Source organism: Thermohalobaculum xanthum (genome assembly GCF_016623495.1).
GTDB classification, from domain to species: domain Bacteria; phylum Pseudomonadota; class Alphaproteobacteria; order Rhodobacterales; family Rhodobacteraceae; genus Thermohalobaculum; species Thermohalobaculum xanthum.
The window spans coordinates 224,463-278,824 of the sequence record NZ_JAEHHL010000008.1; the positions used below are offsets into that span (position 1 = coordinate 224,463).

Genomic DNA, 54,362 nt, shown 5'->3' on the forward strand with positions numbered 1-54,362 from the left:
GCCCGTGCGCGGCTGCTCGGCCTCGGTGCCGATCAGGCCATAGCGCTCGCCTCCGCGCGAAAGCAGCACGGCCACCGACAGCGCCAGCAACGCCGCGCGTTCGGCCTTGGTGCGGGCGCTCGCGTCCGAGCGGAACTGCATCGAGCGCGCCCGGTCGACCCACAGCAGCACGGTCTCGGCTGCCTCCCACTCCATCTCGCGAATATAGAGCCGGTCCGAACGCGCCGATCGTCGCCAGTCGATCTGGCTAAGCGCGTCCCCCGGCTGCGCCGCACGGTATTGCCAGAAGGTCTCGCCCGGCCCGGCCTGCCGCCGCCCGTGAACGCCGGTGGCCACCGAGGCCACCAGCCGCTCGGCCTCGACCAGCAGCGCCGGAAGGGATCCTGAAACCCGCTCGGCATCACGGCGAAGCCAGCCCGCCCGGTCACGGCTTGCGCGGGAGGCGGGCTCCGCCATCAGGCGGCCTCCTCGAGCCTCAGCCCGGCCATGATCTCGGCGATCACGCCGCGGATCGTCGCGCCTTCGGCGCGCGCGGCAAAGGTCAGCGCCATGCGGTGCGTGAGCGCCGGCACGGCAAGCGCCTCGACATCCGCGAGCGACGGCGCAAGCCGCCCCTGAATCAGCGCGCGCGCCCTGACGGCCAGCATCAGCGCCTGCGCGGCCCGAGGACCGGGGCCCCAGGCCAGGCGGCCGCGCGCGGCCTCGGAGGCCTCGGCGGCCTCGGGGCGGGCGGCGCGCACCAGCGTCAGGATCGCCTCGACGACCTGCTCGCCCACCGGCATCGCCCGCACCAGCCGTTGCAGCGCGATCAGGCCAGCGGCATCGAGCACCTGCTCGGCCTCGGCATCGGCGATGCCCGTGGTCGCCAGCAGGATGTCGCGCTCCTCGTCGCGGCTGGGATAGTCGACGTCGATCTGCAGCAGGAAGCGGTCGAGCTGCGCCTCGGGCAGCGGATAGGTTCCTTCCTGCTCGATCGGGTTCTGGGTGGCCAGTACATGGAAAGGCCGCGCCAGCGCGCGGTGCTGGCCCGCCACCGTCACCTCGCCCTCCTGCATCGCCTGCAGCAGCGCCGATTGCGTCCGGGGGCTTGCGCGGTTGATCTCGTCGGCCAGCAACAGCTGGGTGAAGATCGGCCCCTCGATGAACTTGAAGAGACGCGAGCCGTCCTTGCCCTCCTCGAGGACCTCCGAGCCGAGGATATCCGCCGGCATCAGGTCGGGCGTGAACTGGATGCGATTCGCGTCGAGCCCCAGAACCGTCCCGAAAGTCGAGACGAGCCGGGTCTTGGCGAGGCCGGGAACGCCCACCAGAAGCGCGTGACCGCCGGAAAGAATCGCCGTGAGCGCAAGCTCGACAACGTCCGATTGGCCGATGATGCGCTTGGCAATCTCGGCCCTCGCCCGCGCCAGCGTCTGTCCGGCTTCCTCGATTTCCTGCACGGGGTCGGTCATGTTCGCGGCCTCCCGGGGGTTTGGCTTCTGGTTCACTATCCCTACCATAAGGTATGCGGCATCAGTGAAAGGCAACAGGGGGTTCACGCGATGGTTTCCGACACCAAGACCGATCCGGGCGCCGCCGACGCGCTCGCCAAGGCTGTCGGCGCCGCGACCAGGGGCAAGAAGGGCCCTCCGCCCGTGCACCTGTGGAACCCGCCCTATTGCGGCGATCTCGACATCCGCATCGCCCGCAACGGCCAGTGGTGGTATCTCGGCACGCCGATCGGGCGGATCGAGCTGGTGGAGCTCTTCGCCTCGGTCCTCAAGCTCGAGGACGGCAAGCACTATCTCGTCACACCAGTCGAGAAGATCGGCATCACCGTGGACGACGCGCCATTCGTGGCCGTCGATTTCCGCGTCGAGAACCACGGCCCCGGACAGGTGCTGGTGTTCGAGACGAACGTGGGCGACGAGACCGCCGCCGGCCCCGAGAACCCGATCCGCGTCGCCCGCGACCCGCAGACGGGCGAGCCCTCGCCCTATGTCCATGTGCGCCGCGGGCTCGAGGCGCTGATCGACCGCAAGAGCTTCTACCGCCTCGTCGAGATCGGCGAGCACGAGGAAATCGAGGGCACGCGCTGGTTCGGCCTGCGCTCGGGCGGGCAGTTCTTCCCCATCATTCCCTCGGTCGAGATGGAGGTGGAGGCCTGAGCGGCGCCGGCGCCCACTGCCCCGCGGGGCGGCGCGACAGGGCTTGATCGGGCGCGAGGCTTTGCGCATCTATCTGCCATGCCAATCGCGCTCGCGGATATCACAGCTGCCCTTGCCCTGCCGCCGCTGGGCAACCGCTCGGATTTCGACCTGAACCCCGAGGTGCGCGCGGCCCTCGCTCCGGGACTCAAGCAGCGCCCTGCGGCCATCCTCTGCCCGTTGATCGAACGCCCGGCCGGCCTTCACGTGGTGCTGACGCGCCGGGCCACCCATCTCAAGCATCATGCCGGGCAGATCAGCTTTCCGGGCGGCAAGGTGGACCAGAAGGACCCATCGCCCCTGGCCACCGCGCTGCGCGAGGCCGAGGAAGAGATCGGCATGCTGCCCGACCAGATCGACGTGCTGGGCACGCTTGACCCCTACCTGACCTCGACGGGCTTTCGGGTCACCCCGTTCGTGGGCCTCGTCGCGCCCGCATGGCGCGCGCTGCCCGACCCGAACGAGGTGGAGGAAGTCTTCGAGGCACCCCTCGACTTCCTCATGGACCCGACCAACCGCCTGCGCCATCACCGGGAATGGCAGGGGTCGCGGCGCTATTTCTACGCGATGCCCTGGGGCGACTACTACATCTGGGGCGCCACCGCGGGCATGCTCAAGGGCCTGGCCGACCGGCTCGCCGTGCTCGCCGAGCAGGGTGCGGCATGATCGTCGACCTCGCAGGCAGCATCGATCCCGACTGGCGCACGGACCGGTTCGTCAGCGGCAAATGGCTCGACGATCCCGAGCTCGCCGCCGTGCTTTCCGCCCTTCGCGGCGAAGCGTTCTTCGTCGGCGGCTGCGTGCGCAACGCGCTGCTGGGCGAGCAGCCGGGCGATATCGACCTCGCCACGCCGCTCACCCCCGACGAGGTCAGCGCCCGCCTGGCCGAGGCCGGGCTCAGCGCCGTCCCGACCGGGCTCGAGCACGGCACCATCACCGCCGTTTCCGGCCACAGGGGGTTCGAGATCACCACCTTCCGCGCCGATGTCGAGACCCATGGCCGCCATGCCACGGTCGCCTTCTCGACCGACATGAGCACGGATGCCGAGCGGCGCGACCTGACCATCAACGCGCTCTATGCCGATGGCGCGGGACGGGTCATCGACCCGCTCGGCGGGCTTGCGGACCTAGACGCGCGCCGCATCCGGTTCATCGGCGACCCGCATGACCGGATCCGCGAGGATTACCTGCGCATCCTGCGCTTCTTCCGGTTCACCGCATGGTATGGCGGCGACGGCATCGAGCCCGATGGGCTGGCCGCCTGCGCCGAACTGGCCGAGGGCATCGGCCGCCTCGCGCGCGAGCGCATCGGCGCCGAGCTGCGCAAGCTGCTCGCCGCCCGCGATCCCGCCCCCGCCATGGCGGCGATGCAGGCGGCGGGCGTCCTCTGGCGCTGCCTCGCGGGTGCCGACACCGCGCTGCTCGCGCCCCTCGTCCATGCCGAGGCCGAGGCCAGGCACGAGCCCGACTGGCTCGTGCGCCTTGCGGCGCTAGGAGCAACCGGCGAGGCCGAGGCGCTTCGCCTGTCGAACGCGGACGCCACGACGCTCGAGGCCATCCGCAGCGCCATGCAGGATACCGGCCCCATCGCCGCGACGGCATTCCGCCGTGGCGCCCGCGTGGCCTGGGCACGGCTCCTGCTCGCGGCCGCGGCCGGCGCGCCGCCGCGCAGCTGGCACGACGCCGCGCAGGCGATCGACCAGGCGGCGGCCTCGCCCTTGCCGATCCGCGCACGCGACCTGATCGCCGCCGGGATGGAGCCCGGTCCCGGCATTGGCCGCGCCCTCGCGCATGCCGAGGCCGCATGGGTCGACAGCGGGTTTTCGCTGGACAAGGCCGCGCTGCTGACGCAGGCTCTCCACATAGGTCAACATAGCTGACTATAAGTCGGACGATTCCATGGGCTGGGAGACGATCATCGCGCTTGCGGGCTTTGCCCTGGCGTCCACATGGACGCCGGGTCCGAACAACATGATGCTCGCCTCATCGGGCGCGACCTTCGGCTTCCGACGCACGCTGCCCCACGCCCTTGGCGTGGCGCTGGGCTTTCCGGTCATGCTGTTTCTGATCGCATTGGGCCTGGGCGAGGCGTTCAAGCGCGCGCCCGCCTTCGGCGCGGCCCTGGGCTGGGTCGGCTGCGGCGTGATGCTGTGGCTGGCCTGGCGTATCGCGACCGCCAGGGCCGCCGGCTCAAGGCGCCGCCCGCGCCCCCTCAGCTTCGCCGAGGCCTCGGCCTTCCAGTGGATCAACCCCAAGGCCTGGGTCATGAGTATCGGCGTCTCGGCCAGCTTCGCGACGGGCGCGCGCCCGGTGCTCGAGGCCGCGGTCGCGGCCGGCATCTTCGTGCTCTCCGGGTTGTCCTCTGCCCCAGGCTGGGCCGCGTTCGGCGCAGGGCTGGGGCGCCTGCTCGGTGACGGATGGCGCCTGCGCGCCTTCAATATCGCCATGGCAGCCCTGCTCGCCGCCTCGGCGCTGTGGCTCGTGCTCGACGCCTGACCGCCGGTCAGCCCGCGGCGTCGCCTGCCACGGGCGAAGCTCCACGCACCGCGATGCGGCGGGCATGCCCACCCCACCACGGATCGGCCGCGAGGTGACGCCGCAAGGGCGTGTCGGTCTCCCGCGGCGCGTTCTCGATGTACCGCACCGCCTCGTCGAGGCTCTCGCCCGCAAGTCCCCGGAGATATGCAACCGCGCGCGGGATCGAGAACGGCTCGCCAAGATGCTCGTCGAAATTCGACGGCAGGTCGGTCCAGACCGCGCCCTTCCTGCCGGTCTCGCGGCACCACGCGGCCACGGCATCGACCACCTGCGACGTTGCACCTGCGGCCGTACCGGTCACCAGGCAGACCCGGCCGACATGGTCCTCGGTGGCGCGCTCACGGCGGGCGAGGTCGGTGACGACATGCTCGATCCGGTCACGGCGCGAGGCGACCGCGTGGGTCGCGCAGCCGACGCCGTGTCGCGCATCGAGGCAGACGACGAGGCCCATCTTCCGCTTGGGGCTCACGCGCGTGAACTCCATCGGCAGACGCGGCCCCGCGCGCATCAGCCACGGGCCCTCGACATGCGGCGCCAGATTCTCGAGGTCCCAGATCAGCGACCCCCAGCCCAGGACAACGTACTGCGACACGGCTCCATCCAATCGCGGGGGCGGGCGACACGGTCTTGCAAAGGCTGCACCGCCCAGACATCTTGTCGCCACAGAGTAACGCCATTCTCGCGTCCCGAGCGTGGTCCTGCAACACCGGTCACCCGATGTCCGATATCGAAACCGAAGCCGTCCTCGAGGCGAACGAGGCATTTTACCGATCGATGCGCGCCAGCGATCTCGGCGCCATGAACGCACTGTGGTCGCGCACGCGACGGGTCAGCTGCACCCATCCCCAGGGCCCGAGCCTGTTCGGGCGCGAGGCCGTCATGGAAAGCTGGCGCGTGATCTTCGCGCGCGCCGAGGGCGTCCCCATCCACGCGACCGGCGCCCACGCCGTTCTGACCGGCAAGACCGCGATGATCCTGTGCCGCGAGGAGGTGGGCCCGACCCACCTCATCGCCACCAACATCTTCGTCCGCGAGGGCGATTCCTGGCGCATGGTCAACCACCAGTCGGCACCAGTCCCCGGCGGCACGGCGTAAGGGGCGGGGTGCCGTCATGATGACGGCGCGACCCGATCAAGCTCCTGCCGGATCTGACGCGCTCGGATGTCCTCGACCATCGCGCGGTTCGCGGCGATTAGATCGGCGAGCACGCCGCCCATCATCAGCACGAACGCCATTGCCATGAGCGAACCGGACAGGACCAGTGACTGCACGTGCCCGCCGCCGTCTCCCGAGGCGTAGAACCACAGGAAACGCCCGATTCCGACGATCGCTGGCAGCGCGAACACCACAGCGAGCGCCGAGAAAAACCGTAGCGGCTCGTAGAGCACGAAGATCCGTATAATGGTCAAGGCCGAGCGAAGTACGTAGCCCGCCATGCTGCCGATCAGTCGAGATTCGCGCGTCTGCGGATTGACCCCCACCGGCACCGAGGCGATCGGGATGCGCTTTCGCCCCGCCTGGATGATCGTCTCGAGCGTGTATGTGTAGGTGTTGAGCACGTAGAGCCGGATCGCCGCGTCCCGGTGATAGGCTCGAAAGCCGCTGGGCGCGTCTGCGACATCGGCTCCGCTGGCTTTGCGCACCACCCAGCTGCCCACCCGTTGCAACAACTTCTTGAGCGGAGAGAAGCTGTTGATCTCGGTGATCGGACGCGCCCCCACGACAATCTGCGCCTCTCCCGCCAGGATCGGCGCGACCAGCCGCGAGATGTCCGCGCCACGATACTGGTTATCGGCATCAGTGTTGACGACCACGTCGGCACCGCGGCGCAACGACTCGTCAACCCCGGCCATGAAGGCTCGCGCGAGGCCCATGTTGGTTCCAAGCGAGATGACGTGGTCGACGCCCAACTCGCGCGCCACCCGCACGGTCGCATCGGTTGAGCCGTCATCAATCACCAGGACTTCAACCGCATCGAAGCCCGGCACCGTGCTCGGCAGGTCGGCTATCGTCTGCGGCAGCGTCGCTTCCTCGTTAAGGCATGGGATCTGTATGATCAGCTTCATTGTCCTGCCCGCCCCCCTCGCGGCCAATCTGTCCCACGGGATGGCGCACGGCTCAAGCTTGTTGTGTCGGGGGCTGGCTGGGCATGCAGTGATCGCCTAGCATTGCCCCCATCCAGCCGCGGACGTGCGTGCCGCAAACAGCCCAAGACAAGGTGCAGAAACCGTGCGCGTGCTGATCGACATCCTGCACCCGGCCCACGTCCACTTCTTTCGCGAGTTCCACGGCGAGATGGCGGCCCGCGGGCACGAGTTGCGTGTACTCTCACGTCACAAGGACGTGGCCACAGAGCTCCTGGACGCCTACGGGATCCAGCACGAAGTAATCTCGTCGCAACGTCCCGGCCGCTGGCGGCTGGCGGCCGAGTTGGCGCAGCGCGTCCGATCAACCAGCCAAGAGATCCGCGCCTTCCGCCCGGATGTCATTGTCGGTCTGATGGGGCCGTCAATCGCGCTCGCGGGGTTCGTCCACAGGACGCGTACGCTGGTGTTCTACGATAACGAGACCACCGACCGGCTCAATCGTGCCGTTGCACGCCTCGCCGATGCCTGGATTTCGCCCCGGGGATTCGAGCACGACTATGGCTCTCGCCACCTGCGCTACGACGGCTATCACGAACTTGCCTACCTGCACCCCGCGCGCTTCACGCCGGATGCAAGCCGCCTGCGCACTCACGGCATCGATCCGACACAGCCCTATTCCCTCATGCGATTCGTCGCCTGGGAGTCGATCCATGATGTGGGCGAGATCGGCTTCGGAGCGGCGGGCAAGCGACGCGCGATCGAGCTTCTCTCCAGACTTGGCCGGGTCTACATCTCGTCTGAGCGCCCTCTGCCGCCCGAGTTTGAACACTACCGCCTTCCTCTCCCGGTCGAGGACGTCCACCACGCACTCGCCTTCGCCACGGTGGTGGTGGGGGAAAGCTCGACCATGGCCTCGGAGGCGGCCTGCCTCGGGACCCATGCGGTGTTCGTCTCCCGCTCGGGGCGCGGGGTCAACACCGAACAGGAGCGCCGCTACGGGCTCGTCCGCACCTTCCATGGGGGGCGTGAGGCCGAGGCTCTGACCTGGATCGAGCACCTCGCCAGCCGCGACCCTCACACCATCCAGCACGAAGCCCGTGAGCGACGCGAGGCAATGCTGGCCGACGTGATCGACGTGACCGGGTTCCTCGTGGACTATGTTGAGACGGGTAGCACGAAGCTTGCGCATGCCCGCGATTTGAAACCACCGAAGTGAACCCGACCTGGGCGAGGCTTGCGCCCTGCCTGAGCCTCCTATAGCGCCATTATCCGGCGTAGCGACGCCACCGACCCCGCCTGCGAATAATGCTCGAGAGCGCGAACCCGCCCGGCACGTCCCATTGCTTGCGCTCTCTCAGGCTGTTCGAGCATCGCTGCTAGCGCCATTGCCATCGCCCCGACGTCTCGCTCCTCAACTAAAATGCCGGTTTCTCCATCCAGCACCGCCTCCGCAATTCCACTGTGGCGCGTTGCCACTACGGGCAGTGAAGATGCCATCGCTTCCAGCACCGAGACCGGCAGCCCCTCCACATCGCCAAACATGGAAGTCACTGAGTGCTGCGCAAAGACACTGGCCTCGCGCATGAGGCTTGCTACGAACTCATGGCTCTGGCGACCATGCAGACGAACCCGCTCGCCAAGGTCATATTTGGCGATCACGCTGCGGCATCGTTGCGCGAGTGGACCGGCTCCAATCACGTCCAGCCGGGCATGAGGAAAGCGGCCGGCGACCCTGCCAAATGCCTCGATCGTAAGATGCGGCGCCTTCTTGGCCACAAGCCTTCCGACAGCGACCACACGTCCGGGAATCGGCCGGCTGGGGGTAAAGCGGTCGGCGTCGATCCCGCACGGCACGACGTTCACCTTCGCTTCGGGGCAGCCGAGCCCGATCAGGATTTCCGCGATGAACTCGGACGGAGCGAATACCCCGGCCGCATCGTCGAACAGTCGCCTGTAACGCCGCTTCCATAATGGAAGCCGCGGCACGACAGACGCGTCGAAACCGTGAAAATGGACGAACAGAGGGACGTCCGCAGCTCGCGCAGATGCGGACAGCAGGGCACCATTCATCCCGTATTCCGCCATCAGCGCGGTCGCGCCGTGAGCGCGCAGGAAAGCGACGGCGCGAGTTCTGTCGGCCGTCGGAAGCTCGGGGGCGAGGTATCGCCGCCAGTCCCGCCGAACTTTCACGAGTCTTCCCACAGGAGAGTCGTCATGTCCTCCGAGGTCGAGCCCCGAAAGCACCGGATACTCGAACAAACCCACGTCCGGCGCGAACTGCGACAACAGGATCGTCTGCCCAGGAGCGATCATGCGGGCGTGATCGCGGATGAACGTCTCGGAGGGCTTGTTGAAGGACGTGGCGGCGAGCGCGAGCACTGCCTGGTTCATTTCTTCCGCCCGGCAAGGCGCCAGTTATAGCGCCACGTTCGGATCGGCCATAAGAGCGCAATTAACGAATTCTCGGCGACAACCGTTATCCAATTTCTCTTTATCTTATCACAATTAAATAAGCCATCACACTTCTGAAAGATCGCGTGTACATACTGATTACGCCGCCAAACGTCCACATACCTAAACTCCTTTAATTTCCATCCGGCCGCCCAAGCTTCAGAAAGCAACTGGTTAGATTCAATTATTTCGTCAATTATTTGAAGTTCTTCTGGGTCGTTGCTTATTATGTATGATTGATATTCCGGGCTTGGATATGTCAGCAACAAATATCCATCGTCCTTCGTTATGTTAAACAAGCTTACCAGCACCTGCGCCCTATTACTTTCTGGGATATGCTCAATCACATCAATAAGTGTAATCAAATTGTAACCAGACGGGTTTTCATTGGCAAGTATCTGACATCCGTTTGAAACATCTACGTGCAAGAAACGCACATTTTCGTTTCTTACAGTGCGCTTTGCATATTCGATATTCGCCAATGAGGCATCAACACCGATAACCGTTACGCCTTTGCGCGAGCTTGCCATCGCCTCGGACACGATACCAATGCCACAACCAAAGTCCGCGACTACATCGCCGTTGGCCACGAGAGATTTGGCGCGCCGCTTCGCCAAGTCCAAGCGGAGGTTTCCAAGAATTCGATATCGCGACATTCGTGTCGCTAAAAATTTGTCATAGTACTCTGCAACCTCGTGCATGCTCTCGTGGTTCCCGATGTCCCTAATCCGACTGGTACTTCCTACACGCCACCGGTGTTAGCGGCTAAGGAATTAGCCCCGTGCGGGCGACGAGGCTCATAGTTAGCAAGATTGAGCAGGATTCAATGGCCCGTCAATGAGAAGTGGCCGGACGCTTAAGCCGGGCTATCATTGCATAATCCTTTGCGTAATGCCTACGGATTAGGCGGCGCGCCTCATCCGAAACTTCGGTGAGATACGGCACGGAAGCATTATAGGGCTGAACGAAGGGCTCTGCGGCTTCTTCCCCAACGATCCCACACATGGATTGGTAGAGCCGGCTGAGTGGGATAGCGTGAGTGTAGCGGATCGGCATCAAGTGATCGCACTGTGGCCAACAGTGCGGATCCGCGTCGCGGCAGGCGAACCGGACGAAGTCCTCAAACGTTGCTGGCTCGGCCCCCATTACCCGCCTGTAACTCGCAAGAATACCGTCCGCGTGGTCGCGCTGGATTATCTTGTTCCGAAAGAGGCTCAAGAGCCTTTCCTCCGGATCACGCCAAACGAAGATCGTCGCGTCATACCGACGCCAAGGTCTGTAGGGATGAGCGCGGGCAATCGTACGGACGTTCGTCGCATAATCGAATCCCAGCGCGCGCTTAAAAGAAGAACATCCATTCTTCCGAATGTAAGCATAGGCAATTCGCGAACCGCCTAACTCGAAAGCAAGATGAAGTCGACCAAGTGTAAATTTGAATCTGTTATCATACGTCACCATATCGCTTCCCGTCGTCGTCATGGTCAAAGCCGCCACCCATTCTTGCCGTTCCGCGACAGGACGGCGTAGGGTACTCCCGTGCAGACGGCTAAAAACGCCATCGCCGTTACCCGCGAAGCCGACGCCGCCAAGAAACCAGCAGCCGGATCGATTCCCGCAATCGGCGCCAGAATGGCGACCACCGCTTCTCGGACGCCAATCCCCGCGGGAACCGCGCCCGACAGGAAACCGGCAACAACCAGGATGGCCGTCTGGCGGTAGTCGACGTCGACCCCCACGGCGCCAAGTGCGATCATCAGGCTTAGCGCATCGACGGCCACCAGCCCCAACCGGAATAGCGTCACCGCCCCTACCATCCGCCATGGCAACTGCGCGCGATGCGCCAGTGCGGCACTGGTGCCAAGAAGCGCCACGCCGAGCGCACCGAAGCCGGCCGCCAACGCGGGTGGCGCCTGTACGGCCAGCCAGGACGCCGAGTAGCAAAACCCCACGCCACCGAAGATCAGCGTGAACAGCACGATCAGCCCGCCGCCGCGTCGGAACGTGACGCCATGCGTCTTCAGCACCCCCATACGCACCGCCATGCTGCCCGGGATCGGCAGCATGTTCGCCGCCCGCGAATAAACGCTGATCATCAGCGCGGGCCAAAAGCCGACTCGGGCGCCGCACATCCGCGCCATCACCTGGAAGTCCAGCGCATTGATCGCGAGCCCCATTGGCAACGTGAGCAGCACGAGCCCCAGGAGCGGCATGAGACGCGCTTGCTCGAGAATATCGGGGCTGGACCTCAGCGACAGCACCAGTCCGCCCACGAAGATTGCTAGGGCTACCGCCAGAGCGATCCGGTTCAGCCGAGCGCGGCGCGCGGACAGCCAGGCGAGAGCCCGGTCGGTGCTCCCGGACCAAGACGACATGTCAACCGCTCCCATCGGCGGCGCTCCGGTCGGATTTCCTCAGGCAGAACGAGAAGTGACCGTTCGGAGAGAGCGCGAGGTAAGCCATCGCCCAGTTTCTCTCGACGCAGAAGTCGCAAACTGCTGGAATCACGCCATACGGCAGCGCCTTGTATGGGTTTCCATTGCAGAAATCGTGACCCGCGATCAAACCATTTGATTTGACGATTCTCTCAGCGATTGAAAGTTCTTTTCTCGTTGTAAAGAAATCATGGTTTGTATCAATATAAACCCAATCAAGTGAACCATTGGGTATTTTTTGCATCGCATCAAGCGACATGCCACGCTCTATTACAATCGTACCGGCTTCAATTTCCCGCGAAAATCGCACTTTTACATGATCCAAGGCGGCACGATAACGCGCCGTCGCCCAAGCATCCACCAAGTACAATCGCTTGGGTTGATTGATGCTCAGTATAGCTTCCGAGAAGCTGCCATCTGCAACTCCAATCTCGGCGGCAATTCCGCCTCTTGGCAATAGCTCAAGCAATTGCTCACGACCGCTTAGAACCCTGCAGTCGGCAAGCAGAAAATCCGGAACCGTTGGCGCATCCGGCATCCTCGGGTACTTTCGTTCAACACGTAGACCCAGAGAGCCAATCAACATGTTCACCAACTGGTGAGCGTAGTAGAGGATTGTCATTGCGCCTGCCTCAAGCCGCCATAAGTCTCGATCTAGGCATCAGAACCCCGTAAACAGCGGCCGGTCGGGAGGCGGCTCGCTGGGGCGGTCGAGACTGTCGCCCCACCGCAGGATCACATTGCCGCCCTCGTTCACAGCACCGATTTGGTGACGGCCCTGCGCAAGCGTCACCGTCTCGCCCGGCGCTCGGCGTTCGCCGTTCACCGTCACGTCCATTTCGCTCTCGATCGTGTAGGTTCCTGCGATCAGGATCTTGAAGGTCTGCACGCCGCCCCGCGGCACAGTCAGCCGCTTTCCGGCGACATAGAGCGGCCCCCAGTGCCGCACAAAATTATTGCGCAGCACCGCGACGTCCTCGGCAAAGAGGCCGAAATGCGCGGGGCCGTACTCGTCCGGGCCAAGATCGTCCAACTCGAGCATCCGCCGGTTGGCGACCAGGAAAACCGGCTGGTCGCGCTCCAGCACCTCGCGGAAAATCGGCGTACCAAGGCGATAATAATTGGTCATGCCCCAGACACTCATGAAGAGGCCCGTTTTTGGATACGCCGCCACCATCGACGCTCGGTCGATGTAAGGCACCGGCTCGGGAAATATGCTGTGCACCGCCTCGAGAAACTCCCGCTGGGCGGACATGTCCTTCGCCTGCGCGCGGACAAAGTTTGCGGTCATCGATACCGCCAGCGCCAGACCCGCGAAGACAGTCACCAAAGGCCTGACACGCTCGGGCACGACCAGCATGGCCGCTCCACACAGCAGAGCCGCCGGCGCCAGCATGAATGGGTAATAGTAGGGAAAACTATTAGTATAAACGAGCAGCGTTCCCAGCATCATCCCACAAGCCATCAACATCGCCCAGCGCTCCCGCTCCGGACCGCGGGACCGGGCAAGGCCCACCAGGCAGGTGAACATCCCGGCTGCGGTCAGCGCCCAGAAGGCCGGGTTCTGTTGTAACGCAAGCCTGAAGAACGCGATCGCGTTGAAGAAGTCGCGCTCGACCAGGGTCTTCGTCGCCGCTCCCTCGACACGGGCCACCGCAGAGGCCGACTCGGTCAGTGCGAGCCGGTGGAGAAGGTAGAACGTCATGAAGGATAGCGCCGCCGTCGCCCCGGTCATCGCGCCACACAGCAGTCGCCTGCGATGGTCGCCGTTCCGCCACAGCGTGATCAGCAGGACAAGAGCGATGGTCGGGACGTAGAGGACCGATTTGATCGTCACCATGCCCGACAATCCGATGAGCGTGCCGGCGGCAATCGCAGCGCGCAGCCTCTTGGGCCAATAGACAATCAGCCACAGCGCCGCCATCAGCATCAAGGTCGCCAACGGGTCGGTTCGGAAGCTGTTGCCATGAAAAAGAGTGAACGAGAAAGCCAGATAGCCCAGCGTCGACAGAAGCGCGGCCTCCATCGGCAGCAGTCGTCGGGCGATCAGGAACAGGAAAAGCGCCGTCCCGAGGCTGAGCGCGAAGACCGCCAGGCGCGCGGCGACGACCTGATCCACTTCGGTCCCATCGACCAGCGTAACCCAGCCGAATGCATGGACATAGATCGACTGAAGCGGCGCGCTCAGGTCGCCCCCAGCATGGAGGTATACCTTCGCGAGGTGAAGGAACTCATCCCAGTTCACCTCGTAGATTGTCGCGAGCTGAAATCGGAAAACGAGCGCCGCCACAATCAGCAGAACGATGATCAGCGACGCAGATGAAAGCCCGCCGAACCTCGTACCTCCGAATTCGAGCAGGCGTGTCAGGCGATGATCATCGCTGCTGAGCTTCGCCGGCTCGGCACTCATACAGATTCCCCTCGCCCGGACCGGCCGCGGGCAGCGCGACCGTCACTGCGAGGCATCCTCGCAACTGGAGGTCAACGGCGCAATGCCCCCGACGCCTCAAAGCACCGCGACGCTGTCCGCGGGCGCCTCGTCGCGCTCGTTCAGCCCGTAGTCACGGATCACGCCGGCCACGCGCAGGCGGTAACCCGCGAAGATGCCCGCGCGTCCCGCCGCCTGGCTGCAGCGGTGATCGGCCTGGTTGCGCCAGCGCGTCACCGCCTCCTCGTCGCGCCAGAAGCTGAGCGACACCAGCTTGCCCGGCTGGGTGATGCTCTCGAAGCGCTCGACGGAGATGAAGCCGTCGATCTGCTCGAGATGCGGACGCAGCCGCGCGGCGTGCTCGAGATAGGCCTCCATCGCCCCCGCTGCGGGCTCGACCTCGAAAATCACGGCGATCATGGCGTCCCTCCCTCGGTGTTCGGATTGCTGCGACATTCCTAGCAGCCGCGCGCCGCGTCGTGGAAGGCCCCGGGCGATCACGTCGGCGTATGCCAGCCGCGACCTCGACACGTCGCGCGCCGGCGGGCGCCCTTCCCGCGCTTCGGCGATTGTCGCGCCATGACGACCGAGATTCTCAATCCGCCCCCGGCATCCCCGCGCGGGCTGGGCGACGAGGGCCGGGGCCTCCTCCTCGTCGGGCTGGCCGCGGTGGTGTGGAGCTTTGGCGGCGCCATCGCCCGCAGCATCGGCGTGGCCGACGACTGGACGGTGGTGTTCTGGCGCGCCCTGTGGGCGGGAGCGTTCCTGCTTGGGTTCATGCTCTGGCGCGACGGCCCGCGCGGGACGCTGCGCCTGGTCGCGGGCATCAGGCTGCCCGGGCTGGGTGTGGCGCTGTGCTTCACCACCGCCTCGACCGCGTTCATCCTGGCGCTCGCGCACACGACGGTGGCCAACATCCTGCTGATGCAGGCGGGCGTGCCCCTGATCGCGGCACTGATCGGCTGGATCCTGTTTCGCGAGCGGGTGGCGGGGCCCACCTGGATCGCGATCGCGGCGGTGATCGCGGGTGTCGGCATCATGGTCTCGGACACGCTGGGCGGACAGGTCTCGCCCATGGGCGACGGGCTCGCGCTCCTGATCTCGGTCGCGCTCGCCTCGGCGACGGTGATCACCCGCCGGCACGCGCATATCCGCATGGTGCCGGCAGTCTTCCTCGGCACGCTGATCTCGGCGGCGGTCGCGGGGTCGCTGGCGGGCGGCTTCGCCGTCGGGGCGCGCGACATGGGCCTGCTGGCGGCCTTTGGCGCGCTCAACCTGGGGCTGGGGCTCGCGCTTTTCGTCACGGGCGCGCGACTTGCGCCGGCGGCGCTGACGGCGCTCGTCGGCACGCTCGAGCCGGTGCTCGGCCCCTTCTGGGTCTGGCTCGTGCATGCCGAGCTGCCCTCGGCCCGCACGGTCGCGGGCGGCTCGGTCATCCTCGCCGCGCTGCTTGCACACATGGCCTGGCAGGCGATGCGGCGGCGCTGAGGCGCGTCAATCCCCGAGCGGATCGAAGGACACGCCGCCGAAGGTCTGCTCGACCGGCTGCAACTCGATGGCACTCACATTGACATGGGCGGGTGCCGAGGCGGCGAAGAGGATCGCCGCTGCCACGTCCTCGGGGGCAAGCTCGCGGATGCGGGTCGTCTTGAGGCGCGCGCGCGTGGCGGGATCCCGAGGGATCGCGGCGTCGTAGAACTCGGTCGCGACGCGGCCCGGCTGGATTTCGGTCACCCGGATGCCGGTTCCCCGCAGTTCGAGTCGCAGGTTGCGCGACAGCTGCCGCACCGCCCCCTTCGAGGCGCCGTAGATCGCCGACTGGTTCGGGTAGAGCCCGGCGACCGAGCCCAGGTTGACCACATGCCCCCTGCCCCGCGCCCGCATGCCCGGCAGGAACACGCGCAGCACCTGCAGCAGCGCCGCGACATTCACGCCGATGGTGCGCGCGATGTCATCCTCGGTCGCGCCGTCGAGCCCGGCGATCCCCGCGCCCAGCCCCGCATTGTTCACCAGCAGGTCGGGCGCGACCTCGCCCGCCAGCCGCTCGAGCGCGCCGGTGTCGGTCACGTCCAGCGCATGTGCGACCGCCCCGGTCTCGGCAGAAAGCGCACGCAGCCGGTCCGCCCGGCGCGCGACCGCATGCACATGCCACCCCGCCTCCGCCAGCGCCCGCACCGTCGCCGCCCCGATCCCAGAGGAAGCACCGGTGACCAGCGCCACCCGTCCCGCCGTCTCGCTCATGTCGCTCTTCCCTCTCTGCCGCGGCGTCGACCCTAGCCTCGGCGCGTCGCCGCGCCAACCGCGGCTCGACCGCATGAAACGGGTGTCCCCGGTCTCGCCCGGTTCCTACCGTCGACGCGACAACGGATCGAAGGAGACGCAACCATGAGACTTGACGGCAAGACCCTGATCGTCACCGGCGCGAGCAGCGGGATCGGCGCGGCCGCCGCCCGGCTGTTCGCGGACGAGGGCGCGCGGCTGGTGCTGGGCGCGCGTCGCGAGAACCTGCTCGACGCAGCCGCCGCGCAGATCACCGCGGCGGGAGGCCAGGCCCGCTGGCTCGCGGGCGACGTCGGCGACGAAGATTATGCGCGCGGCCTCGTCCGGCTGGCCGAGGACGCCTTCGGCGGGCTCGACGGCGCGTTCAACAATGCCGGGATGGTCGGCGATCTCCTCCCCGCGCCCGATCTTGACAGCGCAACCTGGCAGGAGGTGCTCCGCACCAACCTGACCGGCGCCTTCCTTGCCGCCAAGCACCAGATCCCGGCGCTGCGGCGGCGCGGGGGCGGCGCCATCCTGTTCACTTCGTCCTTCGTCGGAACGACGCGCGCCGGGTTGCCCGGCATGGCGGCCTATGCCAGTTCCAAGGCCGGGCTGAGGGGCCTTGTCCAATCTCTCGCTGCCGAGCATGGCCACGAGGGGATCCGGATCAACGCGCTCCTGCCCGGCGGCACGCTGACCGCGATGGCCGGCGACGACCCGGCCGGGCATGACGCGATCGCGGCGCTCCACCCGCTCGGGCGCATGGCCCAGCCGGAGGAAATCGCGCGTGCGGCGCTCTTCCTCCTCTCCGATGACGCCTCGTTCGTCAGCGGCAGCGCCATGCTCGCCGACGGCGCGCTGTCGGCGCGGCTCTGAGATACGGCCTCAGGGCCACTTCGCCACTGGCGGCAGGCTCATCAGCACGGCCTCCGGGTTGTGCCCGGTCTGGAGGCCGAACTGCGTGCCGCGATCGTAGACCAGGTTGAACTCGGCATAGCGCCCCCGCTTGACCAGCTGCCATTCGCGGTCGGCCTCGGTCCAGGGCTCGTGCAGGTGCCTCTCGGTCAGTGGCACGAAGGCCTCGAGAAAGGCGCGGCCCACGTCCTGCGTGAAGGCGAAATCCGCCTCCCAGTCGCCCGTACACAGGTCGTCGTAGAAGATCCCGCCCACGCCGCGCGGCTCGTTCCAGTGGCGGATCATGAAGTAGTCGTCGGCCCAGGCCTTGAAGCGCGGGAAATACCCGGGGTCGTGGCGGTCGCAGGCGGCCTTGAGCACACCGTGGAAGAAGGCCGTGTCCTCCTCGACCTCGACCATCGGGTTGAGGTCCGACCCGCCCCCGAACCACCAGCTTTGCGGGGTCCAGAACATGCGGGTGTTCATGTGCACCGCCGGCGTCTTGGGCGAGCGCATATGCGCCACCAGGCTGATGCCCGAGGCCCAGAACCGCGGGTCCTCGGCCAGGCCGGGGATCGACTTGCGCGCGGTCAGCGAGCGCTGCGCCTGCTCGCCCAGGCGGCCGTGGACGGTCGAGACATTGACGCCCACCTTCTCGAACACCCGCCCGCGCATCACGCTCATCACGCCGCCGCCGCCATCGCCGCCATCGGGCGCGGCGCGCCGGGTTTCCTTGCGTTCGAAGCGGCCGGGCTCCATATCGGCATGAGGCCCTTGGGCGAGTTGGTCCTCCAGACGCTCGAAGGCCGCGCAGATATTGTCGCGCAACTCGGTAAACCACGCGCTCGCTCGCTTTTTGCGGTCGTCGAAATCGTCACTCATTCTTCTCGCCTCCGCGTGTCCGGCCAGTGTTAGGCTCCGCCGCGCATCCCGGGCAAGGCCGAAACGGAAAAGATCCAATGCTGTCGAGACTGATGGACAAGGCCGAGCGGCTGATCGACCCCTATCAGCCCTATGACGAAACGGCGGAGTTCCCCAACCGTCTGCTGCCCTTCGTCTTCCGGATGCTGCGCCCGGCGCGCGGCGTGCTGGCGGTCTCGATGACGCTTGGCCTGATCTTCGCGCTGATCGAGGCGGCGCTCGCGCGGTTTGCCGGGCAGCTGGTCGACATCCTGACCAATGCCGACCCGGCGACGCTGTGGCAGGAGCACGGGAGCACTTTCCTGCTGATGGGCGCGGTCGTGCTGCTGATCCGGCCCGCCGTCCTGATCATCGAAACCATCGTCTCGGGCCAGGGCTACTACGCGCCGATGGGGGCGCTGGTGCGCTGGCGGACGCATCGCAAGATGCTGCGCCAGTCGCTCGGCTTCTTCTCGGACGACTTCGCCGGGCGGATCGCCAACAAGCAGGTCCAGCTGGCGCCGGCGCTCAACGACTCGGTCTACCAGGTCACGTCCGAGCTCTGGTACGCGCTGATCTTCTTGGCGGGCACCACCCTGATCTTCATCGAGACCGACGCGCGCCTGCTGATCCCCCTCGGGATCTGGTTCGCGAGCTTCCTCGCGGCCGCATGCCACTTCATCCCGCGCATCACGCGGCAGGGCAAGCGCGTGGCCGAGGCGCGATCGCGGCTCACGGGGCGCATCGTCGACAGCTATGCCAACATCCAGACGGTCAAGCTCTTCGCCCATGCCGAGCGCGAGGAGGAATACGCCCGCGAGGCGCTCGAGGACTTCCGCTGGACCTTCGCCGGGCAGACGCGGCTCTACACCCGGCTGCAGGTGGCGATGAGCCTGCTCTCGACGCTGCTGATCGGCGGGGTGATCGGCACGGCGGTATACCTGTGGCAGGGCAACGCGGTCTCGGTCGGGCTGATCGCCACGGCCGCGGCGCTGGTGCTCCGGCTCAACGGCATGGTCGACTGGATCATGGGCATGCTGACCATGCTGTTCCAGAACATCGGCACGGTCTACGAGGGGATGGAGACGGTGAGCCAGCCGCTGCGCCTGCGCGACCGGGCCGAGGCCAGGCCGCTGCGCCTGACCCAAGGCGAGGTGCGCTTCGAGGGCGTCGCCCACCACTACGGCCGGCATGGCGGCGGGATCGAGGGCATCGACCTGACCATCCGCGGCGGCGAGCGGGTCGGCCTCGTCGGCCCCTCGGGCGCGGGGAAGTCGACGCTGGTCAACCTGGTCCTGCGCTTCTTCGACCCCGACGAGGGCCGGGTGCTGATCGACGGGCAGGATCTGCGCGACGTGACGCAGGATTCCGTCCGCGCGCAGATCGCCATGGTGACGCAGGACACTTCGCTGCTGCATCGCTCGATTCGCGACAACATCCGCTACGGCCGCCCCGACGCGACGGACGACGAGATCATGGCCGCCGTCGCGCGGGTCCATGCCGACAGCTTCATCCCCGATCTGACCGACCAGCAGGGGCGCCGCGGCCTCGACGCCTTCGTGGGCGAGCGCGGCGTCAAGCTGTCGGGCGGCCAGCGCCAGCGCATCGCCTTCGCCCGCGCGGTCCTGAAGGACGCGCCGATCCTGATCCTCGACGAGGCGACCTCGGCCCTCGATTCCGAAATCGAGGCCGCGATCCAGGACGAGATCGGCGACCTGATGGAGGGCAAGACCGTCATCGCCATCGCCCACCGGCTCTCGACCATCCAGCGCATGGACCGCATCGTGGTGCTCGACCGCGGCCGCGTGGCCGAGGATGGCAGCCATGACGAGCTGCTGGCGGCGAACGGCCTCTACGCCCGCCTCTGGGCTCACCAGTCGGGCGGCTTCATCGACGCGAGCAGCGAATCGGCGGCGGCGGAATGAAGTTCTTCGAGCGGCTCATCGACCCCTTTGCGCGCGCCGACGGCCCGCCGCCGCGGCAGGCGGGCCCCTTCGTGCGCTGGATGCTCAAGGGCACGGGCGGGCCGCTCGGCTGGTTCACGCTGGTCGCCGTGCTCCTGGGCGCGGCCGAGGCGGTGGCGGCGCTGCTGGTCGGCTGGCTGGTCGATCGCGCGGCGCTCGGCACGGCCGCGGACTTCTTCGACGACTACTGGCTCGAGACGGCACTGATCCTGCTCTTCTTCCTCGGCGTGCGGCCCGTGCTGATGAGCCTCTCGAGCGGCTTCGTCAGCCGCGCGCTCGGGCCGGGGCTGTTCCTGCTCGGCACGCAGCGGCTGCATCACCACACGCTCGGCCAGTCGATGGAGTTCTTCAACGACGACTTCGCCGGACGCATCGTGCAGAAGGAGGTGCAGACCGGCCTCGCCCTCTCGGACGCCATGACCGAGAGCATCAACGCAGTGACCTACGGCATCGCCGCGGTGATCGGCTCGGCGCTGGTGCTGATCGGCACGGACTGGCGGCTGTTCGTGCCGCTCGCGGTCTGGGGCGTGTTCTATGCCTGGCTGATCCGGCGATACCTGCCGCGGATCCGCCGCCTCTCGCGCGCCAAGGCGGAGACGCGGGCGGGCATCACCGGCCAGCTGGTCGACAGCGTCTCGCACATGCAGACCGTCAAGCTCTTCGCCCATGCCGAGCGCGAGGCGGCGGCGGCCGAGGCCGCGATGACCCGCCACTGGCAGACCGCGCTGGGCTTCGGGCGCGTCGTCTGGCAGTTCCGCACGCTGCTCGCCATCCTTTCGGGCGTGCTGCCGGCCGCAATGATCGGCATGGCGGTCTGGCTCTGGAGCACGGGCGCGGCGGGACCGGGCGCGATCGCGCTGGCCGGGCTCATCTCGACCCGCCTCAGCCAGATGAGCGGCTGGATCTCGTTCACCGCGATGAGCATCTTCGCCAATGCGGGCGTGGTCGAGGACGGCATGCGCACGCTCGCGCCGCCCCATGCCATCACCGACCGCGACGATGCGGCGGAGCCGGAGACGCTGGCGGGCGAGATCGCCTTCGACGGCGTGAGCTTCGGCTATGGCCGGCCCGAAGGCGGCGGCGTCAGCGGGCTCGATATCCACGTCCGGCCGGGCGAGAAGGTCGCGCTCGTCGGCCCGTCGGGCGCGGGGAAGTCGACGACCATCGCGCTCCTGCTGCGGCTCTACGACGTCGAGGCGGGCCGCATCGCCATCGATGGCATCGACATCCGCGACATCACCCAGAACGGGCTGCGCCGTCACATCGCCACCGTCACGCAGGAGGCGGCGATCTTCAACCGCTCGGCGCTCGACAACATCCTCTACGGCCGGCCCGACGCGGGGCACGAGGCCGCCATCGAGGCAGCCCGGCGCGTGCGCGCGCACGACTTCATCCTCGACCTCGAGGATGGCAAGGGACGGCGCGGCTACCAGGCCCATCTCGGCGAGGACGGCGTCAAGCTCTCGGGCGGACAGCGCCAGCGCATCGCCCTCGCCCGCGCGGTGCTCAAGGACGCGCCCATCCTCGTCTTCGACGAGGCGACCTCGGCCCTCGATTCGGAAGTCGAGGCCGAGATCCAGGCCGCGCTCGAGGTCGTGATGGAGGGCAAGACCGTCATCGCCATCGCCCACCGGCTCTCGACCATCCAGCGGATGGACCGAATCATCGTGCTCGACGGCGGCCGGGTGGTCGAAAGCGGCAGCCACCCCGAACTGCTGGCCGAGGGTGGGCTCTATGCGCGGCTCTGGGCGCGGCAGTCGGGCGGCTTCATCGACGCCTATCCGGGCTCCGAAGCGGCCGAGTAGGCCGCGCCCGGGCGGGCGGCACCCAGGCCGCCCAGCTGGCGCAGCGCCTCGGCCGCCGCGATCGCCGCTGCCATGCCGACGTTGAGCGAACGTGCCGCCGGCCGCATCGGAATCACCAGCCGCGCGTCGGCGGCAGCGTGGATATGCGTGGGTAGCCCTGCGCTCTCGCGTCCCATCACCAGGCAATCGCCTGGACGGAACGCAAAGGCGCCCAGCGGCACCGCGCCCTGCGTCGTCAGCGCGACCAGTCGGCCCGGGGGCCGGGCAGCCAGGAAGGCCGCCCAGGAATCATGGCGCGTCAGTTCTACGAGGTCGGCATAATCCATCGCCTGGCGTCGCCAGGCCCGCGGGCTGAACGGAAAGCCGCAGGGCTCGACCACGTCCACGGGCACGCCGAGGCAGGCGCCAAGCCTCAGGATCGCACCGACATTGGGGGCAATGTCGGGTTCCACCAGCACGATCCGGGGCGGCCGCGGTGGTTCAGGGGGATCATTTGGCAAATTTTGCTCCACAAACGGCCTGCTGCGGCATTCTGCATCGCGATCTTCGCTGGACCGGCCCTCGCAGTCTGGCTAGTTAGAGGCCCATCCTAGCGGGCGCATGCGCGACGCGCATCCGCGCGTGCCCTGCCGACGAGACCAGCCCCGCACGTCGCGGGGCGCGCATGCACCGAAGAAGGAGAGGCAGACGTGTCTCACGCAGAACATCACGAGGAAGGCACCCGGCGCGATTTCCTGTACGTCGCGACCGCCGCGACCGGCGCCGTCGTCGCCGGCGCCGCGGTCTGGCCGCTGATCGATCAGATGAACCCCTCCGCGGACGTGCTCGCGCTCGCCTCGATCGATGTCGATGTCTCGGGGATCGAGGAAGGCACCCAGCTGACCGTGAAATGGCGCGGCAAGCCGGTCTTCATCCGTCACCGGACGGCCGAAGAGATCGAGGAAGCCCGCGGGGTCGCGCTCAGCGAGCTCAAGGACCAGAGCGCCGAGAACGCGAACCGGCCCGGCGCTGACGCCGCGGACGAGAACCGCGCGCTCGACGACGAGGGCAAGTATCTGGTGATGATGGGCGTCTGCACGCATCTCGGCTGCGTCCCGCTTGGTGACGGTGCCGGCGATTTCGGCGGCTGGTTCTGCCCCTGCCACGGCTCGCACTACGACACCTCGGGTCGCATCCGCCGGGGCCCGGCGCCCGAGAACCTGCATATCCCGCAGGCCGCCTTCATCGACGACACGACCATCAAGCTGGGCTGAGGAGGCCACGATGGGACATATTCCTCAGGAGCACTACGAGCCGAAGACCGGCATCGAGAAATGGCTCCACACCCGCCTGCCCGCGGTGGCGTTGGCGATCGATTTCATGAACTTCCCGACGCCCAAGAACCTCAACTGGATGTGGATCTGGGGCGTCGTGCTGACGGTCTGCCTCGTCGTGCAGATTGTCACCGGCATCGTGCTGGCCATGCACTACACGCCGCATGTCGACCTGGCCTTCGCCTCGGTCGAGCACATCATGCGTGACGTGAACGCCGGCTGGCTCCTGCGCTACGTGCACGCGAACGGCGCGTCGATGTTCTTCATCGCCGTCTACGCCCACATCTTCCGCGGCCTCTACTACGGCTCCTACAAGGCGCCGCGCGAGATCACCTGGATCATCGGCATCCTGATCTACCTGGCCATGATGGCGACGGCCTTCATGGGCTACGTGCTGCCCTGGGGCCAGATGTCGTTCTGGGGCGCCACGGTGATCACCAACCTGTTCTCGGCCCTGCCGCTGGTCGGCCAGCCGATCGTGGAGTGGCTTTGGGGCGGCTTCGCCGTCGACAACCCGACGCTGAACCGCTTCTTCTCGCTGCACTACCTGCTGCCCTTCGTGATCGTCGGGCTCGTGGCAGTGCACATCTGGGCCTTCCACACGACCGGCAACAACAACCCGACCGGGGTCGAGGTCCGGCGCAAGGACCTCGCGACCGCCAAGAAGGACACGGTTCCGTTCCACCCCTACTACACGATCAAGGACATGTACGCGCTGGTCGTGTTCCTGATCCTGTTCGCGGTGTTCGTGTTCTTCATGCCGAACTACCTCGGCCACCCGGACAACTACATCGAGGCCGACCCGCTGGTGACGCCCGCGCATATCGTGCCGGAATGGTACTTCCTGCCGTTCTACGCGATCCTTCGCGCCATCACCTTCGACATCCTGTTCATCGACTCGAAGCTGGGCGGCGTGATCGCGATGTTCGGCTCGATCGTGGTCATGGCGCTGGCGCCCTGGCTCGACACCAGCCGGGTGCGCTCGGGCCGCTATCGTCCGCAGTTCAAGTGGTACTTCTGGCTGCTCGTCGCCGACTTCTTCATCCTGATGTGGTGCGGCGGCCAGCCCCCCGAGGGCCTCGTGCCGACGATCTCGCTGATCGGGACGATCTACTGGTTCGCCTACTTCCTCGTGATCCTGCCGCTGCTGGGGATCATCGAGAAGCCGCAGGCCGAGCCGGCCACGATCGAGGAAGCCTTCGAGGCCGAACACCCGCCGGCGGACAAGACCGCCGCGACCCCGGCCGAGTGAGCGACAGGCGAGGAGAATACGAGAATGCTTAAGTCACGCATCATCCCCGCCATGCTCGCGGCCAGCCTCGCCCTTCCGGGCGCGGCGCTCGCGGCCGGCGGCGAGACCCATATCGAGAACGTCGCCTTCTCGTTCGAGGGCCCGTTCGGAACCTACGACCAACACCAGCTGCAGCGCGGCTTCCAGGTGTTCAACGAGGTCTGCGCCGCGTGCCACGGCCTGAAGTACGTGGCGTTCCGCGACCTGACCTCGGCGACCGGCCCCGCCTTCCCCGAGGAGCAGGCGAAGGCGTTTGCCGCGAACTACGAGGTGTTCGACCCCGAGCTTGACGACACGCGCCCTGCGCGGCTGTCGGACAAGTTCCCGCCGAACACCGCCGCCGGCGCGCCCGACCTCAGCCTGATGGCCAAGGCGCGCGCGGGCTTCCACGGCCCCTTCGGCCTCGGCCTCAACCAGCTGTTCAACGGCACCGGCGGGCCCGAGTACATCTACTCGCTGCTCACCGGCTATACTGGCGAAGAGGTCGAGCAGGCGGGCACGGTTCTGTACGAGAACACCGCCTTCCCCGGCGGGCTGATCTCGATGGTCCCGCCGCTGTCGGAGGGTCTCATCGAGTACGAGGCCCACTCGATGGGCGAGGGTGACGGCCATGGCGGCGGCGGCCACTACAGCTCGCCTGAGGCCACGGTCGAGCAGATGTCCAAGGACGTCTCGGCCTTCCTGATGTGGGCGGCCGAGCCGAAGATGGTCGAGCGCAAGGAAGCCGGCCTGCGCAACGTCCTGATGCTGATCGTGCTGGCGGTCCTGCTCTACTACACCAACCGGAAGCTCTGGGCGCCGGTGAAGGGCAAGGACCACTGACCCCAACCAGCGGGTCGCGAGGATCAGGCCCCGCCCGGCACCGGGCGGGGTTTTTCTTTTGCCCGCGATCGGCTATCGCCTGCGCATGGAGGCAACCCCCGCGCGCGGACGGGCGCGACGCGGTGCGGCGGCGCAGCGAGGGCAGGACATGTCGTTCAACACCTACGGCCACATCTTCCGCGTGACCACCTGGGGCGAGAGCCACGGGCCCGCGCTCGGCGCCACGGTCGACGGCTGTCCCCCCGGCATCCCGGTTTCGGCCGGCGACATCCAGCACTGGCTCGACCGGCGCAAGCCGGGAACCAGCCGCTACACGACGCAGCGGCGCGAGCCGGACGAGGTCGAGATCCTGTCCGGCGTCTTCGAGGGGGCCAGCACCGGCCACCCCATCCAGCTGATGATCCGCAACACCGACCAGCGCTCGAAGGACTATTCCGAGATCGCGGCCAAGTTCCGCCCCGGCCACGCCGACCTGACCTACTGGCTGAAATACGGCATCCGCGACTATCGCGGCGGGGGCCGCTCCTCGGCGCGCGAAACGGCGGCGCGGGTCGCCGCCGGCGGCATCGCGCGCGCCGCCCTCGCCCAGCTCGTGCCGGGCCTGACGATCACCGGCTGCATGGTCCAGATGGGCCCCCACCCGGTCAACCGCGCGAACTGGGACTGGGCCGAGATCGAGCGCAACCCCTTCTGGACGCCCGACGCCGCCGCCGCCGCGCACTGGGCGGACTATCTCGACGAGCTGCGCAAGTCGGGCAACTCCGTCGGCGCCGTGGTCGAGGTCGTGGCCAGCGGCGTCCCCGCGGGCCTTGGTGCCCCGGTCTACGCCAAGCTCGACACCGACCTTGCCGCCGCGATGATGTCGATCAACGCGGTCAAGGGCGTCGAGATCGGTGACGGCTTCGCCACTGCTGCCCTGACCGGCGAGGAAAACGCCGACGAGATCGTGATGGGCAATGACGGGCCGCGCTTCCTGTCGAACCATGCCGGCGGGATCCTCGGCGGCATCTCGAGCGGCCAGGACGTCGTCGTGCGCTTCGCGGTCAAGCCGACCTCGTCGATCCTCAAGCCGCGGCGCACCATCGCCATCTCGGGCGAGGAGACCGATATCGTCACCAAGGGCCGCCACGACCCCTGCGTCGGCATCCGCGCCGTGCCGGTGGGCGAGGCGATGATGGCGGCCGTCCTGCTCGATCATCTGCTGCTGCACCGCGCCCATGTCGGCGAGAACCGCGGCCGGATCGGTTGACGTCTTGCCCGCCGCGGCGGCGCGGCTATGCTCGCCCGCGTGGAGGGCTGATGACATGCAGATCGAAAACCGCGCGCTCGTTCTCGACCTCGTGGCCTGGCTCGCCCCCGCGCCGCGCCCCTATGACGAGGTGATGGCCGCCTGGCGAACCTCCTGTCCGCGCCTCACGGTGTGGGAGGACGCGCTCGATCTTGGCCTCGTCGCCCGCCGGCCCGCCGACGGCACGGTCGCGGCGACGGAAGCCGGGCGCGCCCTGCTGCGGGCCGAGGGTCGGTGCGCGTGATCCGCGCCGCGATCTTCGATGTGTTCGGCACCGTGGTCGACTGGCGCGAAGGCGTGGCCGCCTGCGCCCGCGAGGCATTCGCCCTCCGCGGCATCGAGACCGACCCGCATGCCTTCGCCGACGCCTGGCGCGCCGAATACCAGCCCGCGATGCAGCGCATCCGCTCGGGCGAGCGCGGATATGTCCAGCTCGACCAGTTGCACCTCGAGAACCTCGACCGCGTGCTGTCGGCCTTCGGGATCGCCGAGCACTTCGACACGGCGGCGCGCCTCGAACTGAACAGAGCCTGGGAGCAGCTTCCCCCCTGGCCCGACAGCGCCCCCGGGATCGCCGCGATCCGCGCCACCGGGCGCCTGGTCGCGCCCTGTTCGAACGGGTCGATCGCGCTGATGAGCCGGCTCGCGCGCTATGCGGGCATCGAGTGGGACTGCATCCTCGGGGCGGATGTCGCGCGCGCCTACAAGCCCGATCCGCTCGCCTACCGGCGGTCCGTCGCCGCCCTGCGGCTCGACCCCGCCGAGGTTGTGATGGTCGCCGCCCATAATGGCGACCTTGCGGCCGCGCGGGCCGAGGGGCTGGCCACGGCCTTCGTTCCCCGCCCGTCCGAGCAGGGCGAGGGCCAGACGAGCGATCTCGTACCCACCGCCGACTGGGACTTCGTCGCCGACGACATGCGCGCGCTCGCGGCCTGGTTGGCTGGCTGACCGAGCCGCTCGCCCCGCCGCGGCGGAGGCGCCGGTCGGGTCACTCTTCCGGCGATTTCTCCAGCATCCGGCCCAGCCGCCTGCCACCCAGCAGGTGGACGTGGTAGTGCGGCACCTCCTGCACGCCATCGGCGCCCGTGTTGGCGATGAGCCGGTAGCCATTGCCGCCCGCCGCCCCGGCGGCGCCGGTGCTGCGCGCCACCTCGGCCACGGCGCGCATGAAATCCGCAAGCTCGGCATCGCTGGCCGCCGCGCCGAAATGATCGGCGTTCACATAAGGCCCTTTCGGGATGACAAGCACATGCACGGGTGCGCGCGGCGAGATGTCCTTGAAGGCCAGCGAATGCTCGGTCTCGAGGATCTTGGCGCAGGGGATTTCGCCACGAAGGATCCGGGCAAAGACGTTCTGGTCGTCGTAGTCGTAGCTCATCACACTCTCCGAAAGGCCGCTGGCCGCCGCCACGCTTGGGCGGGTGCCGCGACTTTCACCGCCGTGCGACGCGATTGCAAGCTGCAGCCGTCACGCGGTCGGCCGCGCGCGCGTCAGCTCCAGAAACACCTGCTCGAGGCGCGGCTCCTCGGTCTCGATGTCGGTGATCTCGTGCCCCTCGGCCTGCACGGCAGCCACCAGGTCCGGGGCGCGCGCAACGCTGCGGGGATAGCGCAGCGCCAGCAGGTCGGGCGCGCGCAGCTCTGCCGTCACGCCCTCAGGCACCTCCGGAAGGCACCCCGGCTCTCGCGCCAGCCGCAGGAGCAGCGTTTTCGAATCGATGCGGGACAAAAGGCTCGGCGTCTCCTCGCAGGCCACCACCTCGCCGTGGTTGATGATGGCGATGCGGTCGCACATCGCCTCAGCTTCCTCCAGGTAGTGGGTCGTCAGGATCACCGTGGTGCCCGCCGCGTGCAGCTCGCGCACATAGTCCCACATCATCTGCCTGAGCTCGATGTCCACCCCGGCGGTGGGCTCGTCGAGCACCAGCACCGCCGGCTCGTGCACCATCGCCTTCGCGACCAGAAGCCGCCGCCGCATGCCGCCCGACAGCGTGCGCGGATAGGCGCGCGCCTTGTCGGCAAGGCCCACGCGGGTCAGGATCTCCATGCTGCGCCGGCGCGCCTTGGGCACGCCGTAGAGTCCTGCCTGCACCTCGAGCAGGTCGAACGGCGTGAAGAACGGGTCGATGTTGAGCTCCTGCGGCACCACGCCGATCGCAGCGCGCGACTGGCGCGGGTTCACGTCCTGGTCGAAGCCCCAGATGCGCACGCTGCCCGAGGTCTTGGTGACCAGCCCCGCCAGGATGTTGATGAAGGTCGACTTGCCCGCACCGTTCGGGCCCAGCAGCCCGAAGATCGACCCCGTAGGCACGTCGAGGTCGATCCCCTTCAGCGCCGTCTTCGCCGGCTCGCGGCCGGTCGCGGCGTAGGTCTTGACGAGCGAGCGCACCTCGATCGCGTTGAGCGGCATGCGACGATCTCCGGCTGGGCGGACGGCGCCGGGACAGCTTGCCGCCCGGCTCCGGATCGCTATCATGCCGCCGCGGAGCCGGTCAAACAGGCCGCGAGATCAAGGAGCAGGCAGGCGATGACGAACGAGGCCCCCGAGGTCGAGACCGTGGAGACCACCAAGGTGCATTGCGACGGCAAGGAGGGGGCGCTGGGTCATCCGCGCGTCTATCTGACGATCGGGCTCGAAGGCTTCGTCGAATGCCCATACTGCGACAAGCGCTTCGTGCTGGCCGAGGACGCCGCAGCCCACTGACCGCGGCCCGGCGCGCGAGGCGCCCGCCTGTCGCACCACCCGACGACGGGCTTCGCCCGGCAGCAGAGAGGACGCGCATGACCCTCGGCAAGGGCTCCCATGTCTATCTGATCGACGGCTCGGGCTACATCTTCCGCGCCTACCACGCCCTGCCGCCGCTGACCCGCAAGTCGGACGGCCTGCCGGTGGGCGCGGTCGCGGGCTTCTGCGCGATGCTGCACAAGATGCTGATGGGCTTCGGCAACTCGGGGCCCACCCATCTTGCCGTGGTGTTCGACCATTCCTCGAAGAGCTTCCGCAACGACCTCTACGAGGGCTACAAGGCCCAGCGCCCGCCGCCGCCCGAGGACCTGCGCCCCCAGTTCCCCCTCATCCGCGAGGCGACGCGCGCCTTCGGCGTTCCGGCGGTCGAGATGAAGGGCTTCGAGGCCGACGACCTGATCGCCACCTATGCCCGCCAGGCGGTCGAGGCCGGGGCCGAGGTGACCATCGTCTCGTCCGACAAGGACCTGATGCAGCTTGTCGGCCCCGGCGTCACCATGCTCGACCCGATGAAGAACCTGACGATCGGCCCCGACGAGGTGCGCGCCAAGTTCGGCGTCGCGCCCGACCGGGTGATCGACGTGCAGTCGCTGGCCGGCGACTCGGTCGACAACGTGCCCGGCGCGCCCGGCATCGGCGTGAAGACCGCCGCACAGCTGATCGAGGAATACGGTGATCTCGACACGCTGCTCGCCCGCGCCGAGGAGATCAAGCAGCCCAAGCGCCGCGAGACACTGATCGAGAAGGCCGACCAGATCCGCCTCTCGCGCGACCTCGTCACCCTCAAGCAGGACGTGCCGGTCGAGCACGGGCTTGACGAGTTCCCGGTCGAGAAGCCCGAGGCGGAAAAGCTGCTGGGCTTCCTCGCCGAGATGGAGTTCCGCACCCTCTCGAACCGCATCGCCGACGCGCTGGGGGCCGAGCCGCCGGTGATCGAGGCGAAACGCGCGCCCGAGGCCCCGGCCAGCAAGGCCGCCCCCGCCGGTGCCGAGGGGCCCGGCGCCGTGCGCGCGATGCCCAAGCTCGACCCGGACGCCTACACGATCATCCGCAAGGCCGCCGACCTCGCCGCCCTGCTCGACGAGGCGCGGGAGAGCGGGCACCTGTGCATCGACCTCGAGACCACCTCGCTCGACGAGATGGTGGCCGAGATCGCCGGCATCGCCCTCTCGCCCGCCCCCGGCCGCGCAGCCTATGTGCCCGTGGGCCACGTCACGGGCGAGGGCGACCTCCTGGGCGCGGCCGAGCGCGCCCCCGACCAGATGGCGCTCGACGACGCGCTGGCGGCGCTGCGCGAGATCCTCGTCGACGAGGCAATCCTCAAGATCGGCCAGAACCTGAAATACGACCTCAAGGTGCTGCGGCGCCACGGCATCGACGTGCGCCCCTTCGACGACACCATGCTGATGTCCTACGCCCTCGACAGCGGGCTCGGCGGGCATGGCATGGACGAGCTGTCCGAGCGCCATCTCGGCCACCGCCCTGTGCCGATCAAGGAGCTGATCGGCTCGGGCAAGTCGGCCATCACCTTCGACCGCGTGCCGATCGACAAGGCCGCGACCTACGCGGCCGAGGATGCCGACGTCACCATCCGCCTGTGGCACAAGCTGCGCCCGCGGCTGGCGGCCGAGCGGGTCTCGACCGTCTACCACACGCTCGAGCGCCCGCTGGTGCCCGTGCTGGCGGACATGGAGCTTGCCGGCATCCTGGTCGACCGCGACCTGCTCTCGCGCCTCTCGAACGGCTTCGCGCAGAAGATGGCCGGGCTCGAGGACGAGATCCAGAAGCTCGCCGGGCGCAGGTTCAACGTCGGCTCGCCCAAGCAGCTGGGCGAGATCCTGTTCGAGGAGATGGGGCTCGAGGGCGGCGTCAAGGGCAAGGCCGGGGCCTGGGGCACCGGCGCCGACGTGCTCGAGACGCTGGCCGCCCAGGGCCACGACCTGCCCGCCCGCGTGCTCGACTGGCGCGCGCTCAGCAAGCTCAAGTCGACCTATACCGACGCCCTGCCCAACCACATCAATCCCGAGACCGGGCGCGTGCACACCTCGTTCTCGCTGGCCGCGACCTCGACCGGGCGGCTCGCCTCGACCGACCCGAACCTGCAGAACATCCCCGTCCGCACCGAGGAGGGGCGCCAGATCCGCACCGCCTTCGTGGCGGCCGAGGGCAACGTCATCCTCTCGCTCGACTACAGCCAGATCGAGCTGCGGATCTTCGCCCACATGGCCGGGATCGACGCGCTGAAAAAGGCGTTCCGCGACGGGCTCGACATCCACGCCATGACGGCGTCCGAGGTCTTCGGCGTGCCGATCGAGGGCATGGACCCGATGGTCCGCCGCCAGGCCAAGGCGATCAATTTCGGGGTGATCTACGGCATCTCGGCCTTCGGGCTCGCGAACAACCTGCGCATCCCGCAGGCCGAGGCCAAGGCCTTCATCGACGCCTATTTCGAGCGCTTCCCCGGCATCCGCGCCTACATGGACACGACCAAGCAGACGGCGCGCGATCAGGGCTATGTCACCACGCTGTTCGGCCGCAAGATCCACACGCCGGGCATCAAACTCAAGGGCCCCCACCGCGGCTTTGCCGAGCGCGCGGCGATCAACGCCCCCATCCAGGGCACCGCGGCCGACGTGATCCGCCGCGCGATGATCCGCATCCCCGAGGCGTTAACAGATCATAAACTCTCGGGCCGGATGCTCCTGCAGGTCCATGACGAGCTGCTGTTCGAAGTCCCCGGGGACGAGGCCGACAAGACCGCCAAGGTGGTCAAGGCCGTGATGGAGGGGGCCGCGGCCCCCGCGGTCGAGATCTCGGTCCCGCTTGTCGTGGATGCCGGGAAGGGGCAGAGTTGGGCTGAGGCGCATTGAAGCGCAAACTATTCTGAATCAAGTAATGCGCTCGTCGAAGCACGATAAATGTCCGCTTGAGATATCGCCTCGATATCACTTCCAAAATCGTTTTCCAAAAATGGAACTCCAAAACATCTTGAAATTAAATAGAACATTAGGGACCCAACGCTTACCATTTTTGCAACGCTGTCTTCACATCTGTCACTTGCGCTATAAATTTTAACAAACCCGTCCGAAGATGGTGGAGCTGGAAAAGTAACCTCATCATCAAAGCATAAAGGAAATCCATTCACTTCACAATACCTCAAATACTTCTCATCATCTATATACGGTGTGAACCTCCAAGAATTATATACCTTTAACTTAGCAAATAAATCTCCACTCCAATCGTAAAATTCTACAAGATCATTGATTAACTCCGAGATAGACAGCAATACTAGAAATGATTCACCAATATCTATCAAATTAGGTGACGTATACCCCCTATCTCGGAGCAACTTTGCAAACTCCGCATAAATTTTTCTCCCTTTAAATACATCAGCAAAAGCATCAATGCTTGAGAATCTGAAAGATTTTGCGGGAAATATTAAATCCAGTCTAAGTCCATGGTGAACCTTTAAAGTAGTTGTCGTTCTGCTTGGATCATCCCCCCCCCTGTTGCTGCGCTATAAATCCAGATGGAGAAACATAGAATGCATCGAATTTTATAGATGGCATCTTTTTATCTTTTTTTGTTAGCGTCTTCTTAAGATCGGACAAATTCAACTCTCTCCAGTCATTTTTCTCTCTTGATAGATCAGCAATCAACATAAATCTAAAGTAGCACTTCTCTTGCTCCGCATTTGAAAAAACTGGATCACGATCTTGCCATCTTTTGTACCACTCGGACAGCATTTCCTGCCTTTTAAACAGTTCATCAATTAAGTAACGATCATTCAGCGGTCTTGGGTCGCTCAAATCCGAAACGCGTGAAAAGATTACGCCAGACGAATGAATGTGAGGTGCTGTATTACTTCTTGGCACAAAAATTCCAATTATAGATCGATTTTCCCCCAGACCTATAATATTATTTGGACCATCTATCTTAAAAACCTCGAAAAATGGCGAAGGGCTTACATGAAATTTGACCGCCTCTTTAATTGAAGAGATTTTCTTTTCACAGTCTGCATCATCAATTCCCGGAAAACTTTCAGCAACTGGATCTGCGTCAGACCTTTGGCCGATTCCGTAGAAAATCCATCCACCATACGTATTGGCGAATGATGAAACGGATTTTGCAATTGTTTTTGGGTTAGGTATTTCTCTTTTATACTCAATATGCCATCCTTCAGAGACGTCTCTTAAGCATTCCAAATCTTTGGAGTTCAAATCTTTAACGCCCCTCTCAAATGGGCTGTAATGAAGTTCATTAATTTTCATGGCCACCGGAAACCCTTCCGCTCACTCTGTAAAATTCCTGCCGCATTGAATCATCCACGCTTCTGCTATTCAAGGTAGTGATTTTTGTTTTTTAGTATGCTTTACACTGAACTACCCCTTCGGCGCGAGGCATGATCTTGGTCGGCACAGGGGCGACCAAATCGGAGTTTGGTCAACAAATTCACACCACACCCCGCAGTACATTTCAAACGGGAAATCGTTTCTTATCAACACAATACCCACACTTTCACGCGTGAAAGCCCGCGCAGTCCGGCGCCGTCCCTGCCCTCAGCCCTGCCCCTCGGGCGTCTTTTCCGCCTCGGCCTCGGCGGCGCGCAGCTTCTCGACCACGCCGCGCATCAGTTCCCATTGCACCCGCACGGCCGAGAGGTTGCGATAGAAGGCTATGACCAGCCGCCAGGGCTGCTGGATGCGTTGCAGGCCCACGGTCGCGGCGACCACGATGCCGACATCGCTGCGCCCCTCCAGCACCAGCGAGCCGCCCAGCACCAGCACCACCACCATCCCCACCCCGTTCAGCGCGCTCAGCACGAACTTGGTCGACAGCTTCCACAGGAACACCTTGCGGCGGGTCTCGTAGATCCGGTCGAAATCGGCGTGCACCGCCTCGCGCGCCGCCGCCAGGTCGCCATGGGTGACCTCGTTGACCGCGCGGCGCAGGAACAGCACCCGCTCGCGCACCAGCCGGTTGATGCGCGACTGGGTCATCATCACGATCACGGCCTGCGGCAGCACGATCAGCGCCACCACCAGCCCCAGCCGCGGCTGGGTCGCGGCGATGTAGCCGACCACGCTGACCAGGGTGCCGATCTGCAGCACCGGCTCGGCCACCGCATCGCCGACGAACTTGCCCACGGCCTCGGATTCGGCCGAGATCATCGAGGCCAGCGTGCCCGTCCCCACGTCTGTGCGCCCCGTCGCCTTGGGGTTCTCGCAGATCACGTAGCGGATGCGCTTGATCACGCCCTCGCCCACCAGCCCCGAGCGGTAGCCCAGCGCCCATTTCAGCGCGAGGCTGATGACGATGATGCCCCCCATCTCGAGCCCCAGCCGCACCAGCGCCGGGCCGTCGAGATCGCCGTCGAGGCCGTTGATGATCCGCTTCTGGTATTCGAGCGGGACCGCCGCCAGCGCCGCCACCGACAGCGACAGCCCGATCAGCACCAGCTGCGCGCGCCAGGTGACGCGAAAGAGCGTGCGGTAGAACTCGAACACGGGCGCCCTCCCCCGTCAGGCGGCCAGGCCGACGCGGCGGCGGATCGTCTCGTCGCGCAGGCTGACCTCGGTTCCGGCGAACTCGGCGCCCTCGGGCCCGCACAGCCACGCGATGCAGCGCGCCGGCCATTCCGGCGGGATGTGGTCGGACCATTCGAGCCGGCTGACGGGGTTGAGGCCCGACTGCTTGATCGAGCGCTGCATCTGCGTCGCCACGGTGCCAGGCGAGAGGCCCACCACCCGGATCCCGCGCCCGGCGCATTCGAGATGCGCGGCCCGCGTCAGCATGGCCGCGCCCGCCTTGGCCGCGCAGTATGCGCTCCACCCCTCGAGCGGGCTGTGCGCGGCCCCCGACGAGATGTTGACGATGACCGCGCCGCTCTCCATCGCCGGGATCGCGGCCCGCAGCCCGTGGTAGACGCCCTTGAGGTTGACGTCGATGGCCTGCCCCCACTCGGCCGGGTCCGAGGCGACGAGCTGCGCGATCGGCTCGATCATGCCCGCGTTGTTGACCACGATGTCGAGCCCGCCGAACCGCTCGCGCGCCCGCGCGACGGTCGCGGCCACGTCCTCGAAGCGCGCGACGTCGCAGGCCATCGCCTCGGCCCGGTGCCCGGCGGCGGTCAGCTCGGCCGCCAGCGCCCCGGTCTCGCCGGTCGAGCGCGCGGCGAGGATGACGGCGGCGCCCTGCTCGGCCATCAGCCGCGCGGTGGCCGCGCCGATCCCGCGGCTGGCGCCGGTGACGATCGCGACCTTGTCCTTGAGATGGCTCATTCAGCGTTCTCCGTTACCGCGCCGGGCGGGGTTTCCTCGATGTGGTCGGTGCGCGCGGCCAGCATGGCGCGCATGTCGTCGGCGGCGCGCGCAAGCGCCTCCGGGTCGGTGCCGCGCAGGATCAGCGTGGCCCCCGCGGTCAGGCGGAAGAAGGGATAGCAGCCGATCGAGACCTGCGGGTGCGCGGCCGCGACCGTGCCCAGCGGCCCGGCCAGTTCGCCCTCGGGCATCATCACGCGGAAGCTGTGCGACAGGATCGGCGGGCCGCCGGCGAGGCCGGGCAGGATGCCCTCGAGCATCACCGCGAAGATCGCCGGCACGCCCGCCATGACGTGGCAGTTGCCGATGACGAAGCCCGGCGCGTGGCTCAGCGGGTTGTCGATCAGCCGCGCACCATCCGGGATCCGGGCCATGCGCAGCCGCGCCTCGTTGAGCTCGCCGGGTTTGTAGTAGCTCTCGAGGATCGCGCGGGCGTCGTCGCGCACGCCGATCGCGGCGCCGAAGGCCTCGGCCACCGCGTCGGCCGTGATGTCGTCATGGGTGGGCCCGATGCCGCCCGAGGTGAAGAGATAGGTGACGCGCGCCGACAGCTCGCGCACGGCGGCCACGATGGTCTCGCGCACATCGGGCACCACGCGGATCTCGACGAGGCGGATGCCGATCCCGGTCATCTTCTGGGCCAGCAGGTGGGCGTTCGCGTCGCGCGTGCGGCCCGAGAGGATCTCGTCCCCGATCACGAGCATGGCGGCGGTGGGCTGGCTCATCTTTCTCCCTCTTGGCGGCGGCCCGGCCGGGGCTTAGGTTTGCGCCATGCGCTTCGACAGGCCCCTGATCCCCGGCACCCTGGTCCGACGGTATAAACGCTTTCTCGCCGATATCGAGATCGATGGCGAGACGGTCGTCGCCCATTGCGCCAATCCCGGCGCGATGACGGGCCTGGCCGAGCCCGGGATGCGCGTCTGGGTCGAGCCGAACGACGACCCCGCGCGCAAGCTGCGCTATGGCTGGCGGCTGGTCGAGCTGGGTGAGCACTGGGCCGGCATCGACACCGCCGTGCCCAACCGCGTGGTCGGCGAGGCGCTACGCGATGGGCGCGTGGCCGGGCTTGCGGACTACCCTTCCGTGCGGCCCGAGGTGCGCTACGGCACGCGCAGCCGCGTCGATTTCCTGCTGAGCGGCGACGGCCTGCCCGACGCCTATGTCGAGGTGAAGAACGTCCACCTGATGCGCCAGCCGGGCCTTGCCGAGTTTCCCGACGCGGTCACCGCGCGGGGCGCGAAGCACCTGGGCGAGCTGGCCCGCGTGGCGGCCCAGGGCGCCCGCGCGGTAATGCTCTACTGCGTCCAGCGCACAGACTGCACCCGCATGGCGCTGGCGGCGGATATCGACCCCGCCTATGCGGCCGCCTTCGCCGAGGCGCGCGCGGCGGGGGTCGAGGCGATGGCGGTCACCTGCGCCATCTCGCCCGACCAGATCATCCTTGATCGCGCCATCCCGATCGTGGAGTAAGGGGAAAGCAGCAGAAGATGATGGACGAACCGGTGAGAACTCACGGCGCCGAGAAGCGCACCCGCGAGGGCATCCGCCTCTACGACCCGGCGGATTTCGACGGCATGCGCGCCGCTGGAAGGCTGGCGGCGGAATGCCTCGACCTGATCGGCCAGTACATCCAGCCCGGCGTGCGGACCGAGGAGCTGGACGAGATCTGCCACGACTTCATCCTGGCCAACGGCGCGACCCCCGCGCCGCTGGGCTATCGCGGCTTCCCCAAGTCGATCTGCACCTCGATCAACCACGTCGTCTGCCACGGCATCCCGGGGCCCAAGGCGCTGAAGGACGGCGATGTCCTGAACATCGACGTGACCGTGATCCTAGACGGCTGGTACGGCGACAGCTCGCGCATGTACGCGGCCGGCACGCCCAGCCGCAAGGCCGCGCGGCTGATCGAGGTCACCCACGAGTCGCTGATGCTAGGCATCGCCGAGGTCAGGCCCGGCAACCATTTCGGCGATATCGGCGCGGCCATCCAGACCTATGCCGAGAGCGAGCGCTGCTCGGTCGTGCGCGACTTCTGCGGCCACGGGCTGGGGCGGGTGTTCCACGACGCGCCGAACGTTCTGCACTACGGCCGCCGCGGCGAGGGGGCGGAGCTGGCGCCAGGCATGTTCTTCACCATCGAGCCGATGATCAACCTGGGCGCGCCCCAGACCAAGACGCTGGCCGACAACTGGACGGCGGTGACGCGCGACCGCTCGCTCTCGGCCCAGTTCGAGCACTCGATCGGCGTGACCGAGGAAGGCTGCGAGATCTTCACCCTCTCGCCCAAGGGGCTGTTCTTTCCGAAGCTCTGAGACCGGCTTTCACGCGTGAAAACGATATCAACTTATTGATATCATTTAATTTTCACGATACCCGCATCGGTGCGTACGCGCGAAGCTTCGGCCCCCATATCCAGCCCGACAAGCCGATGAGTGCAACGCCAAGGCGCCCGGGACGGGGGCAAGGACCGCGCCGGGCGGGGGGCGATGGCCCGGAACTCCGCCGGTGGCGCGGTTCTGCCGCGCATAGCCACAGAGGCTGCCGCCGTCCGCGAGCCCGAGCGGGTCCGGCTGGGTATAGCGACCGGCCGTGCGGTCGCCGCCCCCGTGCTCTAGCCCTTGCCCGCGCCGCCGATCAGCTTCCAGCACATCGCGCCGCCCGCGGCGCCCAGCAGCGGGGCAACCCAGAACAGCCAAAGCTGCGCGAGAGCGGGCCCGTCGGCAAAAAGCGCGACACCGGTCGAGCGCGCCGGGTTGACCGAGGTGTTCGTCACCGGGATCGAGACGAGGTGAATGAGCGTCAGCCCCAGGCCGATGGCGATCGGGGCGAACCCCGCGGGTACCGAGGGGCTGGTCGCGCCAATGATGATGATCAGGAAGAACGCGGTCATCACGATCTCGGTGACCAGGGCCGAGAACAGGCCGTAGCCGCCCGGCGAGGCCTCGCCGTAGCCGTTCGACGCGAAGCCGCCCACGCCCTCGAACCCGGCCTGGCCGGAGACGATCACGTACAGCACCACCGCCGCAGCGATCGCGCCCGCGACCTGCGCCGCCCAGTAGGAGGCGAGCGATTTCATCTCGAAGCGGCCTGCGATCGCGAGCCCCAGCGTGACCGCGGGGTTGAAATGCCCGCCCGAGATCCCGCCGACCGCATAGGCCATCGTCAGGACGGTGAGGCCGAAGGCGAAGGACACGCCCAGGAGGCCGATCCCCACCTCGGGGAACGCGGCGGCGAGGACGGCGCTGCCGCAGCCCCCCAACACGAGCCAGAAGGTGCCGAAGAACTCGGCGGCGAGCTTGTTTCCCATGGTTTCCCCCGGAGAAATGACACGATTCGAAAATGCCTGCGGCCGCAATGCTGCCACAATTCACCGGGCCGGAAAACGAATGTGTGAGGCGCGGCGCCCCCTACCCCGCCGCCGCCTCCGGGTCCTCGACCGCCACCACCGACACGGTGTCGCCGGGCTGGATCAGGCCGGGGAAATGCCGCGCCGCCAGCACGCCGTCGAGCCCCGCAAGACAGGGCTCGGGCGCGGCGCCCGAGCGGTCGGTGGGCCAGATGCGGGCGATGGTCTGGCCGCGGCGCACCGGCTGGCCCAGATCGACCAGCATCTCCAAGAGCCCCGCCTCGCGCGCGAAGGTGAAGCAGTCGAGCGATGGCATGTCGAGGAAGCGCGAGGGCCCCACCTCGGGCGGCTCGTCGAGGATGCCGGCGTGGATCAGCACGTTCCTGAGCCCCTTGCGGGCGACGCCGACGCTCTCGGCCGTGGCGGTGCCGCCGCCGCGCAGTTCGGTGGTCACGAAGGTCTTGCCGAGCGACTCGACGGCGGTGTCGAGCATGCCGACATTGTCGATCTCGAGCATCTTCACCGTGTAGGGCGCGTTGAAGGCCCGCGCCGCCGCGGCGCAGCGCGCGTCGTGGCCGGGGTCGCCCAGCACGTGGCTGGCGGCGAAGGGCAGGAAGTCGAGCGTCTTCCCGCCCGAGTGGAAGTCGAGCACGATGTCGGCGGGCGAGACCAGCGCGCGGAAGACGTAATCGGCGATCTGGCGGGTGATCGACTGGTCGGGTCCGCCGGGAAAGCAGCGGTTCATGTTCACGCCGTCGATGGGCGAGACCCGGGTTCCGGCGCGGAAGGCCGGGTGGTTCATGAAGGGCAGCAGGATCACCCGGCCCGCGACCTCGGAAGGCGCGAGGCTGTGCGCGAGGTCGAGGATGGCGAGCGGCCCCTCGTACTCGTCGCCGTGATTGGCGCCGGTGATCAGCGCCGTCGGACCGGGCCGGTCGCCCGCGATCACGCTGACCGGGATCATCAGGTTGCCCCAGGCGCTGTCGTTGCGGCTCCACGGCAGTCGCAGATGGCCGTGCCGCGCGCCCGGCGCCTGGAGGTCGATGGTCGGGCTGACCGGGCTGGGCGGGATCAGGCCGGGGATCGCCCCGTGGGTGGACTCGGACATCGGCTCAGTCCTTGACGAACAGCTTGCGCGGCACCGAGGCGAGGCATTCGGGCCCGGTCTCGCCGATCACGATGCTCTCGGTGATCTCGAGGCCCCAGTCCTGCATCCAGAGGCCGGTCATGAAGTGGAAGGTCATGCCGGATTCGAGCACGGTGCGGTCGCCGGGGCGCAGGCTCATGGTGCGCTCGCCCCAGTCCGGCGGGTAGGAGACGCCGATCGGGTAGCCGGTGCGGTTGTCCTTGACGATGCCGTGGCGCGCGAGCACGGCGAAGAAGGCGTTGGCGATGTCCTCGCAGGTGTTGCCGGCGCGGGCCTTCTCGAGCCCGGCCTCCATGCCCTCGAGCACCGCGGCCTCGGCGTCGATGAAGGTCTGGGTTGGCTTGCCGAGGAAGATGGTGCGCGACAGCGGGCAGTGATAGCGCCGCGAGCAGCCGGCGATCTCGAAGAAGGTGGCCTCGCCCGCGCGCATCGGCCGGTCGTCCCAGGTCAGGTGCGGCGCCGAGGCGTCGACCCCCGAGGGCAGCAGCGGCACGATCGCGGGGTAGTCGCCCCCCACCCCGCCGGCGCCGCGGATGCCGGCGTCGTAGATCTCGGCCACCAGATCGCATTTGCGCATGCCGACCTGGGCCTTCTCGACGATGCGGGCATGCATCGCCTCGACGATCCGCGCCGCCTCGCGCATGTAGCCAAGCTCGGCCGGCGACTTGACCGCGCGCTGCCAGTTGACGAGCGCGGTGGCGTCCGAGAAGCGCGCGTCGGGAAGCCCTCGGGTAAGCGCGGCGAAGGCGGCGGCCGAGAAGTAGTAGTTGTCCATCTCGACGCCGATGCGCCGCGCGCCCCAGCCCCTGTCGCGGATCAGCGCCGAGAGATGGTCCATCGGGTGACGCTCGGTCGACATCACGTAGTGGTCGGGATAGCCGATCAGCCGCTCCTCTGGCATCCAGCAGGTGAGCTTGGCGCCGTTCGCGTCCTGGCCGCGGCCCCACCAGACCGGCGCGTCGTCGAGGCTCACGATCACGCCCTGGTGGACGTAGAACGACCAGCCGTCATAGCCGGTGAGCCAGTTCATGTTCGAGGGGTCGGTGACGAACAGCAGGTCGATCCCGGCCTTCTCCATCGCGGCGCGGGTCTTGGTGAGACGGGCGTCGAATTCGTCATGGGTGAAGCGGAGCGTGGCGCTCATGGGCGGGATCCTTGTGCGAGTGGCAGGCGATGGGTCACGGCTCAGGCGTCGAAGTCGGTGCCCGCGCCCGAGCCGGCGAGGCGCGACATGGCGTAGGTGGCGATGGCGGTGTCCTGCACCCCGGTGCCGGTCAGATCGCAGACGGTGATCTGACCGGGCGCCGTGCGGCCGGGGATCTGGCCGGTGACGATCCGGCCAAGCTCGGCAAAGCCCGCGTCGTCGGCGACCGTCCCCGAGGCGAGCGCGTGGTGCAGCTCGCCCAGCCGGCGGGTCTGGGCGAGGCTGTCTGCGACGTAGAGATCGGCCCGGGCGATGGCGGCGGGATCGAGCTCGTTCTTGTGCTCGGCATCCGAGCCCATCGCCGTGACGTGCTGGCCGGGGCGCAGCCATCCGGCCTGCACCAGAGGCGTGGTCGAGGGCGTCGTCGTCACCACGATGTCAGCGGCGGCGACCGCGGCCTCGGGGTCAGCGGCGGCACTCACCTCGATGCCAAGGCGCGCGGCAAGCTCGGCTGCCCTGGCCCGCGCCTTGGCGCCGTCGCGCGCCCAGATGCGGGCCCGGGCGATGGGCCGCACCAGGGTGAGCGCCTCGAGCTGGAGCGCGGCCTGGATCCCGGCGCCGACGATGCAGGCGACGGCCGCGTCCTCGCGCGCGAGGTGGCGCGCGGCGACCGCCCCCGCCGCGGCGGTGCGCACGTCCGTGAGGTAGCCGTTGTCGAGCAGCACCGCCTCGAGCAGGCCCGTTCGCGCGCTGAACAGCGTCATCAGCCCGTTCACGCTGGGCAGGCCCAGCTTGGGGTTGTCGAAGAAGCCGGGGCTGATCTTGATGGCGAAGCTGGGTACGCCGGGCATGTAGGCGGTCTTGACGTCGACCTCGCCGTTCGCCGCCGGGATGTCGAGGCGCAGGATCGGCGGCATGACCACGCCACCCTGGGCGAGGGCGCCGAAGGCCTGCTCGACGCAATCGACAGCTTCGCGGTCGAGGCGGACCGCGGCGCGCAAATCGGCTTCGGTCGCAATGCGGATGCGCGGCATGGTCAGCCCTCCCAAGGCGTGTCGGAACAGATGACCCGGCGGTGCAGGCCGAGGTCAATGTTCCTGCCGGACAAGAGCGCGACGGTCGGCCCGCGCGGCGCGGCCTTGCCGGCCAGCAGCGCCGCGATGCCGACCGCGGCGCCACCCTCGATCACCTCGCCCTCGGCGGCGTAGGCCCATCGGATGCCCTCGGCGATCTCGGCCTCGTCGAGCAGCACCACCTCGTCGACCAGGTCGCGGACCATGGCGAAGGTGACGCGGTTGTCGAGCCCGACCCCACCGCCGAGGCTGTCGGCCAGCGTTTCCTCCTCGCGCACCTCGACCGGGTGGCCTGCGGCGAGGCTCGCGGCCATCGCCGCGCCCCGGGTCATCGAGACGCCGACCACGCGCGCCCGCGGCCGGGCGGTCTTGACCGCGAGGGCCACGCCCGCGATCAGCCCGCCGCCCGAGAGCGGAACCAGGACGGTGCCCACATCGGGCAGGTCCTCGACGATCTCGAGCCCGCAGGTGCCCTGCCCCGCCACCACGTCCGCATGGTCGAAGGGAGGGATGAGCGTCATCCCTTCCTCGGCGACGAGGCGCTCGGCCTCGATCATCGCCTCGTCCTGACTCTCGCCGATGACGCGGGCCTCGGCGCCCATGGCCTCGACGCCCGCAACCTTGTTGGCGGGGGCGAGGCGCGAGAGGCAGATCACCGCGGGTACACCCGCCGCGCGGGCGGCATGGGCAAGGGCGCGGCCGTGATTGCCGGTGGATGCGGTGGTGACCCCGGCGCGGCGGCGCGCCTCGGGGAGCGCGAGCAGCGCGTTGGCCGCGCCCCGCAGCTTGAAGGCGCCCGTGACCTGGCGGTGTTCAAGCTTGAGATGGATCTCCCCTCCCAGCCGCGACGAGAGCGCGGCTGACCGTTCGAGCGGCGTGCGCCTGACATGCGCCGCGATGCGGCGCCGGGCGGCGAGGATGTCGGCAAAATCGGGCGCGGTCATCCGGGCCTCCGCCGGGTGCGAGACGCCGCTCCCGCCACGCGGGCGGGGGTGGCGCAGATGCCGAGTAGTCGAGCCCGCATCGCCGCCATGCTCCTGACGATTCCACACCGTCACTATGCGATCCGGGCAAGATTCGCTGCAATCGGGATCAAATAGCGGGATTTTCCATTCTCGGGCCGCAGACGAGAATTTCATCCCGTATTTCCCGGAAAAACAGAAAACCTCTCGCTTCACCGCAAACCATCGCTCCGCAATGCTTCATGACAGCAAGAAAAGACCCCGCCGGGCGGCGAAATGCTGCCCGCTGGTGAGGGTTGCGCTCGTGACGACAGGGAGACATCCAATGACCAGACTGACCCGTGCATTGATGTGCGGCGCGGCGATCGCGGCGCTGAGTGCCAGTTCCGCGCTGGCCGCGGAGTGGAAGTTCGCCCTCGAGGAGGCCATCCACGAGGTGCAGGGCGTCTACGCCACGAAGTTCAAGGAACATGTCGAGGCGAATTCCGACCATACCATCGCGATCTTCCCCTTCGGCACGCTGGGCGAGTCGGCCGACATCACCGAGCTGACGCAGCTGGGCGCGGTGCAGTTCGCCAATGCCTCGCCGGGCTTCATGGGGTCCGAGATCCCCGAGCTCAACATCTTCCTGATGCCATACGTCCTGCCCGAGAACCCGGCGGTGCTGGCCGATTTCTACAAGACCTCGCCCACCATCAACGAGACGCTGGCCGGCAAGTATCCCGACCAGGGCCTCGAGCTGGTGGACATGTACCCCGAGGGCGAGGTGGTAATGACCACCAAGGAGCCCGTGACGAGCCCCGCCGATCTCGACGGCGTGAAGTTCCGGGTGATGACCTCGCCACTGCTGGTCGAGACCTACAACGCCTTCGGCGCGACGGCGACGCCGCTGCCCTGGGGCGAGGTGTTCGGCGCGCTGCAGCTGGGCATGATCCAGGGGCAGGAGAACCCGATGTTCTTCGTCGAGTCGACCAAGATGTACGAGGTCACCGACCACATCACCTATGCCGGTCACAATACCTTCACGACCGCGGTGATCGCGAACAAGGCCTTCATGGACGGCCTGTCCGACGAGGATCGTGCCGTGGTGCAGGCCGCAGCCGACGCGGCCTATGACTACATCATCGACTACCAGCAGGGCCTGACCGAGAGCGCCGAGGCCAAGATCCTCGAGGCCAAGCCGGAGATGACCGTCACGGTCCTAACCGACGAGCAGCGCGCGCCGTTCCGTGCGGCGGCAGACCGGGTTCGCCAGAAATACGTCGAGATGGTCGGCGACAGCGGCAAGGCCGTGCTCGAGGGCTTCGAGGCAGACATCGCCGCCTCGAAGGAGCGTGCAGGCGAGAGCTGATTGGGCAGTGAGCGTGCGGCGGGCCGGAACGTCCGCCGCGCGTCTTCTCCGGCGGCGTGCGCGGAGGCGCGCCCCTTCCAGCCCCTTCATTCCCGGAGTCGCGCATGGCTGAGAACGGATCGCAGGACCACACGGCCATCCCGGCGCAGGGCTGGCTGAGGCCGCTCGCCGCCCTCGACGGGCTGATCGCGCGGCTCGAGGCCGCGGTGCTGGCCGCGGGCGTTATCCTGATGGCCGTGCTGTCGGTCGCCAACGTGATCGGCCGCTTCGTCTTTGGCCAGAGCATCTTCTTCGCCGAGGAACTCAACCAGTTCCTGGTCGTGCTGATCACCTTCTTCGGCATCGGCTATGCCGCGCGGCAGGGCCGGCACATCCGCATGACGGCGTTCTACGACGCCATGCCCGACCGCGCCCGCAAATGGCTGATGGTGGTGATCGCGCTGATCACCGCCGCGGCGATGTTCGTGCTGGCCTGGTACGCGCTGGCCTATGTCCAGAGCGTCCTCGACACCGGGCGCGTCGCCCCCGCCCTGCGCGTGCCCGTCTGGGTCACGCTGGTCTGGGCGCCGGTCGGCTTCGTGGTCACGGGGATCCAGTACGTCATGACCGCCGTGGTGAACCTGACCCGTCCCGAGGTCTATGTCAGCAGTTCGGTCATCGACAGCTATGACGACAGCCCGACCGAGGTCTGAGCCCGCAGGAGGAGCCCGTCCATGACCGCGACAATGCTGGGCGTGATGATCGTCCTTCTTCTGCTGGGCTTTCCGATGATGGTGCCGCTGATCGCGGGCTCCTTCGTCGCCTTCTTCGTCTACATGCCGATTCCGCCCGAGATCATGGTGCAGCAGATGATCGCGGGTATCCGCCCTTCGGCGCTGGTCGCGGTGCCGATGTTCATCCTGGCCGCCGACATCATCACCAAGGGCCATTCCGCCGACCGGCTGATCGACCTGGTGATGCGCTTCGTCGGCCATCTGCGCGGCGGGCTGGGCGTCACCGCGGCCACCAGCTGCGCGCTGTTCGGCGCAGTCTCGGGCTCGACGCAGGCGACCGTGGTCGCGATCGGCAGCCCGCTGCGCCCGCGCATGCTGGAGGCGGGCTACAAGGACAGCTTCACACTGGCTCTGATCGTCAATGCCTCGGACATCGCGATGCTGATCCCGCCCTCGATCGCGATGATCATCTACGGGGTGATCTCGGGCACCTCGATCTCGGAACTGTTCATCGCGGGCGTGGGGCCGGGCCTGCTGATCCTGGTGCTGTTCTCGGTCTATTGCGTGATCTACGCCAAGCGCCACGACATCCCGGTGCTCGAGCGCGCGAGCTGGGCCGAGCGGATCGACGCGGTCAAGGGCGCGCTGTGGCCGCTGGGCTTCCCGGTCATCGTGGTGGGCGGCATCTATGGCGGCATCTTCAGTCCGACCGAGGCCGCGTCGGTCTGCGTGGTCTATGCCGTGATCCTAGAATTCGTGATCTTCCGCTCGCTGAAGCTGGCCGAGCTGGTCGAGATCGCCAAGTCGACGGGGTTGATCACCGCGGTGGTGTTCATCCTTGTCGCCGCCGGTGCCGCCTTCAGCTGGGCGATCTCGTTCAACCAGATCCCGCAGCAGATCCTGGGCGCGCTGGGGCTGGCTGACGCGGGGCCGGTCATGGTGCTGGTCGCGATCTCGGTCGCCTTCTTCATCGGCTGCATGTTCGTCGACCCGATCGTCGTCATCCTGGTGCTGACGCCGATCTTCGCCCCGCTGGTTTCGGGCGCGGGGATCGACCCGGTGCTGGTGGGCGTGATCATCACGCTGCAGGTGGCGATCGGCTCGGCCACGCCGCCTTTCGGATGCGACATCTTCACGGCCATCGCGGTGTTCCGCCGGCCCTATGTCGACGTGGTGCGCGGCACGCCGCCCTTCGTCGCCATGCTGGTGGGCGTGAGTGCTGCGCTGATCTTCTTCCCACAGATCGCGCTGTTCCTGCGTGACCTGGCGTTCCGCTGAGGAGGCTTACCGATGTTCGAGCGGATCCTCGTGCCAATCGACGGGTCGGAGCAGTCGTTCCGCGCGATCGACACGGCGGCCGGGCTGGCGCGCAAGTTCGACGGCGCGCTGACCCTGGTCTGCGTCTACCGGCATCACAGCCCGCTGGAGGCCTCGCTGTCGATGGTCCGAGCAAGGCCCGCCGAGACGCCCGACAGCGCGCTGAAGGACCACGCCGCCGAGGTGCTTCGGGCGGGCAAGTCGCGCGCCGCCGAGGCCGGGGCGGAACGGATCGAGGCCTTCGCCCAGCGCGGCCAGCCGGCTCGGGAGATCGTGGCCTTCGCCGAGCGCATCGAGGCCGACGCCATCGTCATGGGCTCGCGCGGGCTGGGCGATGTCGAGGGGTTCCTGCTCGGCTCGGTCTCGCACAAGGTCGGCAGCCTGTCGCCGGTGACATGCGTGCTGGTGAAGTGAGCCCGCGCCCGGCGCGCCCGCGCATCCCGCTTGGAGCCGCGGGGAGAGTTGCGCTAGGGTCGTCGGAACCTCGCGCGGACGGACGCGGCCGGGCGCCGCAACCGGTCCATGCGAATGGTGCGGCGAAGGGCGACCGGTGCATGTCAGGGCGGACGATCAAGCTGGACGACCGGGATCTGAAGATCCTCGCGATCCTGCAGCGCGAGGGACGCATCACCAAGTCGGAACTGGCCCGCCGGGTCAACCTGTCGGCGACACCCTGTTGGGCGCGGCTGCAGCGGCTTGAGGAAGCCGGCGTGATCCAGGGCTATGGCGCGCGTATCGCCTTCGACTTCTTCGCCCCGCGCACTTATGCCTTCGTCACCTTCGAGCTCGAGAGCCATCGCAGCGACGACTTCGACCGCTTCGAGGCGCTGATCGCGACCATCCCCGAGATCTTCGAGTGCTTTGCCGTCGGCGGCGGCATCGACTACGTGATCAAGGTCGCGGCGCCCGACGTCGAGGCCTACCAGCACCTGCTGGACGGCATCCTGCACGCCGATGCGGGCGTGAAACGGTATTATACCTACTTCGTGACCAAGGACGTGAAGCACACGCCGCCCCCGCTGGAACTGGGCGAGGGGATCGACGCGTAGTGAATTCTTCCAAGGCCCCGGCAACTTGCGGAGCCTTCTTTTGCGCGCCGCGCCAAGATCAGAGCCACCTTCCGCCGCGCGGCCGCTAGAGTCCGGCCGACTGCGCATGGCGCGCAGGGACATCCCTTTCACGGAGGCGGAGATGGGCGAGAGGCTCGGGCTGAAGGACGGCGCGCTGTTTCGGGAGCAGGCGTTCTCGGGCGGGGCCTGGATCGACGCCGCAAACGGCGCGCGCATCCCCGTGCACGACCCGTTCGACGGCGCGCTGGTCGGCCATGTGCCCGCACTGTCCGAGGCTGAGAGCGCCGCGGCGGCCGAGGCGGCACACTCAGCCTGGCCGGCATGGGCCGCGATGCTGCCGCAGGAGCGCGCGGCGCTGCTTCGCCGCTGGTTCGAGCTGATCGTGGCGAGCCGCGAGGACCTGGCGCGGATCATGACCGCCGAGCAGGGAAAGCCTCTGTCGGAGGCCCGGGGCGAGATCGACTATGCCGCCGCCTTCGTCGAGTTCTACGCCGAGGAGGCCAAGCGCCCGAACATCGAGAGCGTGACCTCGCATCTGCCCGATGCCGAGGTCGAGCTGTGGCGCGAGCCCGTGGGCGTGGCCGCGCTGGTGACGCCGTGGAACTTCCCCTGCGCGATGATCACCCGCAAGGCCGCGGCGGCCTTGGCTGCCGGCTGCCCGGTGGTGGTGCACCCCTCGTCCGAGACCCCGTTCTCGGCGCTGGCGCTGGCGGTGCTGGCCGAGCGCGCCGGCATGCCCGCGGGCGTCTTCGGCGTGCTGACCGGCGCACCGGCAACGGTGGTCGGCCCCTGGACGCGCGAGCCGCGGGTGAGAGCGCTGAGCTTCACCGGCTCGACCGAGATCGGGCGGCTGCTCTATGGCCAATGCGCCGACACGATCAAGCGGCTCACGATGGAGTTGGGCGGGCATGCGCCGTTCCTGGTTTTCGCCGATGCCGATCTCGACCAGGCGGTCGAAGAAGCGATCAAGGCAAAGTTCGCGACCTCGGGGCAGGACTGCCTGGCTGCGAACCGGATCATGGTCGAGCGGCCGGTCTACAACGCCTTCTGCACGCGGTTCGCCGAGGCGACGGCGCGGCTCTCGGTCGGGCGGGGCGTCGACGATCCCGATATCGGCCCCCTGATGAACGAGCGCGCGCTGGCCAAGCAGCGCGCCCATGTCGACGACGCGGTCGCGCACGGCGCACGGGTGCTGACCGGCGGCGCTGGGCATCCGGCGGGGCCGCTTTGCTTCGCACCCACGGTGCTGGCCGATGTCCCCGCCGACGCGCTGATCTGGCGCGAGGAGACCTTCGGCCCCGTCGCCGCCATCGCGCCCTTCGATGCCGAGGACGAGGCGGTGACCCGCGCCAACGAGGGCGAGTACGGCCTCGTGGCTTACCTGCACACCCAGGACCCGCGGCGGATCTACCGCGTGAGCCGGGCGCTGCGCTTCGGCATGGTCGCGGTCAACCGCACCAAGGTCACCGGCGCGCCGATCCCCTTCGGCGGCTACAAGCAGTCCGGGCTGGGCCGCGAGGGCTCGCGCCTTGGGCTGGAGGCATTCACCGAAGTCAAATACGTCTGCCGCGACTGGGCTTGACCCCGGGCAGGACGCCGAGCCCGAACGGGCGGAACAGGAGCACGACATGCTGACGAACGACACGCTTGCCAAGTGGGACCGCGAGACCTTCTTTCACCCCTCGACGCACCTGGCGCAGCACGCCCGCGGCGAGGCCCCCTCGCGCATCGTCACCGGGGGCGAGGGCTGCTACATCACCGACCGCGACGGCACGAAGCTGCTGGACGCCTTCGCCGGGCTCTATTGCGTGAACGTGGGCTACGGGCGCCGCGAGATCGCCGAGGCGATCGCCGCGCAGGCGCGCGAGCTGAGCTACTACCACGCCTATGTCGGCCACGGCACCGAGGCCTCGATCACGCTGGCCAAGATGATCCTCGACCGCGCGCCGGCGCATATGAGCAAGGTCTATTTCGGCCTGGGCGGGTCCGACGCGAACGAGACCAACGTCAAGCTGGTCTGGTACATGAACAACATTCTCGGCCGCCCCGAGAAGAAGAAGATCATCTCGCGCTGGCGCGGCTATCACGGCTCGGGGCTGGTGACGGGCTCGCTGACCGGGCTCGAGCTGTTCCACAAGAAGTTCGACCTGCCGCTGCCGCAGGTGAAGCATACCGAGGCGCCCTACTACTTCCGGCGCGCCGACCCGGCGATGACCGAGGCCGAGTTCTCGGCGCATTGCGCGGCCCGGCTCGAGGAGATGATCCTCGCCGAGGGGCCCGAGACGGTCGCGGCCTTCATCGGCGAGCCGGCCCTGGGGACGGGCGGCCTGGTGCCGCCGCCCGCCGGCTACTGGGCGGCGATCGAGGCCGTGCTGGCGAAGTACGACGTGATGCTGATCGCCGACGAGGTGGTGACCGGCTTCGGGCGGCTGGGCGACATGTGGGGCTCGGAGTTCTACGGCATGAAGCCCGACATCATCACCATCGCCAAGGGGCTGACCTCGGCCTATGCGCCGCTGTCGGGCTCGATCGTTTCCGAGCGCGTGTGGAAGGTGCTGGAGCAGGGCACCGACGAGTTCGGCGCGATCGGCCATGGCTGGACCTATTCGGCGCATCCCATCGGCGCCGCGGCGGGCGTGGCCAACCTCAAGCTGATCGACGACCTGGACCTGATCGGCAACCTGCGCCGCGTCGCGCCGGTGCTGCAGGCCGGCCTGCGCGAGGCGCTGGGCGGGCACGCCCATGTCGGCGACATCCGCGGCGAGGGCCTCTTGCAGGCCATCGAGTTCGTCGAGGATCGCGAAGCGCGCACCTTCTTCGACCCCGCGCGCAAGGTCGGCCCGCAGGTCGCCGCCGCCATGCTGCGCCGGGGCGTCATCGCACGCGCCATGCCGCAGGGCGACATCATCGGCTTCGCGCCCCCGTTCTCCCTGACCGAGGACGAGGCGGGCCGCATCGTCGAGGCGACCGCGGGCGCCGTTCGCGACGTGCTGGGCTGAGGCGGGCGCCGCATCGACGGGGCGGCGCCGGCCGCCCCTGGCTCCGGTTCGCAGAGCGGATTTCCCCGACCGCCGCGGCAGCTCTTGACAGGCGCCGCGGCGGTCGTAGTTTGGCGCCATGGGGACCGCGATCTCCCCACGAGGCGCAAGGCCCAAGCATCGCGTTCCGGAATGCACCCAGCGAAGGGGAGGAACGCATATGCCCGCGCCGAACGCCATCTCATCCGACAAGCTCTCGCGCCTGATCGGCACACCGCGATGCCCGGTGCTGATCGACCTGCGCCTGGATTCCGATTTCGAGGCCGACCCGCGGCTGGTGCCCGGCGCGCTGCGCCGCGCGCATGGCGCGGTCGGGGACTGGGGACCGGCGCTGGCCGGGCGGACGGTCGTCACGATCTGCCAGGCGGGCGCCAAGCTCAGCCAGGGCGCCGCGGCCTGGCTGCGCCACCTCGGCGCCGCCGCCGAGGTGCTGGAAGGCGGCTTCGAGGCATGGCGCGCCGCGGGCGGCATGCTGGTGCGCACCGACCGGATCCCGCCGCGCGACGCGCAGGGCCGCACCGTCTGGGTGACGCGCGCGCGGCCCAAGATCGACCGCATCGCCTGCCCATGGCTGATCCGCCGCTTCGTCGATCCGGGGGCGGTGTTCCTTTACGTCGCGCCGGCCGAGGTCGCCGCGGTCGCCGAGCGGTTCGGGGCCACGCCCTTCGACATCGAGGACGTGTTCTGGAGCCACCGCGGCGAGGCATGCAGCTTCGACACGATGGTCGAGGAGTTCGGCCTGGAAGCCGAGCCGCTGGCGCGGCTTGCGCGGATCGTGCGGGCCGCGGACACCGCGCGGCTCGAGCTGGAGCCCGAGGCGGCGGGGCTGCTCGCGGCCTCGCTGGGCCTTTCGCGCATGTATCCGGACGATCTCGAACAGCTTGAGGCAGGCATGACGCTCTACGACGCCTTCTACCGCTGGTGCCGAGATGCGACCGGCGAGACCCATGACTGGCCGGCCCGAAAGCCCGGAGCCGCGTCATGACCGGGGCGCATGTGACCGGCCCGGCCAGCGCCGCACCCGCCCCGCCCCCGGGGGCATCCGCGGCGCCCGCGGCGGCCGCCTATCCCAGCCTGCGCGAGGCGACGGCGGTCTGGGCCCGCATCGCGCTGTTGTCGTTCGGGGGGCCCGCCGGGCAGATCGCGGTGATGCACCGCATCCTGGTCGAGGAGAAGCGCTGGATCGGCGAGGCGAGGTTCCTGCACGCGTTGAACTTCTGCATGCTTCTGCCGGGCCCCGAGGCGCAGCAGCTGTGCATCTATATCGGCTGGCTGCTCCACCGGACTCTGGGCGGGCTGATCGCGGGCCTGCTGTTCGTGCTGCCCGGCCTCGTCGCGATCATGGCGCTGAGCTGGATCTACGCGCTCTACGGCAATGTAGGGCTGGTCGAGGCGTTGTTCTTCGGGCTCAAGGCGGCGGTCCTGGCCATCGTGCTGCAGGCGGTGGTGCGCATCGGCAGCCGCGCCTTGCGCAACTCCGCGATGGTGGCGCTGGCGGCGGCGTCCTTCGTCGCGATCCATGCCTTCGACCTGCCATTCCCGCTGATCATCGCGGTCGCCGCGCTGACCGGCTATGTGGGCGCGCGCCGGGACCTCAAGGCGTTCCGCGGGGGCGCCGGTCACGGGGCGACCGGCACCAGCCACGTCGCCGACGCCGAGACCGCTCTGGGCGAGGAAGTGCCGGCGCATGCGCGGGGCGGCATGCGGCAGGCGATGCGGCTGGGACTCGTCTGCCTGGGGCTGTGGGTCGCGCCATCGCTCGCGCTGCTGGCGACGCTGGGTGCGGACAACGTCTTCACCGAGATCGCCTCCTTCTTCTCGGCCATGGCGGTCGTCACCTTCGGCGGCGCTTACGCGGTGCTGGCCTGGGTCGCGCAGGAGGCGGTCGGCACCTATGGCTGGCTGGGGCCGGGCGAAATGCTGGACGGTCTGGGCATGGCCGAGACCACGCCCGGCCCGCTGATCATGGTCACGCAGTTCGTGGGTTTCATGGGCGCGTTCCGCGACCCCGGCGGGCTGCCGCCGCTGATGGCCGGCACGCTGGGCGGGCTGCTGACCACCTGGGTGACCTTCGCGCCCTGCTTCATGTGGATCTTCCTGGGCGCGCCGCATGTCGAGCGCCTTCGGCAGAACGCCGCGCTTTCGGGCGCGCTCGCGGCGATCACGGCGGCCGTGGTGGGCGTGGTGCTGAACCTCGCGGTCTGGTTCGGGCTGCATGTGCTGTTCGGCGAGGTCAGGCTGTTCGAGGGCTTCGGGCTGCGGATGGAGATCCCGGTCCTCTCGACGCTCGACCCTGCCGCCGCGGTGCTGGTGGTGGCCGCGCTGGTGGCGGTGTTCCGGCTCCAGGCGGGCCTTTTCACCGTGCTCGGCGGCAGCGCGGTGGCGGGGATCGTGCTCTACTTCACGGGGCTGGCGGGCGGCTGAGCGGCCGTCGGATCCAGCGGCGCGGTAGCCCGGCCACTTGCGCAGCCGCGCCCGGACGCGGAAAGTGGCGACGAACGAGAGAGGAATTCCGCCGCATGATCCTGCACCAGCTCATGATCGGTTTCGCGATGATCGCCCTGACGGTCGTGATCCATGCGTCCTTCATGGCCGCGATCCAGACAGCGGGACCCTTCGCGACGCGCGTGGCTGTGCGGCGATCGCCGCTGCGCAAGGCCTTGATCATCATCGTCGTGGTGATCTGGCTGTTCGTGTCGATCTGCACGCAATGCTGGGCATGGGCGGGCCTGTTCCGCGCGCTCGTTGCCTTCGATACCCTCGAGGAGGCGCTCTATTTCTCGACCGTCACCTTCACCACGCTGGGCTATGGCGACATCGTGCTGGGGCCCGAATGGCGGCTGCTGAGCGCATTCGCATCGGCGAACGGGACGATCATCATCGGCTGGACGACGGCGCTGGTGTTCCTGACGGTGCAGCACGTCTACATCGAGCACCACGATCACTGAGGCGCCGGGCTGCCGGTCCCTCAGAGCTGCGCGGCCACCGCGATCGCGACCACCGCGAGCATGGCCGCCGCCATGCCGATGTTGATCGTCCGTTGCACCCCGGGAGCAAGATCGAGGCGGCGCAGCGTAACCCCGGCCCAGAGCCACGCAAGATGGATCGGGATCCAGATCGCGTTCATGATCAGCAGCTTCACCGCCGTCTCGGCCACCAGCGAGCCCGGCATGAAGGCGAAGCCCGAGAAGAAGGCGGTGTTGACCGCGTAGGCCTTGGGATTGATCGGCTGCAACGCGAGGCCGTTCCAGAAGCCGGGCGCGCGCTCGGGGTGGATGAAGGCCACGCGCGCGCCGGCGAAGGCAATCTTGACGCCGAGCCAGAGCAGATAGGCCGCCGAGCCGAACAGCAGCACCGTGCGCAGCCAGGGCAGCGCCAGCGCGGCCGCGGCGATGCCCGAGATCACCAGCCCCGCGACCAGGTTGTTGCCGGCCCAGAGCCCTGCGACATAGGCAAGCCCCGCGCGGTAGCCGA

56 protein-coding genes (2 of these 56 cut by a window edge) are annotated in these 54,362 nt (G+C 67.7%); 30 read left to right on the plus strand and 26 right to left on the minus strand.

Going from position 1 to position 54,362, the window contains the following annotated elements:
- Nucleotides 1-456, minus strand: partial view of a DUF58 domain-containing protein gene (locus tag H0I76_RS14320; RefSeq protein WP_200611057.1) — the beginning only. 456 nt of this gene lie to the left of the window's left edge; 456 of the gene's 912 nt are visible here — the first part of the coding sequence; it begins with the start codon at nucleotides 454-456; its stop codon lies off the left edge, out of view.
- Complete coding sequence (locus H0I76_RS14325; RefSeq protein ID WP_200611060.1) at nucleotides 456-1,451, minus strand: AAA family ATPase; 996 nt, start codon at nucleotides 1,449-1,451, stop codon at nucleotides 456-458. Before H0I76_RS14325 ends, H0I76_RS14320 begins: the two co-directional genes overlap by 1 nt.
- A 90-nt stretch (nucleotides 1,452-1,541) precedes the next feature.
- Between H0I76_RS14325 and H0I76_RS14330 the strand changes: the two genes are divergently transcribed.
- From H0I76_RS14330 to H0I76_RS14345, 4 genes are all read left to right on the plus strand, one after another.
- Nucleotides 1,542-2,147 carry a DUF1285 domain-containing protein gene (locus tag H0I76_RS14330; RefSeq protein ID WP_200611077.1) on the plus strand — a complete coding sequence of 202 codons (606 nt, stop codon included), beginning with the start codon at nucleotides 1,542-1,544 and terminating at the stop codon, nucleotides 2,145-2,147.
- A gap of 78 nt (nucleotides 2,148-2,225) precedes the next feature.
- The gene (locus H0I76_RS14335; RefSeq protein ID WP_200611080.1) at nucleotides 2,226-2,852 is read left to right on the plus strand and encodes a CoA pyrophosphatase; all 627 of its coding nucleotides are present in this window, start codon (nucleotides 2,226-2,228) and stop codon (nucleotides 2,850-2,852) included.
- Nucleotides 2,849-4,066: a CCA tRNA nucleotidyltransferase gene (locus H0I76_RS14340; protein ID WP_200611083.1), complete on the plus strand. Its 1,218-nt coding sequence runs from the start codon at nucleotides 2,849-2,851 to the stop codon at nucleotides 4,064-4,066. The genes H0I76_RS14335 and H0I76_RS14340 overlap by 4 nt, the downstream gene beginning before the upstream one ends.
- Before the next feature lie 19 nt (nucleotides 4,067-4,085).
- A complete protein-coding gene (locus tag H0I76_RS14345; protein WP_200611086.1) occupies nucleotides 4,086-4,682 on the plus strand; it encodes a LysE family translocator in 597 nt (198 codons plus the stop codon).
- 7 nt (nucleotides 4,683-4,689) lie between these two features.
- Here the strand turns inward: H0I76_RS14345 and H0I76_RS14350 are convergent, their stop codons facing one another.
- Complete coding sequence (locus H0I76_RS14350) at nucleotides 4,690-5,316, minus strand: hypothetical protein (RefSeq protein ID WP_200611089.1); 627 nt, start codon at nucleotides 5,314-5,316, stop codon at nucleotides 4,690-4,692.
- A 125-nt stretch (nucleotides 5,317-5,441) separates the two neighbouring features.
- On the opposite strand from H0I76_RS14350, the gene H0I76_RS14355 reads away from it, so the two are divergent.
- The gene (locus H0I76_RS14355) at nucleotides 5,442-5,819 is read left to right on the plus strand and encodes a nuclear transport factor 2 family protein (protein WP_200611092.1); all 378 of its coding nucleotides are present in this window, start codon (nucleotides 5,442-5,444) and stop codon (nucleotides 5,817-5,819) included.
- A 14-nt stretch (nucleotides 5,820-5,833) separates the two neighbouring features.
- Here H0I76_RS14355 and H0I76_RS14360 read toward each other — a convergent pair whose 3' ends face one another.
- Entirely contained in the window at nucleotides 5,834-6,790 is a 957-nt protein-coding gene (locus H0I76_RS14360) for a glycosyltransferase family 2 protein (protein WP_200611095.1), read from the minus strand.
- A 169-nt stretch (nucleotides 6,791-6,959) separates the two neighbouring features.
- On the opposite strand from H0I76_RS14360, the gene H0I76_RS14365 reads away from it, so the two are divergent.
- Nucleotides 6,960-8,027, plus strand: coding sequence for a hypothetical protein (locus tag H0I76_RS14365; RefSeq protein WP_200611098.1), 1,068 nt, complete (start codon nucleotides 6,960-6,962; stop codon nucleotides 8,025-8,027).
- Nucleotides 8,028-8,065: 38 nt separating this feature from the next.
- Here H0I76_RS14365 and H0I76_RS14370 read toward each other — a convergent pair whose 3' ends face one another.
- The 7 genes from H0I76_RS14370 to H0I76_RS14400 form a co-directional block, all read right to left on the minus strand.
- Nucleotides 8,066-9,202, minus strand: a complete 1,137-nt coding sequence (locus H0I76_RS14370; protein ID WP_200611101.1) for a glycosyltransferase — start codon at nucleotides 9,200-9,202, stop codon at nucleotides 8,066-8,068.
- On the minus strand, nucleotides 9,199-9,963 hold the full coding sequence (locus H0I76_RS14375; RefSeq protein ID WP_200611104.1) for a class I SAM-dependent methyltransferase: 765 nt from the start codon (nucleotides 9,961-9,963) through the stop codon (nucleotides 9,199-9,201). Before H0I76_RS14375 ends, H0I76_RS14370 begins: the two co-directional genes overlap by 4 nt.
- Before the next feature lie 133 nt (nucleotides 9,964-10,096).
- Nucleotides 10,097-10,741 carry a sulfotransferase family 2 domain-containing protein gene (locus H0I76_RS19810; RefSeq protein ID WP_200611107.1) on the minus strand — a complete coding sequence of 215 codons (645 nt, stop codon included), beginning with the start codon at nucleotides 10,739-10,741 and terminating at the stop codon, nucleotides 10,097-10,099.
- Between the two features lie 2 nt (nucleotides 10,742-10,743).
- Nucleotides 10,744-11,649, minus strand: coding sequence for a hypothetical protein (locus H0I76_RS14385; RefSeq protein WP_200611109.1), 906 nt, complete (start codon nucleotides 11,647-11,649; stop codon nucleotides 10,744-10,746).
- Nucleotides 11,636-12,316 carry a class I SAM-dependent methyltransferase gene (locus H0I76_RS14390; RefSeq protein WP_200611111.1) on the minus strand — a complete coding sequence of 227 codons (681 nt, stop codon included), beginning with the start codon at nucleotides 12,314-12,316 and terminating at the stop codon, nucleotides 11,636-11,638. Before H0I76_RS14390 ends, H0I76_RS14385 begins: the two co-directional genes overlap by 14 nt.
- A 39-nt stretch (nucleotides 12,317-12,355) precedes the next feature.
- Nucleotides 12,356-14,104, minus strand: a complete 1,749-nt coding sequence (locus H0I76_RS14395) for an ArnT family glycosyltransferase (RefSeq protein ID WP_200611114.1) — start codon at nucleotides 14,102-14,104, stop codon at nucleotides 12,356-12,358.
- Nucleotides 14,105-14,200: 96 nt separating this feature from the next.
- Complete coding sequence (locus H0I76_RS14400; protein WP_200611117.1) at nucleotides 14,201-14,542, minus strand: antibiotic biosynthesis monooxygenase family protein; 342 nt, start codon at nucleotides 14,540-14,542, stop codon at nucleotides 14,201-14,203.
- Nucleotides 14,543-14,701: 159 nt separating this feature from the next.
- Here H0I76_RS14400 and H0I76_RS14405 point away from each other — a divergent pair, with 159 nt between their 5' ends.
- Nucleotides 14,702-15,610: a DMT family transporter gene (locus H0I76_RS14405; RefSeq protein WP_200611120.1), complete on the plus strand. Its 909-nt coding sequence runs from the start codon at nucleotides 14,702-14,704 to the stop codon at nucleotides 15,608-15,610.
- A gap of 6 nt (nucleotides 15,611-15,616) precedes the next feature.
- On the opposite strand, the gene H0I76_RS14410 is transcribed toward H0I76_RS14405, so the two are convergent.
- Nucleotides 15,617-16,363 (minus strand): SDR family oxidoreductase, encoded by a 747-nt coding sequence (locus tag H0I76_RS14410; protein ID WP_200611122.1) that lies wholly within the window; start codon nucleotides 16,361-16,363, stop codon nucleotides 15,617-15,619.
- A 144-nt stretch (nucleotides 16,364-16,507) separates the two neighbouring features.
- On the opposite strand from H0I76_RS14410, the gene H0I76_RS14415 reads away from it, so the two are divergent.
- The gene (locus tag H0I76_RS14415) at nucleotides 16,508-17,260 is read left to right on the plus strand and encodes an SDR family oxidoreductase (protein ID WP_200611124.1); all 753 of its coding nucleotides are present in this window, start codon (nucleotides 16,508-16,510) and stop codon (nucleotides 17,258-17,260) included.
- A 9-nt stretch (nucleotides 17,261-17,269) separates the two neighbouring features.
- Here H0I76_RS14415 and hemF read toward each other — a convergent pair whose 3' ends face one another.
- The gene (gene hemF, locus H0I76_RS14420; RefSeq protein ID WP_200611126.1) at nucleotides 17,270-18,160 is read right to left on the minus strand and encodes an oxygen-dependent coproporphyrinogen oxidase; all 891 of its coding nucleotides are present in this window, start codon (nucleotides 18,158-18,160) and stop codon (nucleotides 17,270-17,272) included.
- A gap of 77 nt (nucleotides 18,161-18,237) precedes the next feature.
- Here hemF and H0I76_RS14425 point away from each other — a divergent pair, with 77 nt between their 5' ends.
- The gene (locus H0I76_RS14425; RefSeq protein WP_234455323.1) at nucleotides 18,238-20,103 is read left to right on the plus strand and encodes an ABC transporter ATP-binding protein; all 1,866 of its coding nucleotides are present in this window, start codon (nucleotides 18,238-18,240) and stop codon (nucleotides 20,101-20,103) included.
- Nucleotides 20,100-21,947, plus strand: a complete 1,848-nt coding sequence (locus H0I76_RS14430) for an ABC transporter ATP-binding protein (protein ID WP_200611128.1) — start codon at nucleotides 20,100-20,102, stop codon at nucleotides 21,945-21,947. Before H0I76_RS14425 ends, H0I76_RS14430 begins: the two co-directional genes overlap by 4 nt.
- Here H0I76_RS14430 and H0I76_RS14435 read toward each other — a convergent pair.
- Nucleotides 21,920-22,399 carry a tRNA (cytidine(34)-2'-O)-methyltransferase gene (locus H0I76_RS14435; RefSeq protein ID WP_325166459.1) on the minus strand — a complete coding sequence of 160 codons (480 nt, stop codon included), beginning with the start codon at nucleotides 22,397-22,399 and terminating at the stop codon, nucleotides 21,920-21,922. The two genes, H0I76_RS14430 and H0I76_RS14435, sit on opposite strands and share 28 nt — an antisense overlap.
- A gap of 237 nt (nucleotides 22,400-22,636) precedes the next feature.
- Between H0I76_RS14435 and petA the strand changes: the two genes are divergently transcribed.
- The 6 genes from petA (at nucleotide 22,637) to H0I76_RS14465 (ending at nucleotide 27,609) form a co-directional block, all read left to right on the plus strand.
- Nucleotides 22,637-23,200, plus strand: coding sequence for a ubiquinol-cytochrome c reductase iron-sulfur subunit (petA, locus tag H0I76_RS14440; RefSeq protein ID WP_200611132.1), 564 nt, complete (start codon nucleotides 22,637-22,639; stop codon nucleotides 23,198-23,200).
- Nucleotides 23,201-23,210: 10 nt separating this feature from the next.
- On the plus strand, nucleotides 23,211-24,512 hold the full coding sequence (locus H0I76_RS14445; protein WP_200611135.1) for a cytochrome b: 1,302 nt from the start codon (nucleotides 23,211-23,213) through the stop codon (nucleotides 24,510-24,512).
- A gap of 24 nt (nucleotides 24,513-24,536) precedes the next feature.
- Nucleotides 24,537-25,373 carry a cytochrome c1 gene (locus tag H0I76_RS14450; protein WP_200611137.1) on the plus strand — a complete coding sequence of 279 codons (837 nt, stop codon included), beginning with the start codon at nucleotides 24,537-24,539 and terminating at the stop codon, nucleotides 25,371-25,373.
- Between the two features lie 148 nt (nucleotides 25,374-25,521).
- Nucleotides 25,522-26,622: a chorismate synthase gene (gene aroC / locus H0I76_RS14455; RefSeq protein WP_200611140.1), complete on the plus strand. Its 1,101-nt coding sequence runs from the start codon at nucleotides 25,522-25,524 to the stop codon at nucleotides 26,620-26,622.
- A gap of 55 nt (nucleotides 26,623-26,677) precedes the next feature.
- Nucleotides 26,678-26,905 carry a hypothetical protein gene (locus H0I76_RS14460; RefSeq protein WP_200611144.1) on the plus strand — a complete coding sequence of 76 codons (228 nt, stop codon included), beginning with the start codon at nucleotides 26,678-26,680 and terminating at the stop codon, nucleotides 26,903-26,905.
- Nucleotides 26,896-27,609: a haloacid dehalogenase type II gene (locus H0I76_RS14465; protein ID WP_200611153.1), complete on the plus strand. Its 714-nt coding sequence runs from the start codon at nucleotides 26,896-26,898 to the stop codon at nucleotides 27,607-27,609. Before H0I76_RS14460 ends, H0I76_RS14465 begins: the two co-directional genes overlap by 10 nt.
- A 40-nt stretch (nucleotides 27,610-27,649) precedes the next feature.
- Here the strand turns inward: H0I76_RS14465 and H0I76_RS14470 are convergent, their stop codons facing one another.
- Together H0I76_RS14470 and H0I76_RS14475 are read right to left on the minus strand one after the other, a co-directional pair.
- Nucleotides 27,650-28,039 (minus strand): histidine triad nucleotide-binding protein, encoded by a 390-nt coding sequence (locus tag H0I76_RS14470; protein ID WP_200611156.1) that lies wholly within the window; start codon nucleotides 28,037-28,039, stop codon nucleotides 27,650-27,652.
- Nucleotides 28,040-28,129: 90 nt separating this feature from the next.
- Nucleotides 28,130-29,071, minus strand: a complete 942-nt coding sequence (locus H0I76_RS14475; protein WP_200611157.1) for an ABC transporter ATP-binding protein — start codon at nucleotides 29,069-29,071, stop codon at nucleotides 28,130-28,132.
- Nucleotides 29,072-29,188: 117 nt separating this feature from the next.
- Between H0I76_RS14475 and H0I76_RS14480 the strand changes: the two genes are divergently transcribed.
- Both H0I76_RS14480 and polA read left to right on the plus strand, forming a co-directional pair.
- Nucleotides 29,189-29,365, plus strand: coding sequence for a zinc-finger domain-containing protein (locus H0I76_RS14480; protein ID WP_200611158.1), 177 nt, complete (start codon nucleotides 29,189-29,191; stop codon nucleotides 29,363-29,365).
- 77 nt (nucleotides 29,366-29,442) lie between these two features.
- The gene (polA, locus tag H0I76_RS14485; RefSeq protein WP_200611159.1) at nucleotides 29,443-32,277 is read left to right on the plus strand and encodes a DNA polymerase I; all 2,835 of its coding nucleotides are present in this window, start codon (nucleotides 29,443-29,445) and stop codon (nucleotides 32,275-32,277) included.
- A gap of 624 nt (nucleotides 32,278-32,901) precedes the next feature.
- Here the strand turns inward: polA and H0I76_RS14490 are convergent.
- From H0I76_RS14490 to H0I76_RS14505, 4 genes are all read right to left on the minus strand, one after another.
- Nucleotides 32,902-33,678 (minus strand): AlbA family DNA-binding domain-containing protein, encoded by a 777-nt coding sequence (locus H0I76_RS14490; protein ID WP_234455341.1) that lies wholly within the window; start codon nucleotides 33,676-33,678, stop codon nucleotides 32,902-32,904.
- 288 nt (nucleotides 33,679-33,966) lie between these two features.
- Nucleotides 33,967-34,914 (minus strand): ABC transporter ATP-binding protein, encoded by a 948-nt coding sequence (locus H0I76_RS14495; RefSeq protein ID WP_200611161.1) that lies wholly within the window; start codon nucleotides 34,912-34,914, stop codon nucleotides 33,967-33,969.
- Between the two features lie 15 nt (nucleotides 34,915-34,929).
- Nucleotides 34,930-35,688 (minus strand): SDR family NAD(P)-dependent oxidoreductase, encoded by a 759-nt coding sequence (locus H0I76_RS14500; RefSeq protein ID WP_200611162.1) that lies wholly within the window; start codon nucleotides 35,686-35,688, stop codon nucleotides 34,930-34,932.
- Nucleotides 35,685-36,452, minus strand: coding sequence for a competence/damage-inducible protein A (locus H0I76_RS14505; protein ID WP_200611165.1), 768 nt, complete (start codon nucleotides 36,450-36,452; stop codon nucleotides 35,685-35,687). Before H0I76_RS14505 ends, H0I76_RS14500 begins: the two co-directional genes overlap by 4 nt.
- Before the next feature lie 46 nt (nucleotides 36,453-36,498).
- On the opposite strand from H0I76_RS14505, the gene sfsA reads away from it, so the two are divergent.
- Complete coding sequence (gene sfsA / locus H0I76_RS14510) at nucleotides 36,499-37,197, plus strand: DNA/RNA nuclease SfsA (RefSeq protein ID WP_200611167.1); 699 nt, start codon at nucleotides 36,499-36,501, stop codon at nucleotides 37,195-37,197.
- A gap of 20 nt (nucleotides 37,198-37,217) precedes the next feature.
- The gene (map, locus tag H0I76_RS14515) at nucleotides 37,218-38,039 is read left to right on the plus strand and encodes a type I methionyl aminopeptidase (RefSeq protein WP_200611169.1); all 822 of its coding nucleotides are present in this window, start codon (nucleotides 37,218-37,220) and stop codon (nucleotides 38,037-38,039) included.
- Between the two features lie 299 nt (nucleotides 38,040-38,338).
- Here map and aqpZ read toward each other — a convergent pair whose 3' ends face one another.
- The 5 genes from aqpZ to eutB form a co-directional block, all read right to left on the minus strand.
- Entirely contained in the window at nucleotides 38,339-39,034 is a 696-nt protein-coding gene (aqpZ, locus tag H0I76_RS14520) for an aquaporin Z (RefSeq protein WP_200611171.1), read from the minus strand.
- A gap of 100 nt (nucleotides 39,035-39,134) precedes the next feature.
- A complete protein-coding gene (gene doeB / locus H0I76_RS14525; RefSeq protein WP_200611173.1) occupies nucleotides 39,135-40,181 on the minus strand; it encodes a N(2)-acetyl-L-2,4-diaminobutanoate deacetylase DoeB in 1,047 nt (348 codons plus the stop codon).
- 4 nt (nucleotides 40,182-40,185) lie between these two features.
- Nucleotides 40,186-41,364, minus strand: a complete 1,179-nt coding sequence (doeA, locus tag H0I76_RS14530) for an ectoine hydrolase DoeA (protein WP_200611175.1) — start codon at nucleotides 41,362-41,364, stop codon at nucleotides 40,186-40,188.
- 41 nt (nucleotides 41,365-41,405) lie between these two features.
- The gene (eutC, locus tag H0I76_RS14535; protein WP_200611176.1) at nucleotides 41,406-42,398 is read right to left on the minus strand and encodes an ectoine utilization protein EutC; all 993 of its coding nucleotides are present in this window, start codon (nucleotides 42,396-42,398) and stop codon (nucleotides 41,406-41,408) included.
- Between the two features lie 2 nt (nucleotides 42,399-42,400).
- Nucleotides 42,401-43,381 carry a hydroxyectoine utilization dehydratase EutB gene (eutB, locus tag H0I76_RS14540; protein ID WP_200611178.1) on the minus strand — a complete coding sequence of 327 codons (981 nt, stop codon included), beginning with the start codon at nucleotides 43,379-43,381 and terminating at the stop codon, nucleotides 42,401-42,403.
- A gap of 343 nt (nucleotides 43,382-43,724) precedes the next feature.
- Between eutB and dctP the strand changes: the two genes are divergently transcribed.
- The 10 genes from dctP (at nucleotide 43,725) to H0I76_RS14590 (ending at nucleotide 53,836) form a co-directional block, all read left to right on the plus strand.
- A complete protein-coding gene (dctP, locus tag H0I76_RS14545; RefSeq protein WP_200611179.1) occupies nucleotides 43,725-44,750 on the plus strand; it encodes a TRAP transporter substrate-binding protein DctP in 1,026 nt (341 codons plus the stop codon).
- A 104-nt stretch (nucleotides 44,751-44,854) separates the two neighbouring features.
- Nucleotides 44,855-45,442, plus strand: coding sequence for a TRAP transporter small permease (locus H0I76_RS14550; protein ID WP_200611181.1), 588 nt, complete (start codon nucleotides 44,855-44,857; stop codon nucleotides 45,440-45,442).
- Nucleotides 45,443-45,463: 21 nt separating this feature from the next.
- Nucleotides 45,464-46,741, plus strand: a complete 1,278-nt coding sequence (locus tag H0I76_RS14555; RefSeq protein WP_200611183.1) for a TRAP transporter large permease — start codon at nucleotides 45,464-45,466, stop codon at nucleotides 46,739-46,741.
- A 12-nt stretch (nucleotides 46,742-46,753) separates the two neighbouring features.
- A complete protein-coding gene (locus tag H0I76_RS14560; protein WP_200611185.1) occupies nucleotides 46,754-47,194 on the plus strand; it encodes a universal stress protein in 441 nt (146 codons plus the stop codon).
- A 140-nt stretch (nucleotides 47,195-47,334) separates the two neighbouring features.
- Nucleotides 47,335-47,829 carry an Lrp/AsnC family transcriptional regulator gene (locus tag H0I76_RS14565; RefSeq protein WP_200611186.1) on the plus strand — a complete coding sequence of 165 codons (495 nt, stop codon included), beginning with the start codon at nucleotides 47,335-47,337 and terminating at the stop codon, nucleotides 47,827-47,829.
- 142 nt (nucleotides 47,830-47,971) lie between these two features.
- Nucleotides 47,972-49,432 carry an NAD-dependent succinate-semialdehyde dehydrogenase gene (locus tag H0I76_RS14570; protein ID WP_200611188.1) on the plus strand — a complete coding sequence of 487 codons (1,461 nt, stop codon included), beginning with the start codon at nucleotides 47,972-47,974 and terminating at the stop codon, nucleotides 49,430-49,432.
- Nucleotides 49,433-49,478: 46 nt separating this feature from the next.
- Nucleotides 49,479-50,849, plus strand: a complete 1,371-nt coding sequence (locus H0I76_RS14575; RefSeq protein WP_200611190.1) for an aminotransferase — start codon at nucleotides 49,479-49,481, stop codon at nucleotides 50,847-50,849.
- A 199-nt stretch (nucleotides 50,850-51,048) separates the two neighbouring features.
- Complete coding sequence (locus tag H0I76_RS14580) at nucleotides 51,049-51,873, plus strand: chromate resistance protein ChrB domain-containing protein (RefSeq protein WP_200611192.1); 825 nt, start codon at nucleotides 51,049-51,051, stop codon at nucleotides 51,871-51,873.
- A complete protein-coding gene (chrA, locus tag H0I76_RS14585) occupies nucleotides 51,870-53,312 on the plus strand; it encodes a chromate efflux transporter (protein WP_200611194.1) in 1,443 nt (480 codons plus the stop codon). The genes H0I76_RS14580 and chrA overlap by 4 nt, the downstream gene beginning before the upstream one ends.
- A 95-nt stretch (nucleotides 53,313-53,407) precedes the next feature.
- Nucleotides 53,408-53,836, plus strand: coding sequence for an ion channel (locus tag H0I76_RS14590; protein ID WP_200611196.1), 429 nt, complete (start codon nucleotides 53,408-53,410; stop codon nucleotides 53,834-53,836).
- Between the two features lie 20 nt (nucleotides 53,837-53,856).
- Here H0I76_RS14590 and H0I76_RS14595 read toward each other — a convergent pair whose 3' ends face one another.
- On the minus strand, nucleotides 53,857-54,362 hold the 3' portion of the coding sequence (locus tag H0I76_RS14595) for a LysE family translocator (protein ID WP_200611198.1). Its footprint extends 85 nt past the window's final position; the window shows 506 of its 591 coding nt (coding positions 86-591); its start codon lies off the right edge, out of view; its stop codon occupies nucleotides 53,857-53,859.

What these genes read in the sequence shown, in the direction of transcription:
- H0I76_RS14325 (WP_200611060.1), bottom strand. Translation starts at nt 1,451, where the DNA reads ATGACCGACCCCGTGCAGGAAATCGAGGAAGCCGGACAGACGCTGGCG.
- H0I76_RS14330 (WP_200611077.1), top strand. Translation starts at nt 1,542, where the DNA reads ATGGTTTCCGACACCAAGACCGATCCGGGCGCCGCCGACGCGCTCGCC.
- H0I76_RS14335 (WP_200611080.1), top strand. Translation starts at nt 2,226, where the DNA reads ATGCCAATCGCGCTCGCGGATATCACAGCTGCCCTTGCCCTGCCGCCG.
- H0I76_RS14340 (WP_200611083.1), top strand. Translation starts at nt 2,849, where the DNA reads ATGATCGTCGACCTCGCAGGCAGCATCGATCCCGACTGGCGCACGGAC.
- H0I76_RS14345 (WP_200611086.1), top strand. Translation starts at nt 4,086, where the DNA reads ATGGGCTGGGAGACGATCATCGCGCTTGCGGGCTTTGCCCTGGCGTCC.
- H0I76_RS14355 (WP_200611092.1), top strand. Translation starts at nt 5,442, where the DNA reads ATGTCCGATATCGAAACCGAAGCCGTCCTCGAGGCGAACGAGGCATTT.
- H0I76_RS14360 (WP_200611095.1), bottom strand. Translation starts at nt 6,790, where the DNA reads ATGAAGCTGATCATACAGATCCCATGCCTTAACGAGGAAGCGACGCTG.
- H0I76_RS14370 (WP_200611101.1), bottom strand. Translation starts at nt 9,202, where the DNA reads ATGAACCAGGCAGTGCTCGCGCTCGCCGCCACGTCCTTCAACAAGCCC.
- H0I76_RS14375 (WP_200611104.1), bottom strand. Translation starts at nt 9,963, where the DNA reads ATGCACGAGGTTGCAGAGTACTATGACAAATTTTTAGCGACACGAATG.
- H0I76_RS19810 (WP_200611107.1), bottom strand. Translation starts at nt 10,741, where the DNA reads ATGACGACGACGGGAAGCGATATGGTGACGTATGATAACAGATTCAAA.
- H0I76_RS14385 (WP_200611109.1), bottom strand. Translation starts at nt 11,649, where the DNA reads ATGGGAGCGGTTGACATGTCGTCTTGGTCCGGGAGCACCGACCGGGCT.
- H0I76_RS14390 (WP_200611111.1), bottom strand. Translation starts at nt 12,316, where the DNA reads ATGACAATCCTCTACTACGCTCACCAGTTGGTGAACATGTTGATTGGC.
- H0I76_RS14395 (WP_200611114.1), bottom strand. Translation starts at nt 14,104, where the DNA reads ATGAGTGCCGAGCCGGCGAAGCTCAGCAGCGATGATCATCGCCTGACA.
- H0I76_RS14400 (WP_200611117.1), bottom strand. Translation starts at nt 14,542, where the DNA reads ATGATCGCCGTGATTTTCGAGGTCGAGCCCGCAGCGGGGGCGATGGAG.
- H0I76_RS14405 (WP_200611120.1), top strand. Translation starts at nt 14,702, where the DNA reads ATGACGACCGAGATTCTCAATCCGCCCCCGGCATCCCCGCGCGGGCTG.
- H0I76_RS14410 (WP_200611122.1), bottom strand. Translation starts at nt 16,363, where the DNA reads ATGAGCGAGACGGCGGGACGGGTGGCGCTGGTCACCGGTGCTTCCTCT.
- H0I76_RS14415 (WP_200611124.1), top strand. Translation starts at nt 16,508, where the DNA reads ATGAGACTTGACGGCAAGACCCTGATCGTCACCGGCGCGAGCAGCGGG.
- hemF (WP_200611126.1), bottom strand. Translation starts at nt 18,160, where the DNA reads ATGAGTGACGATTTCGACGACCGCAAAAAGCGAGCGAGCGCGTGGTTT.
- H0I76_RS14425 (WP_234455323.1), top strand. Translation starts at nt 18,238, where the DNA reads ATGCTGTCGAGACTGATGGACAAGGCCGAGCGGCTGATCGACCCCTAT.
- H0I76_RS14430 (WP_200611128.1), top strand. Translation starts at nt 20,100, where the DNA reads ATGAAGTTCTTCGAGCGGCTCATCGACCCCTTTGCGCGCGCCGACGGC.
- H0I76_RS14445 (WP_200611135.1), top strand. Translation starts at nt 23,211, where the DNA reads ATGGGACATATTCCTCAGGAGCACTACGAGCCGAAGACCGGCATCGAG.
- H0I76_RS14450 (WP_200611137.1), top strand. Translation starts at nt 24,537, where the DNA reads ATGCTTAAGTCACGCATCATCCCCGCCATGCTCGCGGCCAGCCTCGCC.
- aroC (WP_200611140.1), top strand. Translation starts at nt 25,522, where the DNA reads ATGTCGTTCAACACCTACGGCCACATCTTCCGCGTGACCACCTGGGGC.
- H0I76_RS14460 (WP_200611144.1), top strand. Translation starts at nt 26,678, where the DNA reads ATGCAGATCGAAAACCGCGCGCTCGTTCTCGACCTCGTGGCCTGGCTC.
- H0I76_RS14470 (WP_200611156.1), bottom strand. Translation starts at nt 28,039, where the DNA reads ATGAGCTACGACTACGACGACCAGAACGTCTTTGCCCGGATCCTTCGT.
- H0I76_RS14475 (WP_200611157.1), bottom strand. Translation starts at nt 29,071, where the DNA reads ATGCCGCTCAACGCGATCGAGGTGCGCTCGCTCGTCAAGACCTACGCC.
- H0I76_RS14480 (WP_200611158.1), top strand. Translation starts at nt 29,189, where the DNA reads ATGACGAACGAGGCCCCCGAGGTCGAGACCGTGGAGACCACCAAGGTG.
- polA (WP_200611159.1), top strand. Translation starts at nt 29,443, where the DNA reads ATGACCCTCGGCAAGGGCTCCCATGTCTATCTGATCGACGGCTCGGGC.
- H0I76_RS14490 (WP_234455341.1), bottom strand. Translation starts at nt 33,678, where the DNA reads ATGAAAATTAATGAACTTCATTACAGCCCATTTGAGAGGGGCGTTAAA.
- H0I76_RS14500 (WP_200611162.1), bottom strand. Translation starts at nt 35,688, where the DNA reads ATGAGCCATCTCAAGGACAAGGTCGCGATCGTCACCGGCGCCAGCCGC.
- H0I76_RS14505 (WP_200611165.1), bottom strand. Translation starts at nt 36,452, where the DNA reads ATGAGCCAGCCCACCGCCGCCATGCTCGTGATCGGGGACGAGATCCTC.
- sfsA (WP_200611167.1), top strand. Translation starts at nt 36,499, where the DNA reads ATGCGCTTCGACAGGCCCCTGATCCCCGGCACCCTGGTCCGACGGTAT.
- map (WP_200611169.1), top strand. Translation starts at nt 37,218, where the DNA reads ATGGACGAACCGGTGAGAACTCACGGCGCCGAGAAGCGCACCCGCGAG.
- aqpZ (WP_200611171.1), bottom strand. Translation starts at nt 39,034, where the DNA reads ATGGGAAACAAGCTCGCCGCCGAGTTCTTCGGCACCTTCTGGCTCGTG.
- doeB (WP_200611173.1), bottom strand. Translation starts at nt 40,181, where the DNA reads ATGTCCGAGTCCACCCACGGGGCGATCCCCGGCCTGATCCCGCCCAGC.
- doeA (WP_200611175.1), bottom strand. Translation starts at nt 41,364, where the DNA reads ATGAGCGCCACGCTCCGCTTCACCCATGACGAATTCGACGCCCGTCTC.
- eutC (WP_200611176.1), bottom strand. Translation starts at nt 42,398, where the DNA reads ATGCCGCGCATCCGCATTGCGACCGAAGCCGATTTGCGCGCCGCGGTC.
- eutB (WP_200611178.1), bottom strand. Translation starts at nt 43,381, where the DNA reads ATGACCGCGCCCGATTTTGCCGACATCCTCGCCGCCCGGCGCCGCATC.
- dctP (WP_200611179.1), top strand. Translation starts at nt 43,725, where the DNA reads ATGACCAGACTGACCCGTGCATTGATGTGCGGCGCGGCGATCGCGGCG.
- H0I76_RS14550 (WP_200611181.1), top strand. Translation starts at nt 44,855, where the DNA reads ATGGCTGAGAACGGATCGCAGGACCACACGGCCATCCCGGCGCAGGGC.
- H0I76_RS14555 (WP_200611183.1), top strand. Translation starts at nt 45,464, where the DNA reads ATGACCGCGACAATGCTGGGCGTGATGATCGTCCTTCTTCTGCTGGGC.
- H0I76_RS14560 (WP_200611185.1), top strand. Translation starts at nt 46,754, where the DNA reads ATGTTCGAGCGGATCCTCGTGCCAATCGACGGGTCGGAGCAGTCGTTC.
- H0I76_RS14565 (WP_200611186.1), top strand. Translation starts at nt 47,335, where the DNA reads ATGTCAGGGCGGACGATCAAGCTGGACGACCGGGATCTGAAGATCCTC.
- H0I76_RS14570 (WP_200611188.1), top strand. Translation starts at nt 47,972, where the DNA reads ATGGGCGAGAGGCTCGGGCTGAAGGACGGCGCGCTGTTTCGGGAGCAG.
- H0I76_RS14575 (WP_200611190.1), top strand. Translation starts at nt 49,479, where the DNA reads ATGCTGACGAACGACACGCTTGCCAAGTGGGACCGCGAGACCTTCTTT.
- H0I76_RS14580 (WP_200611192.1), top strand. Translation starts at nt 51,049, where the DNA reads ATGCCCGCGCCGAACGCCATCTCATCCGACAAGCTCTCGCGCCTGATC.
- chrA (WP_200611194.1), top strand. Translation starts at nt 51,870, where the DNA reads ATGACCGGGGCGCATGTGACCGGCCCGGCCAGCGCCGCACCCGCCCCG.
- H0I76_RS14590 (WP_200611196.1), top strand. Translation starts at nt 53,408, where the DNA reads ATGATCCTGCACCAGCTCATGATCGGTTTCGCGATGATCGCCCTGACG.